The organism is Achromobacter aloeverae, from assembly GCF_004121055.1.
GTDB lineage: Bacteria > Pseudomonadota > Gammaproteobacteria > Burkholderiales > Burkholderiaceae_B > Bordetella_C > Bordetella_C aloeverae.
Genome location: NZ_PYAL01000008.1, coordinates 226,825 through 284,495 on the forward strand (window position 1 = coordinate 226,825; position 57,671 = coordinate 284,495).

The window sequence follows — 57,671 nt, forward strand, 5'->3', positions numbered from 1 at the left end:
GCCGCGCCTGTGCCGAACGCCCTGGACGCGGTGGCCTCGCGCGACTACGCCCTGGAGCTGATGTCGTCCATCGCCATCACCGCGGTCACCTGGAGCCGGATCGCCCAAGACTACTATGTGTGGTCGACACCGGAATTCGGCCTGGTCGAGTTTCCGGACAGCGTGGCCAGCACCTCCAGCATCATGCCGCAGAAGAAGAATCCCGCGGTGCTTGAATATCTCAAGGGCAAGGGTGGGCACATGGTGGGGCTGCTGACGGCAGCCATGGCCACCGTGAAGGGCACCAACTTCACCCACACCGCCGACAGCAGCCGCGAAAGCATGCGCAGTTTCTATGAAGCCCTGGACGAATCGCAACGTTGCCTGGCGCTGCTGCGGCTCATCGTTGACCAGGCCCGGCCGCGCACGGAAAACATGCTGCGGCAGGCGCGCGCCAACTTCTCCACCGCCACCGATCTGGCCGATGCGCTGGTGCGCGAAGCGGGCATGTCCTTCCGCGACGCCCATCACGTCGTCGGCGGAGTGGTGCGGCGCGCGCTGGACGCCGGCATCCAGGCCGATCTGATCGACACGGCCCTGATCGATGCCGCGTCCGAAGAGGAACTGGGCCGCCCCGCCGGGCTGACCGCCGCCACCGTCGCGGACTGCCTGGATCCCGCCCGCAACGTGGCCTCGCGCAAGGTACTGGGCGGCCCGGCGCACCCACGCGTGCTTGAAAGCGTGCAGCGCCAGGAGCAGGCGCGCGACCGTATCCTTGAAGAAACGCGACGCTATCGCAGCCGCCTGAGCGATGCCGCGCGGACTCTCAAGCGCCAGACGCAGGAACTGGCGGCGCGGCATTGAAGGCAAAGACCGAAGGCAGCGCATCCACGCATTGCTCATTGTTCATTGCGTAGGGATGACCAACACTCCAAGGGGAATTCCATCATGAAGATCATTCGTCGACTTATCCTGGGCGCGGCACTGGCGCTGCCCCTGCTCGCCTCCGCCGCGGAGTCCTATCCCAACAAGCCGATCCGCCTGATCGTGCCTTTCGCGCCGGGCGGCAGCGTCAACCTGATGGGCCGGCTGCTGGCCGACAACCTGTCGCAACGCCTGGGCCAGCAGGTCATCGTCGAAAACCGCGCCGGCGCCGGCGGCCTGATCGGCGCGGAACTGGTGGCGAACGCGGCGCCCGACGGCTATACCCTGCTGTTGGCGACCATGGGCGCACAGTCCATCCAGCCGTACCTGACCAAGCAGTTGCGCTTCGACCCCAGGAAGGCGTTTTCACCGATCGGCGAATTCGCCAGCCTGCCCAACGTCCTCGTCACCGCGCCCGACCTGCCGGTGACGAACCTGGCCGAACTCATTGCCTATGCGAAAGCCCATCCTGGTGAATTGAGCATGGCATCGGCGGGGATAGGCTCGGTCAACCAGATGGTCGGCGAACTGTTCATGCTGAAGACGGGCACGCAGTTCACCCATGTGCCTTACAAGGGGGTAGGCCCCGCCATGGTCGACCTGCTCGGCGGACGCGTGCAGATCCTGTTCGCCAACGTGCCCGGCGTGGCGTCGCAAGTGAAAGAGGGCAAGCTCAAGGCCTTGGGCATCGCCGGCCAGCAGCGCACCGCCATGCTCCCGGATGTCCCCACCATGAAGGAAGCTAACGCGTGCAACTGCGTGGTGGAATCCTGGTTCGGCCTGATGGGCCCCGCCGGCATGCCTCCCGAACTGGTGGATCGCCTGTCCCGTGAATTGCGCGACGTGGTCGCCACCCCCGCGATGAAGCATATGCTGGCCGAGCAAGGCGCTGTAGCCATCCAGGGCACGCCCGCCCAGTTCTCCGCCTTGATCGACGCCGATGCCCAACGCTGGTCGGCAGTGATCAAGGAAGCAAAACTGGGGGATTGAAGCGCCGCGATCAAAGCAGGGCAAACATGAAAACGCCCCGGCGTTTGACCGTGCCGGGGCGTTTCAGCTTGTCACGCGACTTCCAGCGTGATGGCTGCTCAGGGCGTCACTTCCCGATACGACATGCGCTCGCCGCTGCTGTCGGTTTCCTCCAGGCGCACCTTGAACCCCCACAGGCGAACCAGGTGCTTGAGCACTTCCTCGGCGTCCTCGGCCACGAGCGGCCGGCCGCGTGATTGCAGGTGGCGCAACACCAGTGACCGGTCCGTTTCGCGGTTGTAGCGGATCACCTGGATATCCGGCACCAGGTTGTCGCGGTTGTGCTGCTCGGCCAGCAGCTTGCGCACACGCCGGTAGCCTTCCTCGTCATGGATGGCCGCCACTTCCAGCTTGGGATTGGACGCGTGGTCGGCAATGGCGAAGAAACGGAAATCGCGAATCAGCTTGGGCGACAGATACTGCGAGATAAAGGATTCGTCCTTGAAGTTGCGCATGGCGAAATCCAGCGTCTTCAGCCAATCCCCGCCGGCGATATCCGGGAACCAGTGGCGATCTTCCTCGGTCGGGCTCTCGCAGATGCGGCGGATGTCCGTCATCATGGCGAAGCCCAGCGCATAGGGATTGATGCCGCCATAACCGCGCTGATCGAAGCCGCGCTGGCTGACCACGTTGGTATGGCTTTGCAGGAACTCGATCATGAACCCGTCGGTCACCAGCCCCTTTTCATGCATGCGGTTGAGTATGGTGTAGTGCCAGAACGTGGCCCAACCCTCGTTCATGACCTTGGTCTGCATCTGCGGGTAATAGTATTGCGCGATCTTGCGCACGATGCGCACCAGTTCCCGCTGCCAGGTCTGCAGCTTGGGCGAATGCTTCTCGATGAAGTAGAGGACGTTTTCCTCCGGTTCCGCCGGGAAGACCTGTTCGCGCCCCTTCTCCTGCTCTTCCGACTTCGGCACCGTGCGCCACAGGTCGTTGAATTGCAGCCGCTGGTACTCCTCGCGGTCCGCCACCCGCTGCAATTCCTCCTTGTAGGACACCGGGGTCGGCCGCTTGTAGCGATCCACGCCATGCGAGGACAGCGCATGGCAGGAGTCGAGGATTTCCTCCACGGCGTCGATGCCATAGCGCTCTTCGCACGCCATCACGTAATTGCGCGCGAAGACCAGGTAGTCCAGCACTCCGTCGGCGTCGGTCCACTGGCGGAACAGGTAATTGCCCTTGAAGAAGGAGTTGTGCCCGTAGCATGCATGGGCGATCACCAAGGCCTGCATCGCCATGGAGTTTTCCTCCATGAGATAGGCGATGCAGGGATTGGAATTGATGACGATCTCGTAAGCCAGGCCCTGCGCGCCCTTGCGGTAGGCCTGTTCGTTCAGGATGAAATCCTTGCCGTACGACCAGTGCGCGTAACCGACGGGCAGGCCGGCCGACGCATAGGCATCGAGCATCTGCTCCGAGGTAATCACCTCGATCTGGTTCGGATAGGTGTCCAGCTTGAATTCCGCGGCAACCTTCGCGATGGCCTCGTCATAGCGTTGCAGCAGTTCGAAGGTCCACTCCGACGTGGTCGAGATCGGCCCGGCCGGGGCCGATCCGCCGTCAGGCAGGTCGCCGGCAGGCCGTTCCAGCGCGTTCAGGATGGCAGTCATGCGGCCTCCTTGCGGAAAAGCTCGTGAAAGACCGAGAAAATCTCCGAGCGGTCGGAAATGCGCCGCATGACGAAGTGCTCGGCCGGTTCCCGTTCGTACTCGGCCCACAGGCTGCTCTTGCGCACGTCATGGATATCGTGCAGCTCGATATACGCGAAGTAGCGGGCCGCCGGCAGCAGATGTTCGGACAGGAAGCGCACGCTGCGGCCGGCGTCCGCGCCGAAGGAGTCGCCATCGCTGGCCTGGGCCGCGTAGATATTCCAGGTCGACGGCGAATAGCGCTTGGTGATGATCTCGTGCATCAGCTCCAGCGCGGACAGCACCACGGTGCCGCCGCTCTTCGGATCATGGAAGAACGTATCCTCGTCCACTTCCTCGGCATTGTCGGTATGGCGGATGAAGACCAGGTCGACGTGCTCGTACTTGCGCGTGAGGAACAGGTACAGCAGCGTGAAGAAGCGTTTCGCCATGTCCTTCTTCGATTCGTCCATGGATCCCGAGACGTCCATCAGGCAGAACATGACGGCGCGCGCCACCGGCACCGGGACGGCCACGCGGTGGCGGTACCGCAAGTCGATTTCATCCAGGAACGGCACCCGCGACAGGCGGCCGCGGCAGATTTCCACCTGTTCGCGGGCCGCCTCCACCTGGGCCGCTGGCGCCTTGCGCGCGATCAACGCCGCCAGTTCATCCTCCGCCGCCGTCAGTTCCTTGCGCGCGCCCACGCTCAACGCGATGCGGCGCGACAAGGAAGCCTTCAGCGTGCGGTTGACGCTTAGCGAGCTGGGCGAGCCGGTGGTCGTGTAGCCGGCGCGCTGCCATTTCTTCTGGTTGACGTCACCCAGCTGGGTGCGGATCAGGTGCGGCAGCTCCAGGTCCTCGAAGAAGAAGTTGAGGAACTCGGCGCGCGACAGGGTGAAGGTGAACTGGTCCACCGAATCGCCTTCGCCCGGCTCGTGGCCGCCACCCTGGCCGGCCCCGCCCTGGGGCCGGTCTATGGTGTCGCCCGTCACGAACTCGCGGTTGCCCGGGTGCACCATCTCCCGGTCGCCGCCGGCGCCATGACGGAAGCGGGGTTCGGAGATGTCCCGGGTGGGAAGATTGATCTCCCCGCCCTGGTCCATATCCTCGATCGAGCGCTCCCGAATCAGATCCCGAACAGCTTTCCGTACCTGAGTCTTGTAGCGCCGGAGGAAACGCTCCCGATTGACGGCGCTCTTGTTGCGTCCATTGAGACGACGATCGATAAGTGAGTTCATAGCACCCCGCTCAGGAGGATTTCCTGACCCGCAAATACCATTCGCAGAGCAGTCGCACCTGTTTCTCGGTATAGCCCTTGTCGACCATCCGCTCGACGAAACTCTGGTGCTTGCTCTTGTCCTCGGCCGAAGCCTTGGCGTTGAAGGAAATGACGGGCAGCAGGTCTTCGGTGTTCGAGAACATCTTTTTCTCGATCACTTCGCGCAGCTTCTCGTAGCTGGTCCACGCCGGATTGCGGCCGCTGTTGTTGGCGCGCGCCCGCAGGACGAAATTCACGATCTCGTTGCGGAAATCCTTGGGGTTGGCGATGCCCGCCGGTTTCTCGATTTTCTCGAGTTCGTCGTTCAGCGCCGAGCGGTCGAAGCTTTCGCCGGTTTCCGGATCCCGGAACTCCTCGTCCTGGATCCAGCAATCCGCGAAGGTCACGTAGCGGTCGAAGATATTCTGGCCGTACTCCGAATAAGACTCCAGGTAGGCGGTCTGGATTTCCTTGCCGATGAACTCCGCATAACGCGGCGCCAGATACCCCTTGATGAACTCCAGATAGCGCCGCCGCGTGTCTTCGGGGAAGTCCTCGCGGGCGATGCGCTGCTCCAGCACATACATCAGGTGTACGGGGTTGGCCGCCACTTCAGTCTGGTCGTAGTTGAAAACGCTGGACAGGATCTTGTACGCGAAGCGGGTCGACACCCCGTTCATGCCTTCATCCGTGCCGGCGTAATCCTTGTACTCCTGCAGCGACTTGGCCTTGGGATCGATATCCTTGAGCGTCTCGCCGTCGTACACCCGCATCTTGGAATAGATGCTGGAGTTCTCCGGCTCTTTCAGGCGGGTCAGGACGGAAAACTGCGCCATCATGTCCAGCGTGCCCGGGGCGCACGGCGCCGAGCTCAGCGAGCTGTTGCGCAACAGCTTGTCGTAGATGCAGACCTCTTCCGACACCTGCAGGCAGTAAGGCACCTTGACGATATAGATACGGTCGAGGAAAGCCTCGTTGTGCTTGTTGTTGCGGAAAGTCTGCCACTCCGACTCGTTCGAGTGGGCCAGGATGCTGCCGTTGAACGGAATCGCCGAGAAGCCCTCGGTACCCTTGAAGTTGCCCTCCTGCGTCGCCGTCAGCAGCGGATGCAGCATCTTGATGGGCGCCTTGAACATTTCGACGAATTCAAGCAAGCCCTGGTTGGCCAGGCACAAGCCGCCGGAATAGCTGTACGCGTCCGGATCGTCCTGCGAATAACGGTCGAGTTTGCGGATATCGACCTTGCCGACCAGGGACGAAATATCCTGGTTGTTCTCGTCGCCCGGCTCGGTCTTGGCGATCGCCACCTGGCGCAGCACCGACGGATTCAGCCGCACCACACGGAATTGTGAAATATCGCCGTCGTATTCCTTCAGGCGCTTGACCGCCCACGGCGACATGATGCCGCTCAGATAACGGCGCGGAATCCCGTATTCCGCTTCGAGTTGTTCGCCAAAACGGTCGGGGTTGAAAAGCCCGAGCGGCGTTTCATTGACCGGAGACCCCTTGAGCGCGTAGATGGGATAGGTTTCCATCAGCATTTTCAGCCGCTCCGCGATGGAGGACTTGCCGCCGCCGACGGGACCAAGCAGGTAGAGGATCTGCTTGCGCTCCTCCAGGCCCTGCGCGGCATGCTTGAAGAAGGCCACGATCTGACCGATCACGTCCTCCATGCCGAAAAATTCCTTGAAGGCCGGATAGCGCCGGATGATGCGATTTGCGAACAGCCGGGACAGCCGGGGATCGTTGCGAGTGTCGATGATCTCCGGTTCGCCGATCGCGGCCAGCATCCGCTCGGCGGGGCTGGCGTACACCATCGGATCACGCTTCGCCAGATTGAGGTATTCCTCAAGGGTCAGCTCCGCTTCCTGATCCCTGGCGTACTGCGACTTGAAGCCTTCTACGATATTCAGCATCGTGATACCTCCGACTACGTCGTGCGAAAAGGTCTAGTGCGCTCCCGTTGACTTCATTGTGTGCCTGTGTGTGCGCCCCCGCTAGAGGGAATCACCATAAGTTCATGCAAGGGTTCCTACATGGCGATGCGTTGTTGCTTTCCACACACACAAGACGACGGTCCGCGCCTATATGGTTTAGTCCAGTGGCAAATAGCGCAAGTTCCGCAAAAAAGAGGGCGGGGAAACGAGCATTGAAATAAATGATCTCGATATACGACATACCGCCCTCGCGGCCCAAAAAACAGAAAAACGCGACCGTCCTTTCCTGCCGAAGATCTACGCGCCGCGACGAACATCCGCCGCGCCAGGCGCGCTCAACATCCTCTCCACATAGCGGGCGATCGTGTCGATTTCGAGATTGACTTTGTCGCCTGCCTTTACGTTACGCAACGTGGTCACGTCCTGGGTATGCGGAATAACGTTAATGCTGATGTCGGAACCTTTTTTATCCGGCATATCTTCGACGCGGTTAACGGTCAGGCTGATGCCATTCACCGTAACAGAGCCTTTATAGGCCAGGTATTTCGCAATATCCGCGGGCACGCGGATGATAAGCTCCCGCGATTCACCGACCTTTTCGTAGCTTTGCACCGTGCCCAGGCCGTCGACATGGCCGGAAACCAGATGGCCGCCGATCGCGTCGCCGATACGCAGGGCCTTTTCCAGATTCACTTCTCCCGTTTTCTCCAATCCCACGGTCAGGTTGAGGCTTTCGCGCGAAACGTCGACCTGAAATTCGCGCCCTTGCAAGCCGACCACGGTCATGCACGCGCCCTGGATGGCGATCGAATCGCCCAGGCGCACATCGCTCAGGTCCAGCTCTCCCGCGTCGATGGACAGGTGTAAACCCGCGACGCCGTCATTGGATTCAAAAGGCTGGACGCGTACGATACGTCCCACGGTCGCCACGATGCCGGTAAACATAACCATTCACTCCTGGTAGATTCCCCTGCTGCCGGCGCCGTCATTCCTCGCGGTTGCTGGTCTCGCAAGCAAGCCCTGCGCCCGCCCTGCCCGGCCGCCGAAAACTAGGGGTAAACAATAGGGCCGCGCTTGCGCGCTCCCCTCCTCAACGGGCGGCAGCAGCCCCCATCAATTGCTGCCAACGCTCTACATAACGGCCGCGCAGGCGTACATCGCCGCCCAGCCGGGTCACGTCCACGAATACGAAACGACGCGCTTCCTTCAGGTTCTCCAGCATGGGCAGCCCGACCATTCCCGCCGCATCGCCCAGCAGGACGGGGGCGAGATAGGCCAGCACCTCGTCCACGCAATCGGCGGCCAGCAAGGCGCCGCTCAGGCCGGCGCCCGCCTCGACGTGCACTTCATTGACCTGCTGCCCAGCCATCCAGCGCATCATCGCCGCCAGGTCCACCCGCCCCGCGACCGCCGGCAGGCGGATGACCCGGGCATTGCGGCGCGCCAGGCGCTCGACCTTTTCCTGGTCGTCGCTGACCGTGAAAACCCAGACTTCGCTACCGTCGAGCAGGCGCGCGGTTTCAGGCAGGCGCAGCTGGCTGTCCACCACCGCCCTGCGGGGTTGCCTGGGCAAGTCGAAGGTGCGCACCGTCAGCTGCGGGTCGTCCTTGAGCACGGTACCCATGCCGGTCAGGACCACGTCGGCTCGCGCCCGCCAGGTATGCCCATCGGCGCGCGCCTCGGCGCCGGTTATCCATTGCGACATGCCGTTGTGCAAGGCGCTGCGGCCGTCCAGGGACGCCGCCAGCTTGAGCCACGTCCATGGCGTGCCGCGGCTCATGCGCGCCGCGAAGCCGGCATTGAGGGCCAGGGCCTCTTCCTGGCAAACGCCCGTCGTGACGGCGATGCCGGCATCGCGCAGGCGCGCCAGGCCGGCGCCACCCACCAGCGGATTGGGATCGCCCATCGCCACCACCACGCGCCCCGGCGCCGCGGCCACCACGGCGTCGGCGCAAGGGGGCGTGCGGCCATGATGGCTGCAGGGTTCCAGGGTGACGTAAAAGGTCGCGCCGGCGGTCTCTTCGCCACGCCGGGCAGCGTCGCGCAAGGCGCAGACCTCGGCATGGGGACCGCCGGGAGGCTGCGTCGCGCCCTCCCCGATCACGCGGCCATCACGCACGATGACGCACCCCACACGAGGGTTGGGCGCGGTGGTATGGATGACGGTTCGGGCGAGCGCCAGGGCGTGGCGCATCCAGTGCAGGTCGGCTTCGGTAGTCACGTCTGGATTGTATGCCCGGGCCCGCTTCCGCGCTGCGGCCGGATTGCCCATGGGGCTCGCATGGCAATGTCCGATTTGGTCCTAAACTAGTCCGTCATGGCTCTCGTCCGGCAAGAGGGCGAAAGGCACAATGCGACGCATCCCGGCACTTTTCGCCGATTTCCGGAGAGTCACATGAAACAAGCGGTATTGGTCATTGATGTGCAGGAGTCCTTCCGTCGCCGTCCGTATTGGGACGAAACAGAATTGCCGGCCTTCCGCCGTGCCGTGCAGGACCTGGTGGACAAGGCGGCCTCGGCAGGCGTGCCGGCGCTGCGCATCTTCCACCATGAGCCGGAGGCGCCGGCGGACGATCCCTTCTCTCCACGCTCCGGCCTGGTGCGGACACTGGAGGACATACGCTACGAACCGGTGGAGACTTTCCACAAAACGGTGCATTCGGCGCTCTATGCCCGCAGTCCCGCCGGCACCACATTGGAGCACTGGCTGCGCGCGCACGGCATCGAGGAAGTGCTGGTCTGCGGCATCCGCACCGAACAATGTTGCGAAACGACCTCCCGCCATGCCTCCGACGCCGGCTTCCAGGTACGATTCGTCGCCGACGCCACGCTGACCTTCCCCATGGTCAGCGCCGCCGGCCGGCGCTACTCCGCCGCGGATATCCGCGATCGCACGACGCTGGTACTCGATGGCCGCTTCGCCCGTATCGTGGACGCCGCCACGGCCCTGGACGACTGAAGCTCCGCCGCCGGGCCTGGCCCGGCCCGGTTTCCTCCTGGAAGACGCAATGCCCCCTGCCATGCCCGCCGCCGGCACCCCGGTCTACTTCGCGCTGCTGCCCCGTACCGTCCTGCTGGACGTGGCCGGCCCGGCCGAGGTCTTCCGGGTCGCGAACAAGTACATCCCCGGGGCTTTCGAGCTGCATTTCTGCGGCCCTTCGAACGGCATGGAAAGCGGGCTGCCGGGACTGCGCCTGGCCGGCCTGGAGCCCCTCCCCGAACGGCTGCCGGCGCACGCGATCGCAGTGGTGGCCGGCACAGTAGGCGCCGACATGGCCTGGCAGGAAACCGAAACGCGCCTGCTGGTGCAATGGCTGGCACGCCGCCACGCCGAGGACGGCTTTCGCCTGATGACGGTCTGCTGGGGTGCGCTGCTGGCCGCGGCCGCCGGATTGCTGCACCAGCGCGCTTGCACCAGCCACCACTCCTGCCTCGACATGCTGGCCCGCATCGACCCCGCCGCCCGCGTGCTCGACAACCGGATCTTCGTGGAGGACGGACGGGTCATGAGCAGCGCCGGCTACACGGCGGGCATCGACCTGGCCTTGCACGTCACGGCCGGCCTGTGCGGCCCCAGGGTCGCCAGCGCGGTGGCGCGCGAAATGGTCGTCTATCTGCGCCGCGCTGGCGACGACCCGGCGGTGTCGCCGTGGCTGGAGCACCGCAATCACCTTCATCCGGTCGTGCACCGGATCCAGGACGCCATCGTGCAGGATCCCGCGGCGGCATGGACGGCCGAGGCGATGGCTCGGCGCGCGCACACCAGCAGCCGCCACCTGGCCCGGCTGTTCGCCCGTCACGCGGGATGCTCGCCGCTCGACTACCTGCACCGCATCCGCGTCGCGATGGCGCGCGAGCTGGTGCGCGAAAGCGATTTAAGCCTGGAAAACGTGGCGGAGCGCAGCGGCTTCGGGTCGGTGCATCACATGCGCCGGGTCTGGCGAAAATTCGAAACGACGCCGCCCGGCGCCTGGCGCGGCGGGGGCGCGGAGAACGACGCGCACTGACGCGGCGGGCCGCCTATTCCTTGCGCAGCTTGCCGGACAGCAGGGGCCCCTGCATCTCGCGGATGGCCTCGATGAACTCGCCGATGTCCTCGAAGCTGCGGTAGACCGACGCGTAACGGACGTAGGCCACCTTGTCGAGTTTCTTGAGCTCGTTCATGACCAGCTCGCCGACGTAGGCCGACGGCACTTCCCGCTTGCCGCTGGTCAGCAGCGCTTCCTCGATGCGCGCGACGGCGGCATCGACGTCCTCGGTGCTGACGGGGCGCTTGCGCAGGGCCAGCGACAGGCTGCCGCGCAGCTTGCCCGGCTCGAAATCACTGCGGCTGCCATTGCGCTTCACGATAGAAGGCATGGCCAGCTCGACCCGCTCGTAAGTCGTGAAACGCTTGTCGCACGCCTGGCAACGGCGCCGCCGGCGTATGGTGTCGCCCTCTTCCGACACCCGGCTATCAACGACCTGGGTGTCCGCGTGGCCGCAAAATGGACATCGCAATTGCCTGCCCCCTCAGTGGCGAAACGATCCGGCGTGCCGATATTTCCGGCCATGGCGCCAGGCAAGCGGCACGAAGGTCCGTGTCCGGGTGTCTGACGCCATGACCGGCCCTCGCATCAGCCGCCGTAGACCGGCAGGCTGGCCGTCAGCGCGTCCACGCGGGTGCGCACGGCGGCGATGTTGGCCTCGTCGCGCGGGTTGTCCAGCACGTCGGCGATGAGGTTGGCGGTGAGCTCGGTCTCCGCTTCCTTGAAGCCGCGGGTGGTGATCGCCGGCGTACCCAGGCGGATGCCGCTGGTGACGAAAGGCTTTTCCGGATCGTTGGGGATGGCGTTCTTGTTGACCGTGATATGCGCCTGGCCCAGCACCGCTTCGGCTTCCTTGCCGGTGATGCCCTTGGCGCGCAGGTCGACCAGCATGACATGGCTTTCGGTCCGGCCGGACACGATGCGCACGCCGCGCTTGACCAGGGTTTCCGCCAGCACCTTGGCGTTCTTCACCACCTGCTGCGCGTAGTCCTTGAACTCCGGCTGCAGGGCTTCCTTGAACGCCACGGCCTTGGCCGCGATGACGTGCATCAGGGGGCCGCCCTGGATGCCGGGGAAAATGGCGGAATTGATGGCCTTTTCGAATTCGGCCTTCATCATGATCACGCCGCCGCGCGGGCCGCGCAGCGATTTGTGCGTGGTGGACGTGACGAAGTCGGCATGGGGCACCGGATTGGGGTAGGCGCCGCCCGCCACCAGGCCGGCGTAATGGGCGATATCAACCATGAACAGCGCGCCGTTGTCGCGGGCAATGCGGCTCATGCGCTCGAAATCGATATGCAGGGCATAGGCGGACGCACCGGCCACGATCAGCTTGGGCTTGTGCTCCTGGGCCAGCGCTTCGACCTTGCCGTAATCCAGCACTTCATTGGCATCCAGGCCGTAGGGCTGGAAGTTGTACAGCTTGCCGGACGCATTGACCGACGCGCCGTGCGTCAGGTGGCCGCCTTCGGCCAGGCTCATGCCCAGCACGGTATCGCCCGGCTTGAGGACCGCCATGTAGACGCCCTGGTTGGCTTGCGAACCGGAGTTGGGCTGCACGTTGGCGGCTTCGGCGCCAAACAGCTGCTTCAGGCGGTCTATGGCCAGTTGTTCCGCGACATCGACGAATTCGCAACCACCGTAATACCGCTTGCCGGGGTAGCCTTCCGCATACTTATTGGTCAGCTGCGTGCCTTGCGCCTGCATTACGGCGGGACTGGCGTAGTTCTCGGAAGCGATCAGTTCAATGTGCTGTTCCTGGCGCACATTTTCTTTCTGGATAACGGCCCAGAGATCGGGGTCAACCTGGGAGATCGTACGGGAGCGGTCGAACATGGAAAGTCCTGAAAGGAAAAAGCTGAAAATCGGGGAAAACCAGGGGGTCAGGCGGTAGTTTACAGCGCGACCCGCGCCAGGCAGCCCCCGGAGGGAGCGTTCTGTCCCGCAGCAAACCGAAAAACGAACCGAAACAGGGGCAAAAACAGACAGAAAAGCGCAGAAAAGCGGGAAATGGGGGTCGGAGGGGAAACGCTGCTCAAGCGGGCATGAAAATATTTCACGCAGATGGCGACGGCGGCGCGCGACACCTTCCCTGGAACGAGGGTCCGGCGCCCTGCGCCCGCCCAGGCAATCCACAGGGAAACGGCATGAAAACGGCGGGCAGCAAGCCCGCCGAAGAGAATCCCATGCGGGGCGCCTGGCGCCCCGGACATGCCCGTTCAGGCCGACGTGGTGCCGATCTGCTTGGGCGCCAGGTCCGGATTCAGGGTGTAGGTGCCCGTCAGCGACGCCTGCGCCAGGACCTTGCCCTTGATGGCGGCCAGGACGTCCGCGCCGGTAAAGGCGCCTTCCAGTTCCAGCCTGGGTACGCTCAAGGCGTACAGGGTGAACACGTAGTGGTGCGGAATCGAGTCGTTCCAGGGCGGGCAGGGGCCGTCGTAGCCGAAATAGTCGCCGCTCATGTCATGGTCGGCGGCGAACCAGTCGGTATAGCTGTTCACGCCCTGGCGGGCGCCCTGCGGCGCCAATGGGCCGCCCTTGCCGCGCGGCGTGATGCCGTTGGAAAAGGCGCCTTCCTCAATTTCACGGGTTTCCGGGGCCAGGTCGATCAGGACCCAGTGGTAGAAATCCACCCGGGGCAAATCGGCCGGGACCAGGCGGCCTTCCTGGTTGACGTCATCGGGCTTGCTGGGCACATCCGGATCGTGGCAGATCAGCACGAACGAGGCAGTGCCATCGGGCACGTCGTCCCACGAAAACTGGGGGTTGCAGTTGTCGGCCAGCGCAACGTGGGTTTGCGGGTCGATGCGGCCGAACGCATAACGTTCGGAAAGAGCCTCGTTATCGGAAAAGGACAAGCTCGCAAGCTTCATGGCATGCCTCCTTGATGCGTCGCACAGACTCAAGCGTATCTGTTTTGAATCGACTTGCGTAGTTTCGGTTCCATGCGTCCCGGAGCGGGCGTGCCGGACGCCCGCGCGGCCATGATGCCGGGTCACCGGCGCGGCAGGACGGCCGCCACCCCGGCCTGCCCTTGCGCCAGACTACCCGGCCAAGGTTACACGGGCGAATTTGCGTTTGCCCACCTGGATGACGTACTCCCCCGCGGACAATTGCAACGATTTGTCTTCCACCTTGTCGCCATTCACCCGCACGCCGCCCTGTTCGACATTGCGCTGGGCTTCCGCGCCCGATGCGCACAGTCCGGCCTCGCGCAATACCTTCAGGATGCCCAGCGGCGCGCTGCCCACCTTGACCTCCGGCATGTCGTCCGGCAGGGCGCCGTCGCGGAATCGCGCCTCGAAGCCGGCCAGCGCATCCACCGCCGCCTGGCCGCCGTGGAAGCGGCCCACGATTTCCTGGGCCAGCGCAACCTTGGCGTCGCGCGGATTGCGGCCCCCGTCGATCTCCGCCTTCAAGGCGGCGATATCCTCCAGCGAGCGGAAGGACAGGAGTTCGAAGTAGCGCCACATCAGGGTGTCGGAAATCGACATCAGCTTGCCGAACATCGATTCCGGCGTGTCCGAAATGCCGATGTAGTTGCCCTTGGACTTGGACATCTTCTCGACACCGTCCGTCCCCACCAGCAAGGGCATGGTCAGGATGCACTGCTGCTCCTGGCCGTATTCCTTCTGCAGCTCGCGCCCGACAAGGAGGTTGAATTTCTGGTCGGTGCCGCCCAGTTCCAGGTCGGACTTCAAGGCCACGGAATCGTAGCCCTGCATCAGGGGGTACAGGAATTCATGCACCGCGATGGGAATGCCGCCCTTGAAGCGCTTGGTGAAGTCGTCGCGCTCCATCATGCGGGCCACGGTGTAGCGGGACGCCAACTGGATGATGCCGCGCGCGCCCAGCGGGTCGCACCACTCGGAGTTGTAGCGGATCTCGGTGCGTGCCGGGTCCAGCACCAGGCTGGCCTGGGCGTAGTAGGTCTTGGCATTGGCCTCGATCTGCTCACGCGTCAGCGGCGGGCGGGTGTTATTGCGGCCGCTCGGGTCGCCGATCATCGACGTGAAGTCGCCGATCAGGAAAATGACGTTGTGCCCCAGGTCCTGCAACTGGCGCATTTTGTTCAGCACCACGGTGTGCCCCAGGTGGATGTCGGGCGCCGTGGGATCCAGTCCCAGCTTGATGCGCAGCGGCACGCCGGTGGCGCGGCTGCGCGCCAGCTTGCGCACGAACTCGGACTCGACCAGTAATTCATCGCAACCGCGTTTTGCGATGCGCAGGTCGGCCTCGACCTCGGGAGTGATGGGGGCGGCTTCTGGGTGGGACATAGTCAGGGACAACCTTGCGGAACCAGGACGGAAAAATCAGCCAGCCGCCCGATCGGCGGGGCGGAGGGTAATTTCAGCACTTTAATGAAAGGAAGGGTCTGGAAATTGGTCGAAAATTCTAGCCGAATGGGCTAGGATAGCGCCCTAATCATACGCAACTGTCATACAGGGGTTCCGTCCCCGAGGTTTTTTCGACGATGACCCGAGGGTTTCAAGACCCGGCGGCCGACGCGGCACAGACGAATGCCCCCCAGGCCCTGAACGCCGAGCCACCGATTTCCCGACGCGCCAGGTTTTTCCGTGGCGCTCTTGTCGCCTCCGCCCTGGGTCTGTTCGCCGCCGCCGCCGCGGTCGGCATGGTGCCCCAGAACGGCGCCAACGATCTCCCCCCTTCCCGGCTGGTCCAGAGCGTCATGACGCTCTCCCCGGACGAATACCAGGTCAGCGCCAGTCCAGACGCCCCGTATATCAGCGAAACACGCATCCGTCCCGGCGACACGCTGGCCGCGGTGCTGCAGCGGCTGGAACTGGACGACGACAAGCTGCAGGTGTTCCTGACGCATGACCCCAGCGCGCGCAGCATCTACAAGCTGTACCCGGGCCGGTCAGTGCAGGCCGCGACCGACGAGGCCGGCAAGCTCCTGTGGCTGCGCTATATCCATACGCCCGGCAATGAGAGCGACGGCCAGGTCGTGACCCGCTACCTGAACATCGTCCCCGCCGGCGACGGCTACAAGGCCGAGGAAGTCACGCAGAACACGGATCGCCAGACCCGCGTGGCCGTGGGCACCATCCGTTCTTCTCTGTTCGCCGCGACCGACGAGGCGGGCGTGCCTGACTCGGTCACCATGCAGATGGCCGACATCCTCAGCGCCAAGATCGACTTCCTGCGCAACCTGCGCCAGGGCGACCAGTTCCGCGTGGTCTACGAGGTGCGCTCGCACGACGGCCGCTACGCCGGCGCCGGCCGTGTCCTGGCCCTGGAATTCAAGAACCAGGACAAGAACTACACGGCGGTCTGGTTCAGTCCGGACGGCAGCGCCAACGGCGCCTACTATGATTTCGACGGCACCAGCCTGCGCGGCGCCTTCCTGCGCACCGCGCTGAAGTTCAGCCGCATCAGCTCGACGTTCGGCATGCGCATGCACCCGATCCACAAGACCTGGACCGGCCACAAGGGCGTGGACTATGCGGCGCCTTCCGGCACGCCCATCCACAGCACCTCGGACGGCGTGGTGGAATTCGCCGGCGTGCAGAATGGCTATGGCAACGTGGTCATCATCAAGCACGACGCCAAGTACTCCACCCTTTACGCGCACCAAAGCCGGATCGCCGAAGGCATCCGCAAGGGCCAGCGCGTGACGCAGGGCGAAGTGATAGGCTACGTCGGCATGACGGGCTGGGCGACCGGCCCGCACCTGCACTACGAATTCCGTGTCAACAACGAGCCCATCGACCCGCTTTCGGTGGACCTGCCCGTCGCTCGCAGCCTGGAAGGCGGCGACAAGTCGGCCTTCGCCAAGCTGGCCGCCGGCTACAAGCAGCAGATCGAATTGCTGGCCAAGTTCCAGCAGGCCATGCCGGGGGCACTGGCTAGCGCGGCCGTGAACTAGGCGGCCCGCCTGTCGGCCGCCCCAAGGGCGTATCCTCCCTCCGGGAGGAGTCGCGCAGCGACAGGAGGATAGTCCAGTGACCGCGCAACGTTTGCTTATCGGCCTGATGTCCGGCACCAGCACGGATGGCGTGGATGGCGTGCTGGTCCGGCTCGGCGGTCCCCGGCCCGAATTGCTGGCCCATGCCGACCTGCCCATGCCCGCCGCCCTGCGCCAGGAGCTCCTGGCGCTGAATACCAGCGGCGCCGGCGAACTCGAGCGCGCAGCGCTCGCCTCGCAAGCCCTGGCCGGCCTCTATGCGGACGTCGTGCAGGCCTTGCTGGCGAGAGCTGGCGTGGCGGCGTCGGCCGTCGCCGCCATTGGCGCCCACGGCCAGACCGTTCGTCATCGCCCGGAACAAGGCTACACCCTGCAATTGAACGCGCCAGCCCTCCTGGCGGAGCGCTGCGGCATCGACGTGATCGCGGACTTCCGCAGCCGCGACGTGGCCGCGGGCGGCCAGGGCGCGCCGCTGGTGCCGGCGTTCCACGAGGCCGTCTTCGCGACCGATACGCCGCGCGCGGTCCTGAACCTGGGCGGCATCGCCAATGTCACGGTGCTGGCGCCCGGCCGCCCCATACTCGGTTTCGATACCGGCCCGGCCAATATGCTGCTGGACGACTGGTGCCAGCGTCATACCGGCCAGCCCTATGACCGCGACGGCGCCTACGCCGCCAGCGGCAAGGCCGACGACAACATCCTCACCTACCTCCTCGCCAGCGAGCCGTGGCTCAAGCTGGCGCCGCCCAAGTCGACAGGACGCGACCTGTTCAACCGTACCTGGCTGGACCAACGCCTTGCCGCCTGGGCCGGCTATTGCCGCGCGTTGCAGCCGCAGGACATCCAGGCCACCTTGCAGCGCTTCACGGCGCGCACGGTGGCCGACGCCATCGCGGCCACCGCACCCGACACGCGGGAAGTCCTGGTGTGCGGCGGCGGGGTCAGGAACGGCGGATTGATGCGCGACCTGCAGGACTGCCTGCAATGGCCGGTGCGGCCGACCGATGACGAGGGCGTGCCGGCGCAAGCGGTGGAAGCCATGGCCTTCGCCTGGCTGGCCCAGGCTTTCCTGGACCGTGTTCCGGCGGGCCTGCCCGAAGTCACCGGCGCCAGGGCGCCGCGAGTACTCGGCGCGCTTTACCCGGCCTGACGCCGTTTGCGGCTCCCTAAGCGGACGCTTTTTTGCTGTGCGGGCTGCCTACAGGCAAAAAGGCCAGGCGTTCACGCGCCTGGCCCTGTCCATGCAAGCTGCGTCTACCGGCGACTTGCCGGCCTCGGCCTCAGACCGAGAACGAGGAACCGCAACCGCAAGTGGTGGTTGCGTTCGGATTGCGGATGACGAACTGCGCGCCTTCGAGGTCTTCCTTGTAGTCGATCTCGGCGCCGACGAGGTACTGGAAGCTCATCGGATCGACGAGCAGTTGCACGCCTTCCTTGTCCAGCACGGTGTCGTCTTCGTTGACCGTTTCATCGAAGGTAAAACCATACTGGAACCCGGAACAGCCGCCACCCTGCACGAATACGCGCAGCTTCAGTTCGGGGTTGCCTTCCTCGGCGAGCAGATCCTTGACCTTTGCCGCGGCGGCGTCGGTGAAGATCAGCGGCATGGGAGGGGGCGCTTGCAGGTCTACGGTTTCGGTAACAACAGCGTTCATAATTGGGACTCCTGCCCTCTAGGGGCGAATTCAAGCGGCGCCGTGGCGCCGGCATCTGTCTCTACTATACTGCGCGCGGCCAACGCCCGCGCAATACACCTACACGGCACCGGGGCTATTCGCGCCAGGCCATCAGAAAGGCCCCTTGACCGTCCGTGTCGCGCGCACGACACCGCCTTCCAGCACGTTCAGGGTAATGGCGCCCGGCACGAAGCCCTTGGGCAAGCCCAGCAGGCCCTGTCCACGCTGGTACTGGTCGAAATCGAACGGAATCGTGTCCGGCGGCAGCGGCAATCGAGCGTCCTTGGCGTCCTCGTCCTTGGCGTCCTCATCCTTGGCATTCTTGTCGCCCTTGCCCTTGGCGGCAGGGGCGGGAATATTGCCCAGCCCCCCTCCTCCCGCAGCCGTCGGCCCCGCGACGCCCGCCGCCGGACCGGGATCCGTCCCCGGGGCGGGCGCCGAGGTGGCCGGCCGCAGCAAGCTGAGCACCAGGGTCTTGGGCTTGCCGTCCTGGGTGCCCTCCGCCACGAATTGCAGGCTGCCGACAAAGGGCGGACTGCCGTTGCGGACGCTGCGCATCAGCAGGACGCGGTAGCTCAAGCCTTCGGCCGTACGATCGATATCCAATCCCCGGATGCTGACCACGCCGCCCGGGGTGGGCGGCAGCAATTGCTCGTAGAACGCCAGCCGGTCGCGCAGGGTGCCCAGCTGGTCGAGCTGGCTGCCGACCTGGGCGGCCAGCGCCTCGCGCGCCGACCGCTCGATCGCGAGTTCCCCTTCGGCCACGTCCAGCTGCCGGCGAACGAATTCCACGTCGGCCGTGCGCTGGAGCAATTGCGCCTGCACGGCGTGCAGCGCTTCGGGCGTCGGTTCGTCGTCGCCGGCACGGTACTGCCGCAGCGCCAGGTACATCGCCTCCCCGCCGATCACCAGACCGACCAGCAAGACCAGCAGAATGCGAAATAAAACCGGGCGGGACATGTCTTTTGCAACAGAAATGCAGGGCTGGTAGGGCAAAAAAGCAAAAAGGCCGCTTTCGCGGCCTTTTTGCTGGAGCATTAGCGCTTGCTGAACTGCTTGCGACGACGCGCCTTGCGAAGACCGACCTTCTTACGTTCGACTTCACGAGCATCGCGGGTCACCAGGCCAGCCTGCGACAGCGCGGGCTTCAGCGTGGCATCGTAGTCGATGAGCGCGCGGGTGATGCCGTGGCGCACAGCGCCGGCTTGACCCGATTCGCCACCGCCATGCACATTGACGCGGATGTCGAAGGACTCCAGATGGCCAGTCAGTTCCAGCGGCTGGCGCACGACCATGCGGCCGGTTTCACGGGCGAAGAACTCGTCGACGGGCTTGCCGTTGACGACGATCTTGCCAGACCCTTTCTTGAGGAACACACGCGCCACCGAAGTTTTACGACGGCCGGTTCCGTAATTCCAGTTACCGATCATGTCGATTCCTTAGATTTCCAGCGGCTTGGGTTGCTGGGCGGTGTGCGGATGCTTGTCATCGGCGTACACCTTCAGCTTCTTGAACATGGCATAGCCAAGCGGGCCCTTCGGGAGCATGCCCTTGACCGCCTTTTCAATGGCGCGGCCCGGGAAACGTTGCTGCATCTTGCCGAAGTTGGTTTCAGTGATACCGCCCGGGTAGGTCGAGTGGCGATAGTACTTCTTGTCCAGCGCCTTGTTCCCGGTAACGACGATATCGGCCGCGTTGATGATGATGATGTAATCACCAGTGTCAACGTGCGGCGTGAAAACAGGTTTGTGCTTGCCACGCAGACGACGTGCGACTTCGCTGGCCACACGACCGAGGACTTTGCCCTTCGCGTCGATCACAAACCATTCACGCTTGACTTCATGCGGCTTCGCCACAAAGGTCTTCATGATGGTTCCTAGAGAGATTTGGATTTTCCGGCGGAGAAATCCCGTCCGGAATCCCCCCTTTCGCCGCCCCGCCTAAGCGTTGTTGGTTCGCCCGTGCGAGTACGGAAAACAAGGGAAGTCTTCGATTCTAGCACGAATTTGCTCAGTTTTTGAGCGTGCGTCTCCAAAAAACCCAAATCCTGGGCGGGAAGCCCTAGCCGCCCAGGTAGGCCTCCAGGACACGGGGGTGTCCCAGGAGTTCCCTGCCGCTGCCAGACAGGGCCAGCGCGCCGTTCTCCAGCACATAGCCCTTCTGGGCGATCTTCAGCGCCTGGCGCACGTTCTGTTCCACCAGGAACAGGGTCAAGCCGTCGGCATTGATGGCCCGCACGGCGCGGAAGATTTCCTGCACGACGATGGGCGCCAGGCCCATCGACGGCTCATCCAGCAGCAGCAGGCGCGGCTTGGCCATCAGCGCGCGCCCGATGGCCAGCATCTGCTGCTCGCCGCCGGACAGGTTGCCGGCCACGCCTTGCAGGCGCTCCTTCAAGCGCGGGAACAGATTGAAGATGTATTCGAGATCGTCGCCGACACTGGCGCGTCCCCGCCGGTAGGCCCCCAGCTCCAGGTTCTCGCGCACCGTCATGGTGGTGAGGATCGCGCGGCCTTCCGGCACCTGCACGATGCCGCGCGCCACGATCTGGTGCGGCGCCAGGCGAGTGATGTCCTCGCCCTCGAACAGGACGGAACCCCTGGCCTTGGGCAGCAGGCCGGAAAGCGCCAGCAGCGTGGTCGACTTGCCGGCGCCGTTGGCGCCCACCAGCGCCGTGATCTGTCCGGCCTCCAGCGACATGTCGACGCCGCGCACGGCCTCGATGTGCCCGTAATTGATTTCCAGGCCGCGTATTTCCAGCATGGCGGTCATGCGCGCACCTCCGCGGCTTGCTCGTCCTCTTCGTCATCGCGGCCCAGGTAGGCCTCGATGACCTGTTCGTTGTTGCGGATGGACTCCGGCTCGCCGCTGGCGATGATCTTGCCGAAGTTCAGCACCGCGATGGTCTCGCACAGCCCCATCACGAAGTGCATGTCGTGCTCGATCATCAGGATGGTGTAGCCGCGGCCCCGTATGGCCTCGATTTCGCGCATCAGTTCGGCTCGCTCGCCGGTATTCATGCCGGCCACCGGCTCGTCCAGCAGCAACAGGCGCGGTTCGGTCGCCAGCGCGCGCGCCAGCTCCAGGCGGCGCTGCTCGCCATAGGACAGGTTGTCGGCCAGGTCGTTGGCCTTGTGGTCCAGCCGCATCCAGCTCAGCAGTTCCAGCGCGCGCTCGCGCGCCTGCGCCTCGTGCTTGCGGAAATTGGGCAGGCTGAACAACAGGCCGCCGACGCCGTAGTGCATGTGGCGGTAAGCGCCCACCACCACGTTTTCCAGCAGCGTCATCTCCTTGAACAGGCGGATGTTCTGGAAAGTGCGCGCCACGCCGGCGCGCGTGATGCGATGCGGCTTGACGCCGACCAGGCTCTTGCCGTCGAAGACCACGTTGCCGCCGCTGGGCCGCAGCAGGCCGGTGATGATGTTGAACACCGTGGTCTTGCCGGCGCCGTTGGGGCCGATCAAGCCGAAAATGGCGCCCTGCGGCACCTTGAGATTGACGTCATGCAGCACATGCAGGCCGCCAAAACGCATGGAGATGTTCGAGAGCTCAAGCATGGCGCTTGCCTCCCTTGCGCGTCCAGCGCGCGAAACGCGCCGGATCCCAGATGCCTTGCGGCAGGAACAGAACGATAAGCACCAGGATGACCCCGTTGGCGACCAGGCGGAAGTCGCCCAGACCGCGCAGCGCTTCCGGCAGCACGGTAATGATGGCGCTGCCCAGCAGCGGTCCGATCAGGCTGTTGATACCCCCCAGGATGGTCATGGTCAGGATTTCCACGCCACGGTCGAAACCGAATTCCTGCGGGCCGATGAAAAACGTCAGGTGGGCATTGAGCGCGCCGGCCAGTCCCGCGACCGCCGCCCCGAGGATGAAAGCCAGCATTTTGTTGGCGCGCACGTCGATTCCCATCAGGCCGGCGGCGGTCTCGTCGCTGCGGATGGCGTCGAACGCCCGCCCGATCTTCGACGCGCGCACGCGCCACAGCACCAGCAGCACGATTACCACCGCGCCCGCCACATGCCACCACTGCGTCGATTGCGGAATGCCGTTCAGGCCCAGCGCGCCGCCGGTCAGCGATTCCGTGTTGAGGATGGCCACCCGCACCACTTCGCCGAACCCCAGCGTCGCCATGGCAAGGTAGACGCCGGACAGGCGTATGGTCGGCAGGCCGATCAGCGCCGCCACCACGGCCGGCGCCACCATGCCGCCGGCGAGCGCCACCGAAAAGGGCATGTCGTAATTCATCGTCAGCAGCGCCGCCGTATAGGCGCCGATGCCCATGAAGGCCGCGTTTGCCATGGCCAGCATGCCGCAAGCCAGGGTCAGCCAGATGGACAACGCCAGCAGCGCGTTGGTGCCCAGCGACAGGACCAGGTTGCCGTAGATATCCCAGAAAGTTTGGAGTGCGCTCATACTCAAGCCTTGCGTTGCACCACTTTGCCGAACAGGCCCTGGGGGCGCACCAGCAGGATCAGGAAGAGCAGGCCGAAAGCCACCGCGTCGCGCATCGTGGACCCGATGTACGCCACCGACAGCACTTCGGCGAAGCCCAGGAACAGGCCACCCAGCATGGCGCCGCGGATATCGCCCATGCCGCCCAGGATGATGACGGCGATGCCCTTGTGCAGCATGGGCTGGCCCATCAGGGGAAAGACGGCATTGGAGTACAGGCCGATCAGCAGGCCGGCCACACCCCCCAGCGCGCCCGCCATGAAGGAAGTCACCAGGAACAGCTGCTCGACGTTGATGCCCAGCAGCCAGGCCGCCTTGGGCGACTCGGCGATGGCGCGCAGGGCGCGGCCGAACTGCGTGCGATGCATGACCAGCATCAGCACAGCCATCAAGGCGAAGGACAGGAAGATGATGGCCAGTTCGATGACCGTCACGTGCATGCCCCCGATCACCAGCGTCTGGTCGGGCACGATACCGGCGGGAAAGCGCTGGTTGCTGGCGCCGTAGACGCCTTGCATGCCGTTGTTCAGGATGATGCCCACGCCTATGGTGGCGATCATGGGAATCAGGTGAGGCGCGTTGCGCTTGCGCAGCGGCTTGAGCACCAGCCAGTCGATCACCGCGCCCGCCGCGCCAGCCGCGACGAAGGCGCCGATGATGGCGACCCACAGCGGAACACCCAGCTTGGTAATGAAGGTCAGCGCCACATAGGCGCCCAGCATGAACACCGCGCCATGGGCGAGGTTGATAATGCCCAATACGCCGAAGACCAGCGTGAAGCCTAGCGCGAACAAGGCGTACACACAGCCCAGGGACAGGGCATTGACGAATTGTTGTTCCAACATACCGGGGGTTCCGAATCGAAAAACGCCTTGCGGGCAGCGGCGATGGCCGCGGCCCGCAAGGCGTCGAACACGGCGTCGGCCGCGCTCGCCTTGCTTGGGGTTACTTCACGATGATGTACTTGCCGTCCTTCGTCACGCTGACGATGGGCGCTTGCTCGGCGTCATAGCCGGCGGGCTTGCCGGCGCGGTCCTTGGCCTGGCGGAACTTGAACGCGCCAGTGGCGCCGGTCCAGGTCACGGCAGGCAGGGCGTCGCGCAGGGCGGCGCGGTCGGCGGTGAGGTCACCCGTCAGCTTGGTGTGCTTCAGGGCTTCGGCGACGATGTACATGGCGTCATACGCCTGTGCCGCGAATTGATCGGGGGCCACGTTGTACTTGGCCTTGTAGGCACCGATGAACTTGGTATTTTCAGGGGCCGGATTTTCGATCGACCAGGGGCTGCCGACCCACAGGTCGTTGGAAGCCGCGCCAGGCGCCAGGTCGAAGATCTTAACCGAATTCATGCCGTTGCCGCCAATGAACGGCACGTTCAGGCCGATCTGGCGCGCCTGCACCATGATGGGGCCGCCCTCGGCCAGCAGGGCCGACAGCACGACGGCGTCCGGGTTGGTGCCCTTGATCTTGGTCAGCTGGGCCTTGAAATCGACGTCGCCCTTGGCGAAGGTTTCCGTGGTGGTGACCGGGATCTTCAGGTCTTCCAGGGCCTTCTTGAAGTTGTCGTAGCCGCTCTTGGTGAAGACGTCGTCGTTGCCGTACAGCACCGCGACCTTCTTCACGCCGGCCTTGTCCATCGCCATCTTCAGGGTGGCGGGCAGCACGTCGGCCTCGGTCACCGAGTTGCGGAAGACGTAGTTGCCGATGGAGGTGATGCCGTCGGCGGTATTGGACGTGCCGAAGGCCACGGTCTTGCCGGCCTGGGCGATAGGATCGGCCGCCTGGGCCGAATTCGACAGCGTCGGGCCGAAGGTCATCAGGACCTTGTCCTGGAAAATCAGTTTCTTGAAGACGTTGATGGCTTCTTCTTTCTTGCCCTGCTCGTCCTCGATCACCAGCGCCAGCTTATTGCCGTTGATACCGCCGGCGGCGTTGATTTCATCGGCGGCCAGCTGGAAGCCGTTGCGGATGGCGATGCCGTACTGGGCGGCGCCGCCGGACAGTGCCTCGGCCATGCCCAGCTTGATATCGGCCGCGTGAACGGCGGGGAACGCGCCGGCCATCGCGATGACGGCCAGCAGTTTCTTATAAGTGAAATTCATGGGAACACCCTCTCTCACGCTCGTTATGTGTAAACGCCAGGGTCTCGCGCCCTCGCTGGACGTATAAGACTATCGACGGTCATTTCGCCGCGGTTCACTGAAAAAACAGCCGGAAACGCGGATTATTTCAGCCGCGCGCGCCCTTACCAACCAGGGCGCGCGCGGGCAAGGCCGACATTATTACTCGATTTGTTGCGGCTTGAAACCCTAGATAAACGCGCAAAACCCTCAATCCCGCGCCCATCCACCAGAAAAACGCCCAAAACCACCCAAAATCAAACTTAAGAACCCCACCCCATCGAGGACACCGCGGATCCGGGTCCCCCGGTCCGTGGGTGTCGCCCCCTGGGGGGCCGCGCTCCGCGCGGTACGGGGGGGCCTTCTCATCCCCCAGCGATGGCCATCTGCTCGATAAGGATAGACCCCGTCCGCTTGGTCCCCCGCACGATCTCGTCCGCGCCCACGGCCACGATCTGGCGGAACATATCGGCCAGATTGCCGGCGATGGTGACTTCCTGCACGGCATGCTGGATGACGCCGTCCTTGACCCAGTACCCGAACGCCCCGCGCGAATAATCGCCCGTCACGTAGTTCACGCCCTGGCCGATCAACTCGGTGACCAGCAGCCCCGTGCCCATCTTGCGCAGCATGGCCGGCAGGTCATCCGCCGGGTTCGTGTCGCGCGAGCTCAAGGTGAGGTTATGCGAACCGCCGGCATTGCCGGTGACGGCCATGCCCAGTTTGCGCGCGGTGTAGGTGGACAGGAAATAGCCCTGCAGCACCCCGCCCCGCACCACGTCGCGCGCCCGCGTAATCACGCCTTCATCGTCGAACGGCGAACTGCCCATGGCGCCGGGGATGTGGGGATCCTCGGTCACGTCCAGATGATCGGCCAGCACCGGCTTGCCCAGGCTGTCGAGCAGGAAAGAGGCCTTGCGGTAGAGCGCCCCGCCATTGGTTGCCTGCGTCAATGCGCCCAGCAGGCCCAGCGCCAGGGGCGCTTCGAACAGGACCGGAAACTTGCCGGTGGGAATGCGCCGCGCCGACAGGCGCGACAGGGCTCGCTCGGCGGCATAGCGGCCGACTGCCTCGGGATCGGCCAGCTTGCTTGCGTCGCGTTCGCTGGAGTACCAGAAGTCGCGCTGCATATTGCTCCCGCGACCGGCAATGGGAGCCACCGACAGGCTGTGCCGGGAATAAGGATAGCCGCCGAGAAAGCCGCGCGTGTTCCCCATTACGAACTGGCCTTCGTATGTGCCGAGCGACGCCCCTTCGGTATTGGTAATGCGGGGGTCCACCGCGCGCGCCGCGCGCTCGGCCCGCAAGGCCAGTTCGGCGGCGCTGTCCGTATCGATGGCCCAGGGGTAATGCAGGCGCAAATCGGGGTAGTCGCGCGCCAGGTTTTCCGCGTCGGGCAGGCCGGCGGCGGGGTCTTCGGCCGTGGCGCTGGCGATATGCCACGCCGCCTCCACGGTTTCGCGCAACGCGGTCGGCGAGAAATCCGAGGTCGACGCCGAGCCGCGGCGCTGGCCGGCGTACACCGTGACATCCAGGGACCGGTCGCGCGTCTGCTCGACCGTCTCGATATCGTTCTTGCGCACCGACACCGACAGTCCCAGGCTTTCGGAGACTTCGGCGGCGGCGTCGCTGGCGCCGATTTTTCGGGCATGCGCCAGGGCGCTTTCAACCAGTTCGCTGAATCGCGCGTGGTTTTCGGCTATCGGCAGGGAGGAAGAGGAATTGACCATGAAAGCTCGCTTCAGAGAGACGGGTATGATACCCAGGTCCGCCACCGCGCAGTATGTTTTCGCCCTTCCTTTATTTATTAGCCACTTATGCACGACCAGCCCGACTCCCCCGCTACCGACGATGACGACGGCGGCTACGACCGCCCCAGCAAGTCCCAGGTCAAGCGGGAAATGCTCGCGCTCACGGACCTGGGCAAGGAGCTGATCGCCCTTACACCCGAACGGCTGCGCCAATTGCCCCTGGCCGAGCGCCTGCATGACGCCATCCGCGAAGCGCAGCGCACCACCAGCCGTGAAGGCCTGCGCCGCCAGACGCACTTCGTCGGCAAGCTGATGCGGGACGCCCCCGCCGATGAAATCCGCCGGCAGCTGGACGTCTGGCGCAATGGCTCGCGCGAGGAAACCGCCGCCATGCACCGCCTGGAAAAGCTGCGCGACCGCCTGCTCGAAGACGACACGGCCCTCACCGAGCTGCTGAACCTCTATCCCGGCGTCGACGTGCAGCCGCTGCGCACCCTGATACGCGAAGCGCGCAAGGAAGCGCGCGCCAACACCGAACTGCAGCAGGGCCAGGAACCGAAGCGCAAGCACTACCGCGCGCTCTTCCAGGCGTTGAAAAACCTGGGATGATCCCGCGCGCGGCATGCCCGCCCGCCCCCTTTTTTGCGATTTTTGGCCACGCCATGACTTCAGACACGACGCCCGACCTGCTCGACTGCATCGAACTCCAGACCGGCCCGCAACCGACCCATGCCGTCATCTGGATGCACGGCCTGGGCGCGGACGGCAATGATTTCGTGCCCATCGTGCCCGAGCTGCGCCTGCCGGCCACGCCGGCGGTACGCTTCGTCTTTCCCAACGCGCCCGTGCAGCCGGTGACGATCAATGGCGGCATGGCCATGCGCGCCTGGTACGACATTTTCAACCGTGACCTGGTGCGGCGCGAGGATGCGCCCGGCATCCAGCGGTCCGAAGCCGCCATCCGCGCCTTGATCGCCCGCGAGAACGCGCGCGGCATCCCGACGTCGCGCATCGTGCTGGCCGGCTTTTCCCAAGGCTGCGCCATGACCCTGCACACCGGCTTGCGCCTTCCGGAGAAGCTCGCCGGCATGGTGGCGCTGTCCGGCTACCTGCCCTTGCTGGACCTGGCCGCGGCCGAGCGCCACCAGGCCAATCGGGATACGCCCATCTTCATGGCGCATGGCACCTATGACCCCGTGGTGGAGCTGCCGCGCGCCACGGCCTCGCGCGACCAGCTGCAATCGCTCGGCTACGACGTGCGCTGGCACGACTACCCCATGCCGCACTCCGTATGCGCGCAAGAGGTGGCGGATATCGCCGCGTTCCTGCGGGAAATCCTGGCGGGCGGATAGCGAGGCGCCAGGCCGGAACTCAGCCGTCGTCGAGCCTGAGCCAGACCCGGCGCATGGTCGGATCGTCGTCCGGCGCCGGATCATTGGTGAAGCCCAGGCGCTGCATCAGCGTCAGCATCGGCCGGTTGGTCGCCAGGACCAGGCCGTCGATATACTCCAGGCGCTGCTCGCGCGCCGCGTCGATGAGCGCCTGCATCAACTGGCCGCCCAGGCCCCGCCGCTGCCAGTCATCGCCCAGCACCAGCGCATATTCCGCGCCGCGGCCGTCCGGATTGCGCAGGTAATGCGCCAGGCCGATGATCACCTCGTGCGGATGCCCGCGGTGGGCCGGGTTCGGCAGGTCCGTCGTCGCCACCAGCGCCACTTCGCGGTCGTAGTCCACCTGCGTATAGCGCGCCAGCATGCGCGGCGTCAGTTCCCGCATCATGGACACGAAACGCATGTAGCGGGACCGCTCCGACAGGTTGCGGATGAAGTCCTGCAGGGCCTCGCCGTCCTCGGGACGGATGGGCCGGATGACCCATGGCGTGCCGTCCGCGAAGGCGCGCTGCTGCACCAGCCGCGACGGATACGGATGGATGGCCATGTGCGGATAGCCGCCCAGCCGCTGGCTGTCGCGCGCCGCTTCCGCCGTCAGCGTGATCCGCAGCGACCGCGCGTACAGGCGCGTTTCGCCGGCGTACAGGGGGTCGATGTCCAGCGCGTCCACGTCGGGCAGTTCGGTGATCAGCGCCGACACCTGTACCAAGGCCTGCTGCAAGGCTTCGAATACGGCGGTGCCCAGCCGGGACGCCAACACCTTGCGCCAGATCCGGCTGCGCTCTATCAGTTGGCGCGCCAGGAAGCCGTTGAGCGGCGGCAGGTCCATGCCACGATCGGCCAGCGCCAGCACGGCATCGGGACCGCCAGGCCCAAAGCGGATGACAGGCCCGAAATGCGCGTCGCGCCGGACCCGTATCGCCAGGGGGCGCGACAGCGGTTCGTACAGGCCGACCGGCATGGTGTCCTGCACCGGCACCTGGAAGGCCACCAGCAGATCGCGCGCTTCGGACGGCTCCAGGATCAGGCGTCCCGCCGCGCGCGCCCGTGAAACGATGGCGTGGGCGGCGCCGTCGCCGCTGTGCATGGCCTGCGGCAGGGCCGTCTGCGTCTGCAACAGCAGTTGCTGGTTATAGAAGTGCGACGACAGCACGCCAAAAGCGTCGGCCGCCGACTCCGGCGTGCGGAAGGCCGACGTGCCGGCGTCATCCAGCATGCGCCGCAGCGGCCGCATGCCGGCATCGCCCATGAAACAGGACACGATGGGCTTGCGCGCGCGGGGCGCCACCTCGGCCAGCCGTTCGGCAACCGCTCGCATGTCCGCCAGCGCATCGGGCGCCAGCAGCACCAGCACGCCGTCCACCTGGGCATCGTCGATCAGGATATCCAGCGCCGCCTGGATCTTGTCCGGCGTCAGCGGCGCATAGGTAATGACCGGATTGGTCACCGCGGCGCCCGGCTCCAGCAAGGCCTCCAGCGCCTGGCGGCTGGCCGGCGCCAGGTCGGCGCGCTCCACCGCCGCGTCGGGTCCCAGCAGGTCCAATGCCAATTGCGGCGGCCCGCTGCCGTTGGACAGCAGCGCGACGCGGCGGCCGCGCGGGCGCCGCGTGTACCCCAGCACTTTCACCGCGGAGAACAACTGCACGAAATAACGCACGCGCACCGCCCCCGCCCGGCGCAGCACGGCGTCGAAAACGGCGTCGTCGTCCTTGTCACGGCCTGCCTTGAGCACCACCACGGGCTTGACCGAGGCGGCCGCCCGCAAGGCGCTGATGAACTCCCGCGCCGGCCCGACGTCTTCCAGGTACAACGCGATGCTGTCCGTGCGCGGATCGGTCGCCAGGTAGTCCAGCACCGGTCCCAGCTTGACGATGGCCTCGTCGCCCAGGGAAATCGCCGTGGAAAAGCCAATGTGCACGTCTTCGGCCCAGTCCATGACGGCGGCGATGATGGATCGCGACTGCGCCACCAGCGCCACCCGGCCGCTGCGCGCCAGGGTCGGATGCTGGCTGAAGTTGTAGCCCGCGTGGGGCCGCTGCACGCCGAAGGCGCGTGGCCCCAGCAGCTGGCAATGGTTTTCCTCGGCCCAGGCCTGGCACAAGGCCACCGTTCCGCGCGGATAGGGATCGGGTTCCTCGTGCGGCAGCACGATCAGGGCGCGCGGCGCGCGCGGCGCCAGCCGGCGCAAGGTCTCCGCGAACACCGCGGGCGACACGCAGACCAGGCCCAGGTCTGGCCTTTCGTGGTCGGCCAGGCCGGTCAACTGGGCGGGAATGTCCGGGGCCACGCCACGGACGACGTCGATGCGCGTGGTACGCGCCTGCAGCGCGTCCGGCAGGGTCGCCGCGCCAGGCAGCGGCCGGTCCGCGACGACGACCAGGGAACGGGGTCCGAAAAGGGAGGCGAGCGCGTGTCGAAGCATGGATTACGTACGCTATTCTAAAATGCGTCCAGAACGCAATATGACCGGCCTCTTTTCATGACCCAGCCTACCCCCAATCCTGCCCCCATCCGCACGCGGTTCGCCCCCTCGCCCACCGGCTTCCTCCACCTGGGCGGCGCGCGCACCGCGCTGTTTTCCTGGGCCTACGCCCGCCACCACAAGGGCACGTTCGTGCTGCGCATCGAGGACACGGACGTCGAGCGCTCCACCCCCGAGGCCGTGCAGGCGATCCTCGACAGCATGGACTGGCTGGGCATGCAGCCCGACGAAGGCCCGTTCTACCAAATGCAGCGGATGGATCGCTACCGCGAGGTGGTGGCGCAGATGCTGGCGGCGGGCACCGCCTACCACTGCTATTGCTCGCCCCAGGAACTGGACGCCATGCGCGAGAAAGCGCGCGCGGCGGGCCTGAAGCCCCGCTACGACGGCACCTGGCGGCCCGAGCCCGGCAAGTCCCTGCCGGCCGTGCCCGAAGGCGTCAAGCCCGTGGTGCGCTTCCGTAATCCGCGGACGGGCGCGACCAGCTGGAACGACATGGTCAAGGGCCCCATCAGCTTCGACAACGGAGAGCTGGACGATCTCATCATCGCCCGCCCGGACGGCACCCCCACCTACAACTTCTGCGTCGTGGTCGACGACTGGGACATGGGCATCACCCACGTGCTGCGGGGTGACGACCACGTCAACAATACGCCGCGCCAGATCAACATCCTGCGCGCCCTGGGCGCGCAGCTGCCCGAATACGGCCACGTTCCCATGATCCTCGGCCCGGACGGCGAGAAGCTGTCCAAGCGCCACGGCGCCGTCAACGTCATGGAGTACGACAACGAGGGCTATCTGCCCGAGGCCATGATCAACTACCTGGCCCGCCTGGGCTGGAGCCACGGCGATGACGAACTGTTCACCCGCGACCAGCTGGTGCAATGGTTCGACACCCGCCACCTCTCGAAATCGGCGTCGCAGTGGGATCCGAAGAAGCTCAACTGGGTCAACGCCCACTACATCCGCCTGATGGCGGATGACGAGCTGGCCGCGCGCGTCGCGCCGCGCATCGCCAAGCGCGGCGGCAAGCCCGACGCCGTCGACCTGGCCGCCGTCATGCACCTGCTGAAGGACCGCGCGGAAACCCTGGAACAACTGGCCGATGGCGCCATGCTGTTCTGCGGCGACTTCCCGGGCATACCCGCCGACCTGGCGGCCCAGCACCTGACCGAGACGGCGCGTGCCGCGCTGGCCGATTTCGCCCTGCGTGCGGCGGCCGGCGAATGGACCCGGGAAGCGCTCGCGGCCGCCATCAAGGCGGTGCTGGCGGAGCGCGGCCTGAAAATGCCGCAATTGGCCATCCCCTTGCGCGTGGCCGTGACGGGCCGGCAGCAGACGCCGGCCATCGATGCCGTGCTGGCGCTGCTGGGTCGGGACGTGGTGCTGGCGCGCCTGGGGCAGCTGTAGGGCAGGCGACGCGCCGGACCTGGGCAGGGGTCGAGAGGCTCGGCCCTGCGCTCCCACGGGCCAGGCCGGTGGCCGGTCAGGGCAGGCGGTAGCTGGACGCCACGCGCGTCGCGGTGATCAATTGTCCGTTCGGCTTGAGCTCGCGCATCTGCGCGCGCTTGCCGTCGATCTTCTCGACCTGGTAGCGATTACGGTAGATGGGATCGCCGATGTCGACCGGCTCGCCGTACGACGTGGTGGTCTGCATCGTGTAGACGCCGTCGGTATATGTCCAGCAGCCGGCTTCGCTCAAGGCGGGACGGACCTTCTTGCCGATTTTCAGCTGTGTCTGGTAGGTCATGCGCCCGTCGGGCGTCAGCACGGTCAAGGTCTGCAGGTTGCCGGCCACGCCACGCGGCGTCGACACCGAATACCAGGTACCGACCAGCGGCGAATCGGCGGCCACCGGCGTGCAGGCTACGGGCTTGGGCGACGCCGCAGCTTGCGGTGCCGCCGCGGCGGCGACCGGTTCGGGCTTCTTGACGGCGCATCCCGTCACAACCAACGTTGCGGCCACCATGCCACCGCACAAGAATCCGGCGGCGCGACGGCCACCGGAAAACACAACTCGACTGCTCATGAAATCCTCGAAACGTCGCAAAACCCCCGGAAAAGCCGGAAAAAAGGGCACTGCGACAGGAGACTTCATTCTGAATAGCCCGCTCGGAAGAATCAATCTCGGCATGGCCCGGCTTTGCAATTGCGCAACAGTTGCACAGCGATGCGATATGGCGGATCTCCTTGCATCGCGCCCGCGCGGCGACTGCCAGGGGCCGCTTGCGTCGCCGTCGCGGGCCAGTCATGCCTATGAATCCTGCGTGCGGAGCGGCTACTTCGCCCGCCAGCGCCCACTGGCGCGCATGCCCGGGACGCCGGCCGAGATGCACTTAACTTTTGTAACAACTAAAGGTCGAACTGTTATGATGCCGGGCTTGTAGCCAACCCTTTCCATCACTAGAATTAGTGCCTGGGAGCGGGGTAGCACACTACATCTTGTGGTCGGATGCCGTCAGAATCGGTTCCGTGCCACTGCCATAGCCGCGCGTCCACGATTGCCCCTCCCAGGCACCACTACATATATAGATATAGATAGACGCGACATTTCTCGCGTCTTTTTCTTCGCACAGGAGCTTCCATGCAGACTTCGATCGCCTCTGTGACCCGGCCCACCACCGCCGTGCCGCCTTCCGAAACCGAAAACGCCGCCACCAATGCGCAATGGGCCGGCTACCAGGTCATCCGCCGCAATGGCGCGGTGGTCGGATTCGAACCCAGCAAGATCGCCATCGCGCTGACCAAGGCCTTCCTGGCCGTCAACGGCGGCCAAGGCGCCGCCTCGGCGCGCGTGCGCCAGATCGTCGAAACCCTGACCAGCCAGGTCGTGCACGCGCTGGTGCGCAACCGCCCCAATGGCGGCACTTTCCATATTGAAGACATCCAGGACCACGCCGAACTGGCGCTGATGCGTTCGGGCGAGCATGACGTTGCCCGCGCCTACGTGCTCTACCGCGAAAAGCGTGCCCAGGAGCGCGCCGCCGCCGACCAGAAGGCCAAGAGCGCCGACACCGCCGTACCGGAAACCACGCTGAACGTGAGCGAGAACGGCGTCAAGCGCCCGCTCGACCTGGTCGCCCTGCGCGCCACCATCGATGCCGCCGGCGAAGGCCTGAGCGACTACATCGACGCCGCCGCCATCTTGAAGGAAACGGTCAAGAACCTGTACGACGGCATCCCGGTCGACGAAGTCTTCAAGTCCGCCATCCTGTCGGCGCGCGCGCAGGTCGAGAAGGACCCGGCCTACAGCCAGGTCACCGCCCGTCTGCTGCTGCACACGATCCGCAAGGAAGTCCTGGGCGAGGAAGTGTCGCAAGCCGGCATGGCCACCCGCTATGCCGAATACTTCCCCACGTTCATCGCCCGCGGCATCGAAGGCCAGCTGCTCGATCCCAAGCTGGCGCAGTTCGACCTGCCTCGCCTGGGCAAGGCGCTGAACGCCAAGCGCGACCTGCAATTCAGCTACCTGGGCCTGCAGACGCTGTACGACCGCTACTTCCTGCACATCCGCGGCCGCCGCATCGAACTGCCGCAAGTCTTCTTCATGCGCGTGGCGATGGGCCTGGCGCTGGGCGAAACCAAGCCGGGCGTGGACCGCGAAGGCCGCGCCATCGAGTTCTACGAGATCCTGTCGTCGTTCGACTTCATGAGCTCCACCCCGACGCTGTTCAATTCGGGCACCCTGCACTCGCAGCTGTCGTCGTGCTACCTGACCACGGTTTCCGATGACCTGGAAGGCATCTACGACGCCATCAAGGAAAACGCGCTGCTGGCCAAGTACGCCGGCGGCCTGGGCAACGACTGGACGCCGGTGCGCGCGCTGCGCAGCCACATCAAGGGCACCAATGGCGAAAGCCAGGGCGTCGTGCCCTTCCTGAAAGTGGTCAACGACACCGCCGTCGCGGTCAACCAGGGCGGCAAGCGCAAGGGCGCGGTCTGCACGTACCTGGAAACGTGGCACCTGGACATCGAAGAATTCCTGGAACTGCGCAAGAACACCGGTGACGAACGTCGGCGCACGCACGACATGAACACGGCGAACTGGATTCCCGACCTGTTCATGAAGCGCGTCATCGAAAACGGCGAATGGACCCTGTTCTCGCCGTCCGACTGCCCGGACCTGCACGACAAGTACGGCAAGGAATTCGAGCAGGCCTACCTGGGCTACGAAGCCCGCGTGGCCAGCGGCGACCTGAAGCTGTTCAAGAAGATGCCGGCGATCACGCTGTGGCGCAAGATGCTTTCGATGCTGTTCGAAACCGGCCATCCGTGGATCACGTTCAAGGATCCTTGCAACATCCGCTCGCCGCAGCAGCACGTGGGCGTGGTGCACAGCTCCAATCTCTGCACCGAGATCACGCTGAACACCAACGATTCGGAAATCGCCGTCTGCAACCTGGGTTCGGTGAACCTGGTCGCGCACATGAAGCCCGCGGCCAATGGCGGCTACGAGCTGGATCTCGAAAAGCTGGAACGCACCATCAGCATCGCGATGCGCATGCTGGATAACGTCATCGACATCAACTATTACGCGGTGAAGAAGGCGAAGGACTCCAACGAACGCCACCGCCCGGTGGGCCTGGGCATCATGGGCTTCCAGGACTGCCTGCACATGATGCGCGTGCCGTATGCATCGCAGGACGCCGTCGAATTCGCCGATCGTTCGATGGAAGCCGTGTGCTATTACGCTTACTCGGCGTCGAGCGCGCTGGCGCAGGAACGCGGCCGCTATCAAACGTATGAAGGGTCGTTGTGGGATCGCGGCATCCTGCCGCAAGACACGCTGGCGCTGTTGCGCGAAGCGCGTGGCGGCTATGTCGATGTCGATGCGTCGAGCACTCTCGATTGGAATGCGTTGCGCGCGCGCATCAAAGAACATGGCATGCGCAACTCCAATTGCGTGGCAATCGCCCCAACGGCGACGATTTCCAATATTATTGGCGTATCCGCCTGCATCGAACCGACTTATCAGAATCTTTACGTTAAATCGAACTTGTCCGGCGAGTTCACGGTCGTCAATGATTACCTGGTACGCGACTTGAAGAAACTCGGTCTCTGGGACGAAGTGATGGTCGCCGACCTCAAGTATTTCGACGGCAGCCTGTCCCGCATCGATCGCGTGCCCGCTGAACTCCGCAAGATCTACGCCACCGCGTTTGAAGTCGAACCGAGCTGGCTGGTCGAAGCGGCGTCCCGCCGGCAGAAATGGATCGACCAATCGCAATCTCTCAATATTTACATGGCTGGCGCATCGGGCAAGAAACTCGACGACACCTACAAGCTTGCGTGGCAGCGTGGTCTCAAGACCACGTACTACCTGCGCACGCTGGGCGCCACCAGTGCGGAAAAATCCACGGGCCGTGGCGGCGAACTGAACGCCGTCTCCAATGGCAATCCGGCTACTGCCTCCAGCAGCACGGCAGCGGCTCCGGCACAGAACTTGCCGGAACCCGAAGTCGTCGGGGCGGTTTGCACGATGCGACCGGGCGATCCCGGTTTCGAAGAGTGCGAAGCCTGCCAGTAAATGCCCCCGGAGAATTCAAGCATGATTAATTGGGAAGACGACAACGTCGCGCTGCAACCGGCGCAAAACTCCAACCCGGCAGCGGGCCTGCCGGCCCGTCCGGCCACCGGCGTGTTCGGCGACTCCGCCTTGCCGGCGGTGCAGGCGCAAGCTCCCTCGCCCTCGGGCGAGGGCACGTCCCATCGCGTCAAGGTCGCCGACAAGCGCATCATCAATGGCGAGACGGACGTCAACCAGCTGGTGCCGTTCAAGTACAAATGGGCGTGGGAAAAATACCTCGCCACTTGCGCCAACCATTGGATGCCGCAAGAAATCAACATGTCGCGCGACATCGCGCTGTGGAAGAATCCCAACGGATTGACCGAAGACGAGCGCCGCATCGTCAAGCGCAACCTGGGCTTCTTCGTCACGGCCGATTCGCTGGCGGCGAACAACATCGTGCTGGGCACCTACCGCCACATCACGGCGCCCGAATGCCGCCAGTTCCTCCTGCGCCAGGCGTTCGAAGAGGCCATCCACACGCACGCCTATCAGTACATCGTCGAAAGCCTGGACCTGGACGAGTCGGAGATCTTCAACGCCTACAACGAAGTCCCGTCCATCCGCGCCAAGGACGAGTTCCTCATTCCGTTCATCGAAGCCATCGCCGATCCCAACTTCAAGACCGGCACGCCCGAGGCCGACCAGACGCTGCTCAAGTCGCTGATCGTGTTCGCGTGCCTGATGGAAGGCTTGTTCTTTTACGTGGGCTTCACGCAGATCCTTGCGTTGGGCCGCCAGAACAAGATGACCGGCGCCGCCGAACAGTACATGTACATCCTGCGCGATGAATCCATGCACTGCAACTTCGGCATCGATCTGATCAACACCGTCAAACTCGAGAATCCGCATTTGTGGACGCCTGAATTCCGTGAAGAAATTCGCGGACTCTTCCTCAAAGCGGTCGAACTCGAATATGCTTACGCCGAAGACACGATGCCGCGCGGCGTGTTGGGCCTGAATGCACCGATGTTCAAGTCCTATCTGCGCTTCATCGCGAATCGCCGGTGCCAGCAGATTGGCATCGAAGCGCTGTTCCCGCAGGAAGAAAATCCCTTCCCGTGGATGGCGGAAATGATCGACCTGAAGAAAGAACGAAACTTTTTCGAAACCCGAGTAATCGAATACCAAACCGGAGGCGCGCTGAACTGGGAATGATCCCGCTCAGGGTGTCGAAGGCTGATAAGACCTAGCGGTAGGCGGTGCGGTGCACCGCCCACCCGCGCCATTTGAAATGGCTCGCGCCTCGTCGTGCGGGGGCCATATCAAATGGTTGTGCCGTATTCATTAGCGCACATCGTAGTGGCTGCCGCCCGCAAGGGGCAGCGGTATGCGCCGATGAATAGCCCGGGCAGCGACCCGCCATGTGGCGGGCCGGTGCACGGGTTTAAGTTCTGGGACCCCTGAACCTAAGGAGCAAAACCATGGCAACTGCCAAGAAAGCCGCCAAGAAGGCGGTGAAGAAAGCCCCGGCCAAGAAGGCCGCGGCCAAGAAAGCCCCGGCCAAGAAGGCTGCGGTGAAGAAGGTTGCGGCTAAGAAGGTCGCCGTCAAGAAGGTCGCGGCCAAGAAGGCTGTGAAGAAGGCCGTCAAGAAGGTCGCGGCCAAGAAGGTCGCCTCCAAGAAGGTCGCCGCCAAGAAGGCTCCGGCCAAGAAGGCCGCGGTCAAGAAGGTCGCCGCCAAGAAGGTCGCCAAGAAAGCTGTAGCCAAGAAGGCTGTTGCCAAGAAGGCCGTCGCCAAGAAAGCGACTGCCAAGAAGGCCGCCAAAAAGGCCGTAGCCAAAAAGGCGCCTGCGAAAAAGGCGCCTGCGAAAAAGGCTGCTGCGAAGAAGCCGGCTGCGAAGAAGGCTCCTGCCAAGAAGGCTGCCGCCAAGAAGCCGGCTGCTGCGCCTTCGACGGCTGCTGCCCCTGGCGCGAAGACGGCACTGAATCCCGCCGCTTCGTGGCCCTTCCCGACCGGCGGCCGTCCGTAAGGCCTGACGTCAGTCGAAGCAGTACCAGCGGTACCTGTAGCCACCTGGCCCCAAGCCAGGTGGCTTTTTCAATGCCGGGCCGCGATCATGCGAGAATGCGTGTTGCCGTGTAACCCTAACTTTGCGACCAAGGCGGCCCATGTTCGGCGATATTTCCAGTTTCCTACTCGACACCGTCTTCACCCTCTTCGGGGCCGCGCTGATTGCGCGGGCCTGGTTGCACGCCGTGCGCATGCATCCATTCAACCCCGTGGCGCGCGTGATATACCAAGCCACCAATTGGCTTGTGATGCCGCTGCGCAAGCTGCTGCCCGCGCGCGGCGTGGTGGACGGCGCCAGCCTGCTGGCCGCCTGGCTGACAGCCTTGGTCTACATGTTCCTCACGTGGCTGCTGGTGCTGGGCCTGGTGATGCCCATATCGGCCCTGGGCGCCGCCGTCCTGGTGTCCTTCCTGACGGTGGTGCGCTGGGCCTTCAACCTGCTGGTGTGGGTCACGCTGGCCCAGGCCATCCTGTCCTGGGTCAATCCCCTGGCCCCCATCATGCCGCTGCTGCAGACGCTCACCGATCCGCTGCTCGAACCCATCCGCCGCATCTTGCCGCGCGGCGGCATCGATTTTTCGCCCTTGGTCCTGGTGGTGCTGGGCCAGTGCGCGGTCATGGTGATCACGCGCATCAGCTACGCTATTTTTGCCCTTTAACGTTTGGCGTTCGACGCTTGACGCTTGACGGCCACCCGGCGATCGCCGGCATGAATTGAAAAGGCCTGGGTCCGGCTCGATGCCGGACCCAGGCCTTTGGACTTCATGGAGCCGCCCCGCGCTGCGCCAGGCCGGCTCCCGCCGCGCTTATTGCAGCGGAACGATACGGGTGGGGCCGTTGCCGCTGATCACCTGGACACGCTGGCCGACGCTGACGGGCACATCGGCGGCCTGGGCCACCACACGCGTTTCGCCGTTATCCAGCCGCACGGTGATTTCCAGGCCGGAGCTCGTGCCGACGCGGTTCTCGACGGCATTGCCCGCGAGCGCGCCCAGAATGACGCCGCCGACCGTGGCGATGGTACGGCCAGTGCCGCCGCCGACCGCATTGCCCGCCACGCCACCCAGCGCACCGCCCGCCACCATGCCGACGCCCGAGGACTTGTCGTTCTGGATGGTCACCGGACGCACGCCCGTCACCGTACCGGTGCGCACGATCTGCTCGCGCTGGGCCTGGTCATAGCTGTACACGCCGCTGGACGCCGTGTTATTGGCACAACCCGCCAGCAAGGCGACGGAAGTGGCAATGGCGCCCGCGGCCAGCCAGCGTACGGCTCGCGCCTGGGATGGAATAAGGGATGCTTTGTTTTGACTCATGATTTGCGAGCTCCTGGAACGGGTTTGCTGCGACACAGATAATACGCCTCCGGCTAGGGTAAACGAGCGCCGGACCATGCTCGAGAAATAGCCTGCAACGATTTCTTTACCTTAGTGCATAGGCCCATTCGAAAGTTTCCCAGGGTAGCCGGTGCTTGCACATGGCATTCCGATCTTCACAGCGGCAGGCTTATTCCATAAGACTGTTGCAAGGAATTACTGATTTCCTCACGCGACGGCTGATGGTTCTGCGGGCCGCGGGAGGCAATCTTGATGGCACCCATCACATTGCCCAGGCGGCAGCAGTCCAACCAGTTCCAGCCCAGGCTCAGGCCATACAGCAGGCCGGCGCGATGGGCATCGCCGCAACCGGTGGGATCCACGACCTGCGCCGCCGCGATAGGCGCAACCTGCTGTTCGCCTTCCTTGGTCCACAGGCTGGCCCCCTCTCCGCCGCGCGTGACGACGGCGGCTTGCAAGCCCCGTGCCAGCTCGGCAATGGTGCTGCCGGTGCGCTGTTCCACCACGCCCGCCTCGTAGTCGTTCACCGTGAGGACCTGCGCCAATTCCAGCATGCGACGCAGATCGGCCCCATCGAACAGGGGCATGGCCTGGCCCAGGTCGAAGATGAAGGGAATGCCGGCCGCGTGCAAGCGTTCGGCATGCGCGAACATGCCCTCCTTGGCGTCGGGCGCGACGATGGCCCACGCCGCCTTGGCGCCGCTGACATCGTTCTGCGCCGAGAAGCTCATGGCACCCGGGTGGAAGGCGGCGATCTGGTTGTCGTCCAGGTCGGTCGTGATGAAGCATTGCGCGGTCAGGGTCTGGGGGATCACCTTGATGTAGCTGGCGTCGATCCGCAGCGCCCGCAAACGCTCCAGGTAGTCGCCGGCGTCCTCGCCCACCGTGGCGACGGGGACCGGATTGCCGCCCAGCAGCTTGAGGTTGTAGGCGATGTTGCCGGCGCAGCCACCGTACTCCTTGCGCATGGACGGCGTCAGGAACGAAACACTGAGGGACTGGACGCGCTCGGGAAGGATATGTTCCTTGAAATGGCCTTCGAAGACCGCGATCGTGTCGAATGCCATCGAACCGCAGACCAGCACAGGTGATGCCATGGGGAATCCTTTATTCGGGGGAGAGATCAGGGAAAGAATTTGTCGAGTTGGTAGCCGTTGACCTGTGCGCCGGCGACGCGCAACGGGACACTCAGGCTTTGTTCGCCGCCGGCGGGGAAGGCGCTGCTCGCATCGGCGGGGAGGTAATCCTCGGGCCGCAACACCTTGCGCACCACCACGGTATCGGACAGGTCTGTCAGCTCCAGCACCAGCGCCGGCCAGGGCTGGGCCTTGTCGTAGCGATTACGCAGGGTCACGCTGAGAACCAGCCGCGTCGTGCCGTCATCGGTCGCGGCCGCGCCCGCGGGCGGCTGCAAGGACGATGCCGTGATGGAAATGCGCTCCAGCCGGCGCGCGTAGCCGACCTCGCATCCCAGCGCTCCGCATGCGGCCTGCAAGGCCGGACGCAGCGCCGGCACGGTGCTGGCCACCGCGGACCGATAAACGTAGACCCACTGGAGGCCCAGCACGCACAGGGCCAGCAGGCAGCCCACCGCCCACAGGCGGCGGACCAGGGCGGCGCGGCGCAGCCGTGATTCGTCCATGAAGACCGGCGGCGCCATGCCGGTATCGACGTCATCGTCGTAGCGGGTGCGTGCGTCGCCCCTTACCGGGATGTATGGGAAATTGCCGGGCTCTTCTTCGTCGTCGGCGCGGTGGTCGCGCGCCGGATAGATGTACACGCCATCGCGGGGGACGGCGTGGTCGTCGGGTTCGAGACGGCCATCTTCCTCGACGGGGTGGCCGTGCAGGTCATCATCGTATTGATCGTCCACGGGGTCGACGTAGATCGGACGGCGATGGCGTATCACCTGCGGGTCGTCGACAGGCTGGGCGCCGGAGCTGGCGCCCCCGACATCGTCGTCATCATCGAGCGGCTCGTCGTCATCTTCCGGCGCGTCGCGGGAGATGAACGTCGGCTCCTGGCGCCAGGTGTCCGAGCGGCCGCGCAGCACCGCCGGAGGCTGCGCCGGCAGGGTCGGCTCGTTGGCCCACAGGTGGGCGTCGGAGATGTCGTCCCGACCGGGAGCGGACGTGGGCGTGGGGGTTGGCCTGGACTCCGGCGTCGGTATCGGCTTGGATGTGGAAATGCCCGCGTCCGTCGGCATCGGGGCCCGGCCCGGCAGGGTCGGCTCGCGTGTCCACAGATGTGCGTCGGAGATGTCGTCGCGGGCCGGTGCCGGCGAGGGACAAGGCACGGGTGGCGCGGGCCGCGTATCCCACGGTGGCGCGGGATGCGTGGCGGGCGCAGGCGCTGCGGCTGGCGCGGGTGGCGTGGGCGTTGGCATGGACGTGGGCGCCGCCGTCGATGGAGGGGCCAGTGTCGGCATCTCCTCATCGACGATGGCCTCATAGCCATCGAACACCCGCGTGCACACCCCGCAACGCACCAGCCCGTTACGCACCCGCAGTTGGTCCGCGACGACCTTGAAGGCCGTACCGCAGTGAGGGCAACGTGTGGTCAGGGCCATGGCGCAAGCTCCGCTTCAGCGGCTGTCAGGCCCGGCGGCCATGCAGGCAAACCCAGCCATCCAGCGTGCGCCACACCGACATGGGCAGATACTTGGCATAGACCGCGCACACCTCCTCCGCCTGCCGTTCCAGGACGCCAGACAGCACCAGCGAGCCTCCCGGCGCGACCCGGCTGCTGAGCAAGGGCGCCAGCACCTTCAGCGGATTGGACAGGATGTTGGCCACCACGACATCGCTCACGCCGTCAGGCATGGCATCCGGCAGCATGGCTTGCAGATCGACATGATTGACGCGGGCATTCTCCAGCGTCGCGAGCACCGCCTGCTCGTCGATGTCCACCGCCACAGTAGGACCTGCCCCGAGCTTGCGCGCGGCGATGGCGAGGATGCCCGAACCACAACCGTAATCCAGCACCGTGGCGTCGCGCGGCAACGCCGCTTCCAGCCACGCCAGGCAAAGATGCGTGGTGGGATGGCTACCCGTGCCGAAAGCCAGGCCGGGATCAAGTTCGATATGGATGCCGCCACCGGCATCCGGCGCCTGGTCCATGCCAGGCACGGCGGGATCGTCACGATGCCAACTGGGGACGATCCAGATACGATCGGCGATATGGATGGGCCCGAACTGCGCTTGCGTCAGGCGCACCCAATCCGCGTCGGGCACGTCGCGCAGGGACCAGTTTGCCAGCGCACCGGCGTAGTCTTCGCCGAGGATGCCCAGGACTTCCTCGACGATCTGCGCGGGATCGGCGCCGTCCGGCAGCAGGGCCACGACCTGGTTGCGCTCCCAGGCGTGGACGTCGGGCTCCGTCCCGGGCTCGCCGAACAAGGGCTGCTCCTGGTCGGTGTCCCGGTCGGCGTCTTCCACCGATACCGACAGCACGCCGGCGGCCAGCAATTCGTCGGACAGGGCTTCCGCCTGCGCCTCGGGGCATTGGAGCACGAGCTCACGCATGATGATCTTCCGTCTTGAATACTTGAGGAGGCGGCACGCAGCGTGCCGCACCCCACGGCAACCGGCCATCCAAGACGACGGGCCGGCGCCTGGCCGCTGCGCCGGCGCCCGCCTCTCCGGGCGACAGACCGTCTTGTACCAGCCCCGCCAATAAAAAACCACGCCGGGCGGTTGACGCCGCTTGCTGCCCCCAAAAAACAGGGCCTCTCAGGCCCTGATTGTAATTGCAGCGCTCAGGGACGTTGCGAAAGCTTGTGCTCCAGGTAGTGGATGCTGGTGCCGCCTTCGATGAAGCGGGCGTCCTGCAGCAACTCGCGGTGCAAGGGGATATTGGTGGAAATGCCTTCGACCACCATCTCCGACAGGGCGATGCGCATGCGGGCCAGGGCCTGTTCGCGATCGTCGCCATACGTGATGACCTTGGCGATCATCGAGTCGTAGTTGGGCGGAACGAAATAGCCGTTGAAAGCATGGGAATCGATGCGCACGCCCGGGCCGCCCGGGGTGTGCCAGTTCGTGATGCGTCCGGGGCTGGGCACGAAACGGAACGGATCCTCGGCATTGATGCGGCATTCCAGGGCATGCCCCTTGAACTGGACATCGCGCTGCCGCAGCGTGAACTTCTCGCCGGCGGCGATGCGGATCTGCTGCTGCACCAGGTCGATGCCGGTGATCAGCTCGGTCACCGGATGCTCCACCTGGATGCGGGTGTTCATCTCGATGAAGTAGAACTCGCCGTTTTCGTACAGGAACTCGAACGTGCCGGCGCCACGGTAGCCGATCTTGCGGCAGGCGTCGGCGCAGCGGTCGCCGATGCGCTCGATCAAGCGGCGGGCGATGCCGGGCGCGGGCGCCTCTTCGATGACCTTCTGGTGGCGGCGCTGCATGGAGCAGTCGCGCTCGCCCAGCCAGACGGCGTTGCGGCCGCCATCGGCCAACACCTGGATTTCCACATGGCGAGGGTTCTCGAGGAACTTCTCCATATAGACTTCCGGATTGTTGAAGGCCGCGCCGGCTTCCGAGCGGGTCATCGTGACCGCGTTGATCAACGCCGCCTCGGTATAGACCACGCGCATGCCACGGCCACCGCCGCCGCCAGCGGCCTTGATGATGACCGGGTAGCCGACCTCGCGCGCAATTCGCATGATCTCTTGCGGATTGTCGGGCAAGGCGCCTTCCGAGCCGGGCACCACCGGGACGCCTGCCTCGATCATGGCGCGCTTGGCGCTGACCTTGTCGCCCATCAGGCGGATGGAGTCCGGCCGCGGGCCGATGAAGACGAAGCCGCTCTTTTCCACGCGGTCGGCAAAGTCGGCATTTTCGGACAGGAAGCCGTAGCCGGGGTGGATCGCCTCGGCGTCGGTGACTTCGGCCGCCGAAATGATGGCCGGCATATTCAGGTAGCTTTCGCGCGAGGGCGCCGGGCCGATGCAAACGGACTCGTCAGCCAGCCGGACATACTTGGCCTCGCGGTCGGCCTCGGAGTGCACGACCACGGTTTTGATGCCCAGCTCGCGGCAAGCGCGTTGAATGCGCAGCGCGATCTCGCCACGATTGGCGATCAGGATTTTTTCGAACATGGAAGCTATCGCTATCAGCCGATGACGAACAGGGGTTGGCCGTATTCGACGGGTTCACCGTTCTCGACCAGGATTTCCTTGATGACGCCGGACTTGTCGGCCTCGATCTCGTTGAGCAGCTTCATCGCTTCGATGATGCACAGCGGATCGCCTTCCTTGACCGTCTGGCCGACGTCGACGAACGGCGCGGCGCCCGGATTGGGCGAACGGTAGAAGGTGCCGACCATGGGCGCCTTCACCGCGTGACCTTGCACCACCGGCGCGGCCGGCGCCGCGGCGGGCGCGGCAGCCGCGGGGGCCTGGGCAGCCGGGGCGGCAGCCGCATAGGCTTCGGGGGCGTGGTACGCCACGGGCTGCAGGGTCTGGGAGAACTTGACGATGCGAACCTTGCCCTCACCCTCGGTGATTTCAAGTTCGGCAATGCCCGATTCGGCCACCAGGTCGATCAGGGTTTTAAGTTTTCGGAGGTCCATGAAGCTGCTTCCCGGTGTTTTGACGGCATGCGCCCGTGGTAAATGGTGGGTGCCGTACGCTTAGGTGGAGATGAAAAGCCTGGAAAAGTCGCGGTTCAATGCCGCGCCGCATACCGCAGAGCGGCTTCGTAGCCGTCCGCGCCCAGGCCAGAAATAAGTCCTACGGCCAGATCCGACAAATAGGAGTGATGCCGGAAAGGCTCGCGCTTATACAAGTTGGACAAATGTACTTCAACAAAAGGGATCGAAACCGCGGCCAATGCGTCGCGTACGGCCACGCTGGTGTGCGTATAGGCGGCCGCGTTGATGACGATGAAATCCGTGCCGTCCTGGCGCGCCGCCTGGATGCGATCGACCAGATCGCCTTCGTGGTTGCCTTGCCAATGCTGCAGCTTGACACCCAGCTCCCCCGCGAGGGCCACCAGGTTGTCATTGATCTGAGCCAACGTGAGGCTGCCGTAGATTCCCGGCTCACGGGTGCCCAACAGATTCAGATTCGGGCCGTGCAAGACCAGTATGCTTTGCGCCATTGCTGCTTTCCGGTCCTCGCGCGCCGTCCGACACCTGCTACCGGCAGGCATCCGGTCGCGCCAGGACCCAGTGATTGATAAATATTGAAGTACTGAATGTGGAGTACGGTGGAGTACTTACAAATACGGCGCCACAAGGACGCCGGGACTGCAGGCAGGTTAATCTGCCGCGAAAACCATCAATAAGGCAGCTTTTTACGACAATTCGCCTTATTTGTCCATGCCGGAAACAGGTCGAATCATGCACCCAGCGATTTCAACCGGGCGCTGATGTCATCTTCCTTCACCGTGCCCAGAACCTTGTGGCTAATTCCGCCATCTTTGTCTAAAAGCACTGTAAATGGCAAGCCCCCCGGCGCATTCCCCAGCCCGCGCATAAGATCTATGGCTGCCGGACCGGCTACCAACAAGGGGTATGAAACGGGAACTTTGGAGACAAATCTGCGCATATTATCGGCAGTATCCACCCCGATGCCGACGAAGCGCGCTTCAGGGTGTGCTTTGCTCAACGCATCCAGCGCCGGCATCTCCTTGACGCATGGCGCGCACCACGTTGCCCAGAAATTGATCAACACCGGCCTGCCCTTCCAGTCGCCCACCCGGTGGGAGGCTCCATCGAGGCCGGGGAATTCCCGCGTCAGCAGGTCCCGTGTATGGGTGCCGGCATCGGCCGCCAGCGCGGCGGGCATGTAGCGGGCCAGCCACGCACTGCCCGCGAGCGTCAGGGTGCGCAAAAGAAAGGTGCGTCTGTCCATGCCCGTGATATTACCCATTACCGGCTCCGCTGGCACCTGCCGCGAACCGCGACGCGGCCATGCCGATGGCCCTGCCGACGCCACCCTCTACAATGCCGACAGGAGAAATACGTCATGCACCTGCACATTCTCGGCATCTGCGGCACTTTCATGGGCGGCCTGGCGCTGGTGGCGCGCGCCGCCGGCCACACCGTCACCGGCTGCGATACCGGCGTCTACCCCCCCATGAGCACCCAGCTGGAAGAACAGGGCATCGCCCTGACGGAAGGCTATGGCGCGGACCAGCTGTCGCTCGAACCCGACCTCTATGTCATCGGCAATGTCGTCACCCGCGGCAATCCCTTGATGGAAGCCATCCTGGAGTCGGGCGCTCCCTATGTCTCCGGCCCGCAGTGGCTGTGTGAACATGTCCTCGCCGGCCGGCATGTGCTGGCGGTGGCCGGCACCCACGGCAAGACCACCACCAGCTCCATGCTGGCCTGGATCCTGGAGTACGCCGGCCTGAGGCCTAATTTCCTGATCGGCGGCGTGGCGCGCGACCTCAAGGTCTCGGCGCGCTTCGACCCGCAAGTTCCCTGGTTCGTCATCGAGGCGGACGAATACGACACCGCCTTCTTCGATAAACGGTCCAAGTTCGTCCATTACCGGCCACGCACCGCCATCCTGAATAACCTGGAATACGACCACGCCGATATCTTCCCCGATCTGGCCGCCATCGAGACCCAATTCCATCATCTGGTGCGCACCATACCCGCCCGCGGCCGCATCGTGCTGCCACAAGCCGACGGCGCGCTGGACCGCGTGCTGGCGAAGGGCTGCTGGACGCCGACCGTGCGCTTCGGCGGTGGCGCCCCATGGGCGGCAGGTGACCCCGACGGCGACGGCAGCTTCGAGGTGCGGCACGAAGGCCGCGCCGTCGGCCGCGTCCGCTGGGAGTTGACGGGATCGCACAACCGCGCGAATGCCCTGGCGGCCCTGGCGGCTGCCGACCACGTGGGCGTGCCGGCGGCCACCGGCGTCGCCGCGCTGTCCGCCTTCGGCGGCGTCAAGCGCCGCATGGAGTTGCGCGGCGCCGTCCAGGGCATCAAGGTCTATGACGATTTCGCCCATCACCCCACCGCGATCGCGACCACCCTGGAAGGGCTGCGCCGCCAGGTCGGCGCCGCCCGCATCCTGGCGGTGCTGGAGCCGCGCTCGAACACCATGAAGCTGGGCACCATGGCCGAGCGCCTGCCGGCGGCGCTGGAGGATGCCGACCTGGTGTTCTGCTTCGGCGCCAGCAGCGGCAAGCATGCGCTGGGCTGGGACCCGGCCACGGTTCTGGCCCCGCTGGGCGAGCGCGCCACCAGCCATGACGACCTGGACGAACTCGTGCGCGCCGTTACCCAGGCCGCCCGCCCCGGCGACCACATCCTGGTCATGAGCAACGGTGGCTTCGGCGGCGTGCACGGCAAATTGCTCGATGCGCTGGCGAACGCAGCCCCGCACCGGGAAAAACAATGATCCTCTATCTCCACGGTTTCCGATCCTCGCCGTCGTCGTTCAAGGCGCGCCTGATGGCGCAGGCCATGGCCAGCCGCGGCCTCGCCGACGATTGGCGCTGCCCGCAACTGCCCGCCAGCCCGCGGGCGGCGATCGCGCTGGCGTCATCGCTGGCGCAAGAACTGCTGGCCCGCGCGCGGGCGCGGGGGGATGCCAGTCCGCGCGCGCTGACGATCATCGGATCCTCGCTGGGCGGCTATTACGCCGGCTGGCTGGCGGAGCAACTGGACTGCCGCGCCGTGCTGCTCAATCCGGCCGTGCGCGCGCCGCGCGATCTCGCCACCCAGGTCGGGGCGCAGACTATGTATCATTCGGGCGAGCCGTTCGAGTTCCAGCCCGGCTACGTGGCGGAACTCGCCGCGATCCAGGTCTCGCGGCCGACCCGGCCCGAGCGCTATTTCCTCGTGGCCGCCACCGGGGACGAAGTGCTCGATTGGCAGGAAATGCGTGACTTTTACGCTGGCTGCCGGCAACGGATCATCGCGGGCAGCGATCACGGCATTTCCGATTTCGAGAAATATCTGCCCGAAGTCCTGGAATTCGCACTGCAGGATGGACACTCATAGCCGCCCTCGGCGCGTGCCATGCCGAGGCCAGGATAACGATACCTGCACATATATATACATATATAGATAACCACGCCGGACCCGCGCGCCCGGCGCCTGACAAGAACCCAGCATTTGCGCGCGGCCGCTCGCGGGCCGCGCTCTCAGACAGACCCTCACCATGCACGTGTTTTACGAAGACGACGGCGCTTTCAAAGCCGGCCGCATCCTGTCCGAAACGGACGCCAGCCTTCAGGTCGAAGCCGACTCCGGCAAGCGCAGCAAGATCAAGCGGGCCAACACGCTGTTCACCTTCGACAAGCCGGAGCCCACCGAGCTGCTGCGCCAGGCCGAGACGGCGGCCGCCGACATCGACCTCCAGTTCCTGTGGGAATGCGCGCCGCAGGAAGAGTTCGACACGCCCGCGCTGGCGGCCGACTACTACGGCCACGCGCCCTCGCCCGTGGAACAGGCGGCCCTGTTGATCCGCCTGCACGGCGCGCCGGCGTACTTCCACCGGCGCGGCAAGGGGCGCTACCGCCCGGCGCCGCCCGACATCCTGGCCGCTGCCCTGGCGGCCATCGAGAAGAAACGCTTGCAGGCCGAACAGCAAGCGCACTGGGTTGACGACATGGCCGCGGGCAAGCTGCCGGACGAAATCCGCGAGGCCGCCGAAAGCCTGTTGATCCGGCCCGACAAGAACAGCCAGCAATGGAAGGCGCTGGACGCGGCTTGCGCCCGCCTGCAGAAGACGCCCGACCGCCTGCTGCTGGAGCTGGGCGCGTGGCCCCACGCGCTGGCCCTGCACCTGCGCCGCTTCCTGGCCGTCAATTTCCCGCGCGGCACGGGCTTTCCCGACGTTGTCGTCCCTGCGCTGGACCGCGAACTGCCGCTGGCCGACGCGGAAATCTATTCGGTCGACGACGTCACCACCACGGAGATCGACGATGCGCTGTCGGTCACCGAGCTGAAAGACGGCCTGGTCCGCGTCGGCGTGCACGTGGCCGCCCCGGGCCTGACCGTGACGCGGGGCAGCGAACTCGACGCCCTGGCGCGCGCGCGCCTGTCCACCGTCTACATGCCCGGCGACAAGATTCCCATGCAGCCGGACGCCGTCATCCAGGCGTTTTCGCTGGATGCCGGGCGCGAAGTCCCCGCGCTGTCGCTGTACGCGACGATCAATCCGTCGACCGGCGAGGTCGTCGAGTCGAACAGCCGCGTCGAACGCATCGTGGTGCGCGAGAACCTTCGCCACAACATGCTGGATGGCGAAATCACCGAAGCCGCCCTGGCCGATCCGCAAGCGCCCCTGCCCTATGCACATTGGCTGCGCCCGCTGTGGCGCACGGCGCTGGCGCTGAGCGCCCGCCGCGAGGAAGTCCGCGGCAAGCCGGAAAACAACAGCCGCGTCGAGTACAGCTTCTACCTGGACGGCCCGGCCGACGATCCGGATACCCCGGTACGCCTGGTGCCGCGCCAGCGTAACGCGCCACTGGACCGCATGGTGGCGGAATTCATGATCCTGGCCAACAACCTGTGGGGCGCCTTGCTGGCCCAGCACGGGGTGCCGGGCATCTACCGCTCGCAACAGGCGGGGCGCGTGCGCATGAGCACCCAGCCGTTGCCGCACGAAGCGATCGGCGTGCCGCAATATGCGTGGAGCACCTCGCCGCTGCGCCGCTATGTGGACCTGGTCAACCAATGGCAGCTCATCGCCGCGGTCGACAATGGCGTCTCGGCGCGCCTGGTTGCGCCCTTCAAGCCCAAGGACGCGGACCTGTTCGCCATCATCGGCGCCTTCGACGCCCAGTACGCCACCTGGGCGGATTTCCAGAATTCGATGGAACGCTACTGGTGCCTGCGCTGGCTCAAGCAGCACAATGTCACCCGCACCACGGCCAGCGTGCTGCGCGATGACCTGGTGCGCCTGAACAACGCCCCGCTGGTGGTGCGCGTGGGCAACCTGCCGGCCCTGGAGCGCGGCGCGCAAGTGACCATCGACATTCTTGGCGCCGACGAACTGGCGCTGGAAGCCGAGTGCCGCTACGTTGGCGTAGCGGCGCCGCCGGACGAAGCGGCGGCCTGAGCCTGGGTGGATCGCGCATCCGCCGGTACGCTATCATCGATGCGTCCGGCGCGATGCCGCCGGCAGGACGAAGACAAGCAAAAGAACGCGGGCGCGCCGCGGCGCCGACGGGGAGGGGATATCCATGCGCATTCTGCTCGTCGAAGACAATCTCGACCTGGGCGATGCGGTCGAAAGCAAACTGCGCAATGCGGGACACAGCGTCCAGTGGGTGCGCGATGGCGAGACCGCCTTGCAATGGGCCCGTCATGAAACCTGGGACGCATTGGTCCTGGACATCATGCTGCCTGGCAAGAGCGGTTTCGACGTCATCCGCGAACTGCGCGGCAACGGCCTGGAAGCGCCCGTGCTGGTGGTCACGGCGCGCTCCGAGATCGAGGACAAGATCGACATGCTGGACCTGGGCGCCGACGACTACCTGGTCAAGCCCTTCGACCTGCGCGAGCTGGAAGCCCGCCTGCGCGCCCTGATGCGTCGGCCCGCCGGCCGCACCACCAGCCTGGCCACCTACGGCAACCTGGCCCTGGACCTGGCCGGCCGCACCGCACTCATGAACGGCATGCCGCTGGACCTTGGACGGCGCGAATTCCGCCTGCTGGAGATCCTGCTCAGCCGCCAGGGCAGCACCGTGGCAAAGGAAAGGCTGATGAGCCAGCTGTTCGACCTGGACGACGTTTCGCTGAACGCCCTGGAACTGCTGATCTCGCGCCTGCGCAAGAAGCTGGCGGCGTCATCGGTCGATATCGTCACGGTGCGCGGCGTGGGCTACCAGGCGCGTATCAGCGAGAGCGTCGCAACTTGATCGCGGCGCGCGATTCCGAGCCCCGGTTTTCCATATTCGGGCGTATTTTCGGGGCGGGTCTCCTGCTGCTGGGCTGCACCGCCATCGGCCTGGCACTGTTCCTGCACCACGATGCGCGCCGCGCCGCGGACCGGGCTTTCGACCGTCTTCTGGCCGCTTCCGCGCTGACCATCGCGGGCTCGGTACGCATCGCCGAAGACGGCATCGAGGTCGAACCGCCTCATGCCGCGCTGGCCATGCTGTCCGGCATGGACCGCGTTTTCTACACGGCGCGCGGCCCGGACGGCAAGGCGATCACCGGCTATGACGACCTGGCGTGGGCCTTGCCGCCCGCCAGGTCGGCCGCTCCCAGGTTCGACGATATCGACTATCGCGACGAACCCGTGCGCGTCGCGACGGTGGGCCGTTTGGTGAGCGCGGGCCCGCATGCGGGCTGGGTCACCATACGCGTGGCCGAAACCCGTGACGCGCGCAATGCCTTGACCTCGGAGATCTGGCGGCGCGGCGTCACGCCGCTGCTGGTGATCGCGCCGCTGGCGCTGGCCTTGCTATGGTTCGGCCTGCGCCGCGCGTTCGCGCCCCTGGCCGCGATGGAACAGGAACTGAGCCGCCGCGAGCCCGACGACCTGCGGCCCCTGGACATGCCCGCGCCGCGCGAGGTGACGCGCCTGGCGCAAGCGCTGAACGGCGTCATGCCGCGCCTGGAAAATGCCATGCGCAACATCAATACCCTGGTGGCGGACGCCGCGCACCAGGTCCGCACGCCGTTGGCGTCGCTGCGCGCGCAGGCCGAGGTTGCGATGGAAGAAACGGATCCGCAACGCCTGCACGAGCGGGTGACGCGCATACACCAGAACGCCACGCTCGCCAGCCAGCTGGTGAGCCAGCTGTTGATGGACGCGACGATCACCCACCGCCTGGGCATGCGCGGCACCGCCAGCGTCGGCATCGCCGAAATCGTCAATGACACGCGCAACCATATCGGGCCGCTGGAAGCCGCGCGGCTGCGCATCTTCATCGCACCCGAAGTGCGGCGCGCCCGCGTTACCGGCGATCGCGTGGCCCTGCGCGAGATGCTGCGCAATCTCGTCGACAACGCCTTGCGCTATGCCCCGGAAGGCCCCATCGAACTGCGTGTCACGCCCGTGTCGGCCCTGCGCGTGGCCATCACCGTCAACGACCACGGTCCGGGCATCCCGGATGACGAGATCGAGCGGGTCCAGGAGCGCTTCCAACGCGGCAGCAGCGGCGCGCAACAACCGGGGTCCGGCCTTGGGTTGGCCATCGTACGCATGGTGGCGCAAGCGCACGGCGGCTCGCTGTGGCTGCAAAACCGCCCGGGCGGCGGCCTCGCGGCCAAGGTGATCCTGCCGCGCATCAAGCCGACCTACCGGAAATCGGCGGCCGTGCTGGCCGCCGTCATGACGGGGCTGCTGTCCGCCGTTTCGGCGCCTTCCCCCGCGCAAGCCGAGGACTGCGCCACGGAACCCACCACCACGCACTATCCCACGCCCACCCAGGGCGATCCGCTGCTGACCATCGCGGGCACCACGGACACGGCCACGATGAGCGGCCTGATACTTTCCTTCCAGAACGCGAACCCGGGCGTCGCCGTCAACTACCTGGAGATGGGCAGCAGCGCCCTTTATGAAGCCGCGTCCTCGGGACGCCTGCCCGATGTGGATGTCCTGATGAGCCCGGCGACCGACCTGCAGGTACGACTCGCCAACGACGGCTATGCATTGCGCTACGACACGCCGCGCACGGCGGGCATGCCGGATTGGGCGACATGGCGCAATGAAGTGTTCGGCTTTACCCTGGAGCCGGTGGTGATGGTCTACAACCCGCGCCGCTATACCGACGCCACGGCGCCGCGGTCGCACCAGGCGCTGCTGCGCCTGCTCGAGAGCGAGGGCGCGGCCTTGCATGGCCGCGTCGGCACCTACGACCTGACGCGCAGCAGCGTGGGCTACCTGCTGGCGGAACAGGACGAGCAGGTCTCGTCCGACTTCTGGGGCCTGGCCGACGCACTGGGCCGCGCGGGCGTTCGCCGCGTCGCCTGCGGCCGGGAGATCCTGGACGCCATCGAGCGCGACGACCTGGACCTGGGCTACAACGTGCTGGGCTCGCAAGCGCTGGCACGGCAGGCCGACGGCGGGCATATCGGCGTGATCTACCCGCACGACTATGAACTGGTGCTGACGCGTTCCGTGCTGATCGCGCGCCACACCCGCCAGCCCGCGCTGGCCCGTGCGCTGGTGGACTGGCTGCTGTCGCCGGCGGGACAGGCCGCCGCCGCCAGCAAGGCGGGACTGGGATCGCTCATCGCGGGCACGCCCGGTCCGTGGACGGCCGACGCCGTGCTGACCCACTCGCCGGGCGTCGTGCAGCCGGTGGCGATGGGGCCGGGCCTGCTGACCGGCCTGGACCGCCAGCGCCACGCGCGCTTCATCCGCAACTGGGTCCGCCTGGTGGGCGAGACGCCGCCCGGGGACGAACCGGCGCCACGCGCACCGGCCAGGGCGGCAACGGGAACCGCCGAGTAGGACCACGGGGACCGGTAGGCAAGGCAGGGCAACTGTTATCTGTCATCCCGGGACAGGGCCATGACAGGACGACGACAGTATTGCAAACCTAAGATGCCGCCAGACGACCCGAACCGTCGCCTCGAACAATTCCAATACCGGAGAGACAGTCATGCTTGCCCAGTCCCGCCTCGCGGCCGCCTGCGCCGCCGCCTTTGCCCTTGCCTCCGCCAGCGCCCTGGCCCAGGTGCCCGCCGGCTACCCCGCCGACTATCAAAAGATCATCGACGGCGCCAAGAAGGAAGGCACCGTGGTGATCTACTCGACCACCGACACCAAGGCCGCCGGCCCCATCATCAAGGGCTTCGAAGCCGCCTACCCCGGCGTCAAGGTCGAATACAACGACATGAACAGCACCGAGCTGTACAACCGCTTCATCAGCGAACAGGCAGCGGGCGGCAACAGCGGCGACGTGGTGTGGAGCTCGTCGATGGACTCGGCCCTGAAGCTGGCGACCGACTATGCTCTGCAGTACAAGTCGCCGGAAGCCGGCAAGCTGCCGTCCTGGGCCGTGTGGAAGGATTCCGCCTACGGCACGACGTACGAGCCGGCGGTCTTCATCTACAACAAGCGCCTGATCGCCCAGGCCGACGTGCCCAGCACCCACGCCGCGTTGGCCAAGCTGGTCTCGTCCCAGACTGACAAGTTCAAGAACAAGGTCACCACCTACGACATCGAAAAGTCCGCCGTGGGCTTCATGCTGGCGGTCCAGGACAAGGCCAACGACAGCAAGTATTTCGACACGCTGCGCGAAACCGCCAAGGGTGGCCTGGTGGTCCAGTCCTCGACCGGCACCATGATGGAGCGCGTATCCTCGGGCGAGAACCTGATCGGCTACAACATTCTCGGCTCCTATGCCGAGGCGCGCGCCAAGACCGATTCCTCCATCGGCATCGTCTACCCCACCGACTACACCCTGGTGCTGTCGCGCGTGTCCTTCATCGCCAAGAAGTCCAAGCATCGCAACGCCGCCAAGCTGTGGCAGGACTTCCTGCTGTCGCAGAAGGGCCAGGACATCGTCGCCAACCAGGCCGACATGGCGTCCATCCGCGACGACATCCCGGGCGACAACGACGTCGACGGCATGACCAAGAAGCTGGGCAACGCGCTCAAGCCCATCCCGGTCAACGAAACCCTGCTCGACTACCTCGAGCAGAAGAAGCGCCTGGAGTTCATCAAGGACTGGCGCGCCGCGGCCGGCAAGTAACCGGTAGCGAAGCGGCGGGACTGGCCGGCGACGCCGCCAGCCCGTCCCTGCCCGCGGATTGCGCGGGCAGGCCGCGAGCCCGGGCCGTCCTGGCAGGACGGTCCGCCGGATGACAGGTCCTCGCCGGCCTTTTCTCAGGATTTCCACCATGCAGTCATTGCGCTCCAAATGGCAGTCACTGCCGCGCGGCGTAACGGTAACGATCACCGCGCTGGCCATCTACGTGCCGCTGTCGCTGATCATCTACCAGAGCTTTCTGTCGGCGCCGTTCTTCATGCCGTCCAAGACCGTCAGCCTGGACGCCTTTCGCTTCATCTTCGACGACCCCGATTTCTACAAGGCCCTGATCAGCGGCCTTGTCCTGGCGTTCGGCCTGTTCATCATCGCCGTGCCGCTGGGCGGCATGCTGGCCTTCCTGATGATACGCACCGACCTGCCGGGACGCCGCTGGATCGAGCCCTTGATCCTGGTCCCCGTGTTCGTCTCGCCCATGGTGCTCGGCTTCGGCTACGTGGTGGCCGCGGGCCCGGTGGGCTTCTTCTCGAAATGGACGCAGGACCTGCTGGGTTTCGTGCCGTGGAATATCTATTCCATGACCAGCATCGTCATCATCGCCGGCCTGACCCACGTGCCGCACGCCTACCTCTACATCTCCTCCGCCCTGCGCAGCATGGGTTCGGACGTGGAGGAAGCCGCCCGCATCACGGGCGCGTCCCCGCTGCGCGTGATGATGTCCGTCAGCCTGCCCATGGTGCGGCCGGCGCTGCTCTACGCCAGCGTGCTGCTGTTCTTCCTGGGCCTGGAAGTCTTCGGCCTGGTGCTGGTGCTGGGCGACCCGGAAGGCAACCTGGTGCTGGCGACCTATCTGTACAAGCTGACCAACAAGCTGGGGGTGCCCTCGTACCACCTCATGGCGGCGGTGACGGTCGTTCTGATCTGCATGACCATTCCCCTGGTCGCCCTGCAACGCCGCCTGATGCGCACCGCCAACCGCTTCGTCACGATGAAGGGCAAGGCCTCGCGCGCGCGGCCGCTGCCGCTGGGCAAGTGGCGCTGGGCGGCGGGCGCCGTGGTGGCCGCATGGCTGCTGGTGACGGTCGTCGTGCCGCTGGTGGGCGTGCTGCTGCGCGCGTTCGTGTCCAACTGGGGCATGGGCGTCAGGCTGGTGGACGTGCTGTCGCTCGAAGCGTTCCGCGCCGTGTTCGCCTCGCCCAACCTCATACGCGCCATCGTCAATTCGGTGGCGATCGGCGTGATCGGCGGCGCGCTGGCGGTGATTTGCTATGGCTTCATCGGCCTGGCCATGCACCGGCGCCAGGACGGCGTCACCCGCTTTCTCGACTACAGCGTGCTGGTGCCGCGGGCCGTGCCCGGCCTGCTTGCCGGCCTGGCCTTCCTGTGGGTGTTCCTGTTCGTGCCGCTCTGGCTGGACAACGCCCTGGACGAAGGCGGCGTCCTGTCGGCCCTGCCTTATGCCGAATGGCTGCGCGAAAACCTGGTCGAATGGCTACGCGGCGTCCGCAGCACCATCTTCAGCGTCTGGGTGGCCTACACCGTCGTCTGGATGGCCTATGGCCTGCGGCTGATCTCCTCGACCCTGCTGCAGGTCGGCCCGGAACTGGAAGAAGCGGCGCGCAGCTCGGGCGCCCGGCGCGGCCAGGTCACGCGGCACGTCACGGTGCCGCTGGCGCGGCACGGCCTGGTCGGCGCATGGCTGCTGATGTTCCTGATTTTCGAGCGCGAATACTCCACCGGCGTCTACCTGCTGTCGCCGGGCACGGAGACCATAGGATCGATGCTGGTGTCGCTGTGGGCGACCGGCGCCATCGATATCGTGGCCGCGCTGTCCTTCATCAATATCGTACTGGTCGTCCTCGGCCTGGGCATCGCCCTGCGATTCGGAGTGAAACTTCATGATTGAACTTTCGGTGGAAGACCTGCACCTGGACTACGGCGACGTGCCGGTGCTCAAGGGCGTATCGATGGACCTGCGCCAGGGCGAGGTGGTCTCGCTGCTGGGACCGTCGGGCAGCGGCAAGACCACGCTGCTGCGCGCGGTGGCCGGCCTGGAGGCGGCCAAGCGCGGCAGGATCACCATAGGCGAACGCGTGGTATTCGACGGCGCGAAGGGCGAAGTGCCGGCCGAGGACCGCAACCTGGGCCTGGTGTTCCAGTCCTATGCGCTGTGGCCCCACAAGACCGTCTACGACAACGTGGCCTACCCCCTGCAACTGCGCCGCACGCCGGCCGCGGAAACGCGCCAGCGCGTGCAGGAAGTGCTGGACCAGCTGGGGTTGGGGCATCTGGCGGCCCGCCACCCGCACCAATTGTCGGGCGGCCAGCAGCAGCGCGTGGCGATCGGCCGCGCGCTGGTCTACAACCCGCCGGTCATCCTGCTGGATGAACCGCTGTCCAACCTGGACGCCAAGCTGCGCGAGGAAGCGCGCGCGTTCCTGCGCGAGCTGATCGTGCGCCTGGGCCTGTCCGCGCTGATGGTGACGCACGACCAGAGCGAGGCGCTGGCGATTTCCGACCGC

The 57,671-nt window shown here is 65.4% G+C and carries 50 protein-coding genes (2 of these 50 only partly in view); 21 read left to right on the forward strand and 29 right to left on the reverse strand.

Annotated features, from left to right (window positions below; all coding sequences use genetic code 11):
• Positions 1–843, forward strand: the 3' portion of a protein-coding gene (gene argH, locus C7R54_RS24545; RefSeq protein ID WP_129153341.1) for an argininosuccinate lyase. It extends 663 nt beyond the left edge of the window; 843 of the gene's 1,506 nt are visible here — the last part of the coding sequence; its start codon lies off the left edge, out of view; it ends in the stop codon at positions 841–843.
• Positions 844–927: 84 nt separating this feature from the next.
• Positions 928–1,893: a Bug family tripartite tricarboxylate transporter substrate binding protein gene (locus C7R54_RS24550; RefSeq protein ID WP_240039697.1), complete on the forward strand. Its 966-nt coding sequence runs from the start codon at positions 928–930 to the stop codon at positions 1,891–1,893.
• Positions 1,894–1,991: 98 nt separating this feature from the next.
• Here C7R54_RS24550 and C7R54_RS24555 read toward each other — a convergent pair whose 3' ends face one another.
• From C7R54_RS24555 to ribD, 5 genes are all read right to left on the reverse strand, one after another.
• Positions 1,992–3,545, reverse strand: a complete 1,554-nt coding sequence (locus tag C7R54_RS24555; RefSeq protein WP_129153342.1) for a SpoVR family protein — start codon at positions 3,543–3,545, stop codon at positions 1,992–1,994.
• Positions 3,542–4,804 carry a YeaH/YhbH family protein gene (locus C7R54_RS24560; RefSeq protein ID WP_129153343.1) on the reverse strand — a complete coding sequence of 421 codons (1,263 nt, stop codon included), beginning with the start codon at positions 4,802–4,804 and terminating at the stop codon, positions 3,542–3,544. The genes C7R54_RS24555 and C7R54_RS24560 overlap by 4 nt, the downstream gene beginning before the upstream one ends.
• A gap of 10 nt (positions 4,805–4,814) precedes the next feature.
• On the reverse strand, positions 4,815–6,740 hold the full coding sequence (locus C7R54_RS24565) for a PrkA family serine protein kinase (protein ID WP_129153344.1): 1,926 nt from the start codon (positions 6,738–6,740) through the stop codon (positions 4,815–4,817).
• A gap of 318 nt (positions 6,741–7,058) precedes the next feature.
• Entirely contained in the window at positions 7,059–7,706 is a 648-nt protein-coding gene (locus C7R54_RS24570) for a riboflavin synthase (RefSeq protein ID WP_129153345.1), read from the reverse strand.
• A 145-nt stretch (positions 7,707–7,851) separates the two neighbouring features.
• Positions 7,852–9,033 carry a bifunctional diaminohydroxyphosphoribosylaminopyrimidine deaminase/5-amino-6-(5-phosphoribosylamino)uracil reductase RibD gene (ribD, locus tag C7R54_RS24575; protein WP_129153346.1) on the reverse strand — a complete coding sequence of 394 codons (1,182 nt, stop codon included), beginning with the start codon at positions 9,031–9,033 and terminating at the stop codon, positions 7,852–7,854.
• Positions 9,034–9,156: 123 nt separating this feature from the next.
• Between ribD and C7R54_RS24580 the strand changes: the two genes are divergently transcribed.
• Both C7R54_RS24580 and C7R54_RS24585 read left to right on the forward strand, forming a co-directional pair.
• Positions 9,157–9,720 (forward strand): isochorismatase family protein, encoded by a 564-nt coding sequence (locus C7R54_RS24580; RefSeq protein WP_129153347.1) that lies wholly within the window; start codon positions 9,157–9,159, stop codon positions 9,718–9,720.
• Positions 9,721–9,769: 49 nt separating this feature from the next.
• A complete protein-coding gene (locus tag C7R54_RS24585) occupies positions 9,770–10,768 on the forward strand; it encodes a GlxA family transcriptional regulator (RefSeq protein ID WP_240039698.1) in 999 nt (332 codons plus the stop codon).
• A gap of 13 nt (positions 10,769–10,781) precedes the next feature.
• Here C7R54_RS24585 and nrdR read toward each other — a convergent pair whose 3' ends face one another.
• The 4 genes from nrdR to tyrS all read right to left on the reverse strand — a co-directional run bounded on the left by nrdR (position 10,782) and on the right by tyrS (position 15,066).
• Positions 10,782–11,261, reverse strand: coding sequence for a transcriptional regulator NrdR (gene nrdR / locus C7R54_RS24590; RefSeq protein WP_129153348.1), 480 nt, complete (start codon positions 11,259–11,261; stop codon positions 10,782–10,784).
• Positions 11,262–11,377: 116 nt separating this feature from the next.
• A complete protein-coding gene (gene glyA, locus C7R54_RS24595) occupies positions 11,378–12,625 on the reverse strand; it encodes a serine hydroxymethyltransferase (protein ID WP_129153349.1) in 1,248 nt (415 codons plus the stop codon).
• Positions 12,626–13,008: 383 nt separating this feature from the next.
• Positions 13,009–13,662, reverse strand: coding sequence for a YbhB/YbcL family Raf kinase inhibitor-like protein (locus C7R54_RS24600; RefSeq protein ID WP_129153350.1), 654 nt, complete (start codon positions 13,660–13,662; stop codon positions 13,009–13,011).
• 171 nt (positions 13,663–13,833) lie between these two features.
• Positions 13,834–15,066, reverse strand: a complete 1,233-nt coding sequence (gene tyrS, locus C7R54_RS24605; protein ID WP_129153351.1) for a tyrosine--tRNA ligase — start codon at positions 15,064–15,066, stop codon at positions 13,834–13,836.
• A gap of 197 nt (positions 15,067–15,263) precedes the next feature.
• On the opposite strand from tyrS, the gene C7R54_RS24610 reads away from it, so the two are divergent.
• Together C7R54_RS24610 and C7R54_RS24615 are read left to right on the forward strand one after the other, a co-directional pair.
• Positions 15,264–16,679: a M23 family metallopeptidase gene (locus tag C7R54_RS24610; protein ID WP_129153352.1), complete on the forward strand. Its 1,416-nt coding sequence runs from the start codon at positions 15,264–15,266 to the stop codon at positions 16,677–16,679.
• A 76-nt stretch (positions 16,680–16,755) separates the two neighbouring features.
• Entirely contained in the window at positions 16,756–17,868 is a 1,113-nt protein-coding gene (locus tag C7R54_RS24615; protein ID WP_275669707.1) for an anhydro-N-acetylmuramic acid kinase, read from the forward strand.
• Positions 17,869–17,998: 130 nt separating this feature from the next.
• Here the strand turns inward: C7R54_RS24615 and erpA are convergent, their stop codons facing one another.
• The 10 genes from erpA to pmbA form a co-directional block, all read right to left on the reverse strand.
• Entirely contained in the window at positions 17,999–18,373 is a 375-nt protein-coding gene (erpA, locus tag C7R54_RS24620; protein ID WP_129153353.1) for an iron-sulfur cluster insertion protein ErpA, read from the reverse strand.
• A gap of 132 nt (positions 18,374–18,505) precedes the next feature.
• The gene (locus C7R54_RS24625; protein WP_129153354.1) at positions 18,506–19,354 is read right to left on the reverse strand and encodes a DUF6776 family protein; all 849 of its coding nucleotides are present in this window, start codon (positions 19,352–19,354) and stop codon (positions 18,506–18,508) included.
• A gap of 77 nt (positions 19,355–19,431) precedes the next feature.
• Positions 19,432–19,824, reverse strand: a complete 393-nt coding sequence (gene rpsI / locus C7R54_RS24630) for a 30S ribosomal protein S9 (protein WP_088598928.1) — start codon at positions 19,822–19,824, stop codon at positions 19,432–19,434.
• A 9-nt stretch (positions 19,825–19,833) separates the two neighbouring features.
• Positions 19,834–20,262: a 50S ribosomal protein L13 gene (gene rplM, locus C7R54_RS24635; protein ID WP_094856021.1), complete on the reverse strand. Its 429-nt coding sequence runs from the start codon at positions 20,260–20,262 to the stop codon at positions 19,834–19,836.
• Between the two features lie 193 nt (positions 20,263–20,455).
• Positions 20,456–21,166 carry an ABC transporter ATP-binding protein gene (locus C7R54_RS24640; protein WP_129153355.1) on the reverse strand — a complete coding sequence of 237 codons (711 nt, stop codon included), beginning with the start codon at positions 21,164–21,166 and terminating at the stop codon, positions 20,456–20,458.
• Positions 21,163–21,951, reverse strand: a complete 789-nt coding sequence (locus C7R54_RS24645; RefSeq protein WP_129153356.1) for an ABC transporter ATP-binding protein — start codon at positions 21,949–21,951, stop codon at positions 21,163–21,165. Before C7R54_RS24645 ends, C7R54_RS24640 begins: the two co-directional genes overlap by 4 nt.
• Positions 21,944–22,810, reverse strand: coding sequence for a branched-chain amino acid ABC transporter permease (locus C7R54_RS24650; RefSeq protein WP_129153357.1), 867 nt, complete (start codon positions 22,808–22,810; stop codon positions 21,944–21,946). The genes C7R54_RS24645 and C7R54_RS24650 overlap by 8 nt, the downstream gene beginning before the upstream one ends.
• 2 nt (positions 22,811–22,812) lie before the next feature.
• The gene (locus C7R54_RS24655) at positions 22,813–23,694 is read right to left on the reverse strand and encodes a branched-chain amino acid ABC transporter permease (RefSeq protein ID WP_129153358.1); all 882 of its coding nucleotides are present in this window, start codon (positions 23,692–23,694) and stop codon (positions 22,813–22,815) included.
• Positions 23,695–23,794: 100 nt separating this feature from the next.
• Entirely contained in the window at positions 23,795–24,949 is a 1,155-nt protein-coding gene (locus C7R54_RS24660) for an ABC transporter substrate-binding protein (protein ID WP_129153359.1), read from the reverse strand.
• A gap of 383 nt (positions 24,950–25,332) precedes the next feature.
• Positions 25,333–26,697: a metalloprotease PmbA gene (gene pmbA, locus C7R54_RS24665; RefSeq protein ID WP_129153360.1), complete on the reverse strand. Its 1,365-nt coding sequence runs from the start codon at positions 26,695–26,697 to the stop codon at positions 25,333–25,335.
• 87 nt (positions 26,698–26,784) lie between these two features.
• Here pmbA and yjgA point away from each other — a divergent pair, with 87 nt between their 5' ends.
• Positions 26,785–27,327: a ribosome biogenesis factor YjgA gene (yjgA, locus tag C7R54_RS24670; protein WP_129153361.1), complete on the forward strand. Its 543-nt coding sequence runs from the start codon at positions 26,785–26,787 to the stop codon at positions 27,325–27,327.
• Positions 27,328–27,380: 53 nt separating this feature from the next.
• Entirely contained in the window at positions 27,381–28,070 is a 690-nt protein-coding gene (locus C7R54_RS24675) for an alpha/beta hydrolase (RefSeq protein WP_129153362.1), read from the forward strand.
• 19 nt (positions 28,071–28,089) lie between these two features.
• On the opposite strand, the gene C7R54_RS24680 is transcribed toward C7R54_RS24675, so the two are convergent.
• Positions 28,090–30,531 carry a bifunctional acetate--CoA ligase family protein/GNAT family N-acetyltransferase gene (locus C7R54_RS24680; protein ID WP_129153363.1) on the reverse strand — a complete coding sequence of 814 codons (2,442 nt, stop codon included), beginning with the start codon at positions 30,529–30,531 and terminating at the stop codon, positions 28,090–28,092.
• 57 nt (positions 30,532–30,588) lie between these two features.
• Here C7R54_RS24680 and gltX point away from each other — a divergent pair, with 57 nt between their 5' ends.
• Positions 30,589–32,001, forward strand: coding sequence for a glutamate--tRNA ligase (gene gltX / locus C7R54_RS24685; protein ID WP_129153369.1), 1,413 nt, complete (start codon positions 30,589–30,591; stop codon positions 31,999–32,001).
• 76 nt (positions 32,002–32,077) lie between these two features.
• Here the strand turns inward: gltX and C7R54_RS24690 are convergent, their stop codons facing one another.
• Complete coding sequence (locus C7R54_RS24690) at positions 32,078–32,620, reverse strand: hypothetical protein (protein WP_377815391.1); 543 nt, start codon at positions 32,618–32,620, stop codon at positions 32,078–32,080.
• Between the two features lie 555 nt (positions 32,621–33,175).
• On the opposite strand from C7R54_RS24690, the gene C7R54_RS24695 reads away from it, so the two are divergent.
• From C7R54_RS24695 to C7R54_RS24710, 4 genes are all read left to right on the forward strand, one after another.
• Positions 33,176–36,118, forward strand: coding sequence for a ribonucleoside-diphosphate reductase subunit alpha (locus C7R54_RS24695; protein WP_129153372.1), 2,943 nt, complete (start codon positions 33,176–33,178; stop codon positions 36,116–36,118).
• Positions 36,119–36,139: 21 nt separating this feature from the next.
• Positions 36,140–37,315: a ribonucleotide-diphosphate reductase subunit beta gene (locus C7R54_RS24700; protein WP_129153374.1), complete on the forward strand. Its 1,176-nt coding sequence runs from the start codon at positions 36,140–36,142 to the stop codon at positions 37,313–37,315.
• 266 nt (positions 37,316–37,581) lie between these two features.
• Positions 37,582–38,127, forward strand: coding sequence for a histone H1-like DNA-binding protein (locus C7R54_RS24705; protein WP_129153376.1), 546 nt, complete (start codon positions 37,582–37,584; stop codon positions 38,125–38,127).
• 139 nt (positions 38,128–38,266) lie between these two features.
• Complete coding sequence (locus tag C7R54_RS24710) at positions 38,267–38,827, forward strand: YggT family protein (protein ID WP_129153378.1); 561 nt, start codon at positions 38,267–38,269, stop codon at positions 38,825–38,827.
• Between the two features lie 147 nt (positions 38,828–38,974).
• On the opposite strand, the gene C7R54_RS24715 is transcribed toward C7R54_RS24710, so the two are convergent.
• From C7R54_RS24715 to C7R54_RS24750, 8 genes are all read right to left on the reverse strand, one after another.
• A complete protein-coding gene (locus C7R54_RS24715) occupies positions 38,975–39,484 on the reverse strand; it encodes an outer membrane lipoprotein (protein WP_129153380.1) in 510 nt (169 codons plus the stop codon).
• Positions 39,485–39,660: 176 nt separating this feature from the next.
• Positions 39,661–40,602, reverse strand: coding sequence for a carbohydrate kinase family protein (locus C7R54_RS24720; RefSeq protein ID WP_129153382.1), 942 nt, complete (start codon positions 40,600–40,602; stop codon positions 39,661–39,663).
• A gap of 26 nt (positions 40,603–40,628) precedes the next feature.
• The gene (locus C7R54_RS24725) at positions 40,629–42,074 is read right to left on the reverse strand and encodes a DUF3426 domain-containing protein (protein ID WP_129153384.1); all 1,446 of its coding nucleotides are present in this window, start codon (positions 42,072–42,074) and stop codon (positions 40,629–40,631) included.
• A 25-nt stretch (positions 42,075–42,099) separates the two neighbouring features.
• A complete protein-coding gene (gene prmA, locus C7R54_RS24730) occupies positions 42,100–43,029 on the reverse strand; it encodes a 50S ribosomal protein L11 methyltransferase (RefSeq protein ID WP_129153386.1) in 930 nt (309 codons plus the stop codon).
• Positions 43,030–43,262: 233 nt separating this feature from the next.
• Positions 43,263–44,609 (reverse strand): acetyl-CoA carboxylase biotin carboxylase subunit, encoded by a 1,347-nt coding sequence (gene accC / locus C7R54_RS24735; RefSeq protein ID WP_129153390.1) that lies wholly within the window; start codon positions 44,607–44,609, stop codon positions 43,263–43,265.
• 14 nt (positions 44,610–44,623) lie between these two features.
• Positions 44,624–45,082, reverse strand: a complete 459-nt coding sequence (gene accB / locus C7R54_RS24740) for an acetyl-CoA carboxylase biotin carboxyl carrier protein (protein WP_129153392.1) — start codon at positions 45,080–45,082, stop codon at positions 44,624–44,626.
• Between the two features lie 95 nt (positions 45,083–45,177).
• Positions 45,178–45,612, reverse strand: a complete 435-nt coding sequence (aroQ, locus tag C7R54_RS24745; RefSeq protein ID WP_129153394.1) for a type II 3-dehydroquinate dehydratase — start codon at positions 45,610–45,612, stop codon at positions 45,178–45,180.
• 239 nt (positions 45,613–45,851) lie between these two features.
• Positions 45,852–46,367, reverse strand: coding sequence for a TlpA family protein disulfide reductase (locus C7R54_RS24750; RefSeq protein ID WP_377815481.1), 516 nt, complete (start codon positions 46,365–46,367; stop codon positions 45,852–45,854).
• 114 nt (positions 46,368–46,481) lie between these two features.
• Here C7R54_RS24750 and mpl point away from each other — a divergent pair, with 114 nt between their 5' ends.
• The 8 genes from mpl to C7R54_RS24790 form a co-directional block, all read left to right on the forward strand.
• The gene (gene mpl, locus C7R54_RS24755; protein ID WP_129153398.1) at positions 46,482–47,870 is read left to right on the forward strand and encodes a UDP-N-acetylmuramate:L-alanyl-gamma-D-glutamyl-meso-diaminopimelate ligase; all 1,389 of its coding nucleotides are present in this window, start codon (positions 46,482–46,484) and stop codon (positions 47,868–47,870) included.
• On the forward strand, positions 47,867–48,475 hold the full coding sequence (locus C7R54_RS24760) for a YqiA/YcfP family alpha/beta fold hydrolase (RefSeq protein ID WP_129153400.1): 609 nt from the start codon (positions 47,867–47,869) through the stop codon (positions 48,473–48,475). The genes mpl and C7R54_RS24760 overlap by 4 nt, the downstream gene beginning before the upstream one ends.
• A 160-nt stretch (positions 48,476–48,635) precedes the next feature.
• On the forward strand, positions 48,636–50,540 hold the full coding sequence (locus C7R54_RS24765; protein WP_129153402.1) for a ribonuclease catalytic domain-containing protein: 1,905 nt from the start codon (positions 48,636–48,638) through the stop codon (positions 50,538–50,540).
• A gap of 124 nt (positions 50,541–50,664) precedes the next feature.
• Positions 50,665–51,342, forward strand: a complete 678-nt coding sequence (locus C7R54_RS24770; RefSeq protein ID WP_129153404.1) for a response regulator transcription factor — start codon at positions 50,665–50,667, stop codon at positions 51,340–51,342.
• The gene (locus C7R54_RS24775; protein ID WP_240039699.1) at positions 51,339–53,888 is read left to right on the forward strand and encodes a sensor histidine kinase; all 2,550 of its coding nucleotides are present in this window, start codon (positions 51,339–51,341) and stop codon (positions 53,886–53,888) included. Before C7R54_RS24770 ends, C7R54_RS24775 begins: the two co-directional genes overlap by 4 nt.
• Positions 53,889–54,039: 151 nt before the next feature.
• On the forward strand, positions 54,040–55,134 hold the full coding sequence (locus C7R54_RS24780) for an ABC transporter substrate-binding protein (RefSeq protein ID WP_129153406.1): 1,095 nt from the start codon (positions 54,040–54,042) through the stop codon (positions 55,132–55,134).
• Between the two features lie 148 nt (positions 55,135–55,282).
• Complete coding sequence (locus C7R54_RS24785; RefSeq protein ID WP_129153408.1) at positions 55,283–57,055, forward strand: ABC transporter permease; 1,773 nt, start codon at positions 55,283–55,285, stop codon at positions 57,053–57,055.
• Positions 57,048–57,671 carry the 5' portion of an ABC transporter ATP-binding protein gene (locus tag C7R54_RS24790; RefSeq protein WP_129153410.1) on the forward strand. The gene runs 462 nt beyond the window's last position, so the window shows 624 of its 1,086 coding nt (coding positions 1–624); it begins with the start codon at positions 57,048–57,050; its stop codon lies off the right edge, out of view. The genes C7R54_RS24785 and C7R54_RS24790 overlap by 8 nt, the downstream gene beginning before the upstream one ends.

Bases quoted from the DNA above. Each gene is read 5' to 3' on its own strand.
- C7R54_RS24720 (WP_129153382.1), bottom strand. From the start codon at position 40,602: ATGGCATCACCTGTGCTGGTCTGCGGTTCGATGGCATTCGACACGATC.
- pmbA (WP_129153360.1), bottom strand. From the start codon at position 26,697: ATGGTCAATTCCTCTTCCTCCCTGCCGATAGCCGAAAACCACGCGCGA.
- C7R54_RS24570 (WP_129153345.1), bottom strand. From the start codon at position 7,706: ATGTTTACCGGCATCGTGGCGACCGTGGGACGTATCGTACGCGTCCAG.
- C7R54_RS24640 (WP_129153355.1), bottom strand. From the start codon at position 21,166: ATGACCGCCATGCTGGAAATACGCGGCCTGGAAATCAATTACGGGCAC.
- C7R54_RS24655 (WP_129153358.1), bottom strand. From the start codon at position 23,694: ATGTTGGAACAACAATTCGTCAATGCCCTGTCCCTGGGCTGTGTGTAC.
- C7R54_RS24760 (WP_129153400.1), top strand. From the start codon at position 47,867: ATGATCCTCTATCTCCACGGTTTCCGATCCTCGCCGTCGTCGTTCAAG.
- aroQ (WP_129153394.1), bottom strand. From the start codon at position 45,612: ATGGCGCAAAGCATACTGGTCTTGCACGGCCCGAATCTGAATCTGTTG.
- C7R54_RS24695 (WP_129153372.1), top strand. From the start codon at position 33,176: ATGCAGACTTCGATCGCCTCTGTGACCCGGCCCACCACCGCCGTGCCG.
- C7R54_RS24675 (WP_129153362.1), top strand. From the start codon at position 27,381: ATGACTTCAGACACGACGCCCGACCTGCTCGACTGCATCGAACTCCAG.
- C7R54_RS24645 (WP_129153356.1), bottom strand. From the start codon at position 21,951: ATGCTTGAGCTCTCGAACATCTCCATGCGTTTTGGCGGCCTGCATGTG.
- rpsI (WP_088598928.1), bottom strand. From the start codon at position 19,824: ATGATCGGTAACTGGAATTACGGAACCGGCCGTCGTAAAACTTCGGTG.
- C7R54_RS24710 (WP_129153378.1), top strand. From the start codon at position 38,267: ATGTTCGGCGATATTTCCAGTTTCCTACTCGACACCGTCTTCACCCTC.
- C7R54_RS24725 (WP_129153384.1), bottom strand. From the start codon at position 42,074: ATGGCCCTGACCACACGTTGCCCTCACTGCGGTACGGCCTTCAAGGTC.
- mpl (WP_129153398.1), top strand. From the start codon at position 46,482: ATGCACCTGCACATTCTCGGCATCTGCGGCACTTTCATGGGCGGCCTG.
- gltX (WP_129153369.1), top strand. From the start codon at position 30,589: ATGACCCAGCCTACCCCCAATCCTGCCCCCATCCGCACGCGGTTCGCC.
- C7R54_RS24680 (WP_129153363.1), bottom strand. From the start codon at position 30,531: ATGCTTCGACACGCGCTCGCCTCCCTTTTCGGACCCCGTTCCCTGGTC.
- glyA (WP_129153349.1), bottom strand. From the start codon at position 12,625: ATGTTCGACCGCTCCCGTACGATCTCCCAGGTTGACCCCGATCTCTGG.
- C7R54_RS24565 (WP_129153344.1), bottom strand. From the start codon at position 6,740: ATGCTGAATATCGTAGAAGGCTTCAAGTCGCAGTACGCCAGGGATCAG.
- C7R54_RS24715 (WP_129153380.1), bottom strand. From the start codon at position 39,484: ATGAGTCAAAACAAAGCATCCCTTATTCCATCCCAGGCGCGAGCCGTA.
- C7R54_RS24700 (WP_129153374.1), top strand. From the start codon at position 36,140: ATGATTAATTGGGAAGACGACAACGTCGCGCTGCAACCGGCGCAAAAC.
- C7R54_RS24555 (WP_129153342.1), bottom strand. From the start codon at position 3,545: ATGACTGCCATCCTGAACGCGCTGGAACGGCCTGCCGGCGACCTGCCT.
- ribD (WP_129153346.1), bottom strand. From the start codon at position 9,033: ATGGGCAATCCGGCCGCAGCGCGGAAGCGGGCCCGGGCATACAATCCA.
- tyrS (WP_129153351.1), bottom strand. From the start codon at position 15,066: ATGTCCCACCCAGAAGCCGCCCCCATCACTCCCGAGGTCGAGGCCGAC.
- C7R54_RS24785 (WP_129153408.1), top strand. From the start codon at position 55,283: ATGCAGTCATTGCGCTCCAAATGGCAGTCACTGCCGCGCGGCGTAACG.
- C7R54_RS24650 (WP_129153357.1), bottom strand. From the start codon at position 22,810: ATGAGCGCACTCCAAACTTTCTGGGATATCTACGGCAACCTGGTCCTG.
- C7R54_RS24610 (WP_129153352.1), top strand. From the start codon at position 15,264: ATGACCCGAGGGTTTCAAGACCCGGCGGCCGACGCGGCACAGACGAAT.
- rplM (WP_094856021.1), bottom strand. From the start codon at position 20,262: ATGAAGACCTTTGTGGCGAAGCCGCATGAAGTCAAGCGTGAATGGTTT.
- C7R54_RS24765 (WP_129153402.1), top strand. From the start codon at position 48,636: ATGCACGTGTTTTACGAAGACGACGGCGCTTTCAAAGCCGGCCGCATC.
- C7R54_RS24560 (WP_129153343.1), bottom strand. From the start codon at position 4,804: ATGAACTCACTTATCGATCGTCGTCTCAATGGACGCAACAAGAGCGCC.
- accB (WP_129153392.1), bottom strand. From the start codon at position 45,082: ATGGACCTCCGAAAACTTAAAACCCTGATCGACCTGGTGGCCGAATCG.
- C7R54_RS24585 (WP_240039698.1), top strand. From the start codon at position 9,770: ATGCCCCCTGCCATGCCCGCCGCCGGCACCCCGGTCTACTTCGCGCTG.
- C7R54_RS24550 (WP_240039697.1), top strand. From the start codon at position 928: ATGAAGATCATTCGTCGACTTATCCTGGGCGCGGCACTGGCGCTGCCC.
- C7R54_RS24625 (WP_129153354.1), bottom strand. From the start codon at position 19,354: ATGTCCCGCCCGGTTTTATTTCGCATTCTGCTGGTCTTGCTGGTCGGT.
- C7R54_RS24690 (WP_377815391.1), bottom strand. From the start codon at position 32,620: ATGAGCAGTCGAGTTGTGTTTTCCGGTGGCCGTCGCGCCGCCGGATTC.
- C7R54_RS24660 (WP_129153359.1), bottom strand. From the start codon at position 24,949: ATGAATTTCACTTATAAGAAACTGCTGGCCGTCATCGCGATGGCCGGC.
- C7R54_RS24600 (WP_129153350.1), bottom strand. From the start codon at position 13,662: ATGAAGCTTGCGAGCTTGTCCTTTTCCGATAACGAGGCTCTTTCCGAA.
- C7R54_RS24580 (WP_129153347.1), top strand. From the start codon at position 9,157: ATGAAACAAGCGGTATTGGTCATTGATGTGCAGGAGTCCTTCCGTCGC.
- accC (WP_129153390.1), bottom strand. From the start codon at position 44,609: ATGTTCGAAAAAATCCTGATCGCCAATCGTGGCGAGATCGCGCTGCGC.
- prmA (WP_129153386.1), bottom strand. From the start codon at position 43,029: ATGCGTGAGCTCGTGCTCCAATGCCCCGAGGCGCAGGCGGAAGCCCTG.
- C7R54_RS24770 (WP_129153404.1), top strand. From the start codon at position 50,665: ATGCGCATTCTGCTCGTCGAAGACAATCTCGACCTGGGCGATGCGGTC.
- erpA (WP_129153353.1), bottom strand. From the start codon at position 18,373: ATGAACGCTGTTGTTACCGAAACCGTAGACCTGCAAGCGCCCCCTCCC.
- yjgA (WP_129153361.1), top strand. From the start codon at position 26,785: ATGCACGACCAGCCCGACTCCCCCGCTACCGACGATGACGACGGCGGC.
- C7R54_RS24750 (WP_377815481.1), bottom strand. From the start codon at position 46,367: ATGGACAGACGCACCTTTCTTTTGCGCACCCTGACGCTCGCGGGCAGT.
- C7R54_RS24705 (WP_129153376.1), top strand. From the start codon at position 37,582: ATGGCAACTGCCAAGAAAGCCGCCAAGAAGGCGGTGAAGAAAGCCCCG.
- C7R54_RS24780 (WP_129153406.1), top strand. From the start codon at position 54,040: ATGCTTGCCCAGTCCCGCCTCGCGGCCGCCTGCGCCGCCGCCTTTGCC.